Here is a 57,671-nt window from a genome sequence, read left to right on the forward strand (position 1 = left end):
CAAACAAAATTAAACAGCCAGTCTCCGGTAAAATACCGTAAACTGGCTGTACAATAAGGTGTTTTCTTATTGTCTCAAAAAAGACAGGCAGTGCCCTTTGTAACATATGAATAGTTTTTTACAGTGAGAAAGTCTATTTAGTAATTTATAGGGTTGAATTCTTCTTTTTTTACCACTCGAAAGAAAAAATTAACCTACTGCGTTGAAGAGCAACAATTTCAATCTGAGTTCGCACTTTTCGTAAAAAACTCAATCTGAGTTCGCACTTTTTGTAAAAAACTCAATCTGAGTTCGCACTTTTTGTAAAAAACTCAATCTGAGTTCGCACTTTTTGTAAAAAACTCAATCTAAGTTCGCACTTTTTCGTAAAAAACTCAATCTGAGTTCGTACTTTTCGTAAAAAAACCAATCCGAGTTCGCACTTTTCGTAAAAAACTCAATCCGAGTTCGCGTTTTTTGTAAAAATCTTAATTTAAGTTCGCACCTTTGGTAAACAGTTCATAATCAATATTCGAGTTTGAATTTTTATATAAAGTCTAATCATTAATAAAATATCATCATTATTTTATGTTGAGTAATAACAAGTCTAATTGGCTAACGTTTGTCTAGCAAATCAAATAAATCATGGATCGGCTTAAATACAGCGGAAGATGCGCGAATCAGTTCTATTTAAAAAAGATAGCATGAAGATTGAGGGGAAAGCAAAAGTTGAAAACTAAACAGTATAATTAATGAAGAAGTATTGTTTCAACATTTGCACAGAAGCTGAAGCTAAACAAAACCTAAAATTCATCAGAAGTAGCAGCAATGGTAGATAAGCATGAATCAATCATAAAGTATTACAAAAGGAATTGCTTGATTACTTACTTCCATCTAACCCATTTACTTGAGCGATATTTGGATATATGGTGAAAAAAGCGTAGAAGCATTTAATTGCCTCTACACTTTTAATAGTTACTTAATAATTTCTTTAGCTTCAGGAAACTTGGAATAATATTTCTCTGTAATAGCTTGTTTTAAATCAATCTTAGGGTATAGTTTCCTTGCGTAATCCCAAGCTTCTTCTTTAGAATCGAAAATTGCTACAAATCCAAAAGCATCTAGCTCGGAAGCGCCGTTGTTTACTTCATTTAAAATTTTGTCTAATGGTTTAGCCCATGGAGTTACATTAAAATTAGTTTCAAATACTACTACATATTTCGATATCAAATCGCAATCTACATTAAAAATAACTTTATCAATCCAAACACCCTGAATCGTTAAATAATAGGGATCTTTGGTTAATTTATATGGCCAGTATTCTATTCCTTCTAAATCTACGAAATCGTAATCAGGATCGTAATCATAATAATTATATTCAAATTTTGTTGTTATCACTTTTTTTCGTGATGTGTATTGAATTAATTCAATAATTAAATCCCAATCTGTTTTTTCTGCTAAATACAACTCGTAGCATCTAATTAGTAGAATAGTTTGGTTCAAAACATTTTTGACTCCTTCATTCTTATATAGAATTTCAGTAAAATTGCTTGGAATTCTATTGTCGAATTTATCGATAAAAAGCTCGAAAGTATCGAAGTTAAATGAAATTTGAAGTGATTCGTTACTGTTATTAAATTCTTGCAGCACAGGTGATAAATTCTTAACTGATTTCTCAAATTGCAAGAAATTTAAACAAGGTAATTCTTGATTCTTTAAGATTGCCCATTCGTTGTTTAAACGTTTTGCTTTCAAATTGCCTTCTTCACATAATTCTTCGATAATTTTTTCAGATACATGTAAATGTTTTGCCATTGTTTTTGCTGAAGCAACGTTTTCTAATAAAAAAATTAAATCTTGATCTTGCATTTTTATTTTCCTCCTATACAAGGCAAAAAAACCCCAACTCTAATAAAGTGACAGTATGAGTCACTTTATGAGTTGGGGTTTTCCCTTGTGTTTTATTAATATAAGATTATGATAAAACATTTGTTCGTGGTTGTAAATATAAAAAATGAATATTCAGTATGAATGTTGGTGTTCATACTGATGTATAATTAGTATCACACTAAATTAATTGAATTTTCCTTCTATTAATGCAAAAAACGTATCATACACTGCCTGTGAGATAAATTCACCCTCTAGTACTAGCTTTTTAAATTCATGAATAAACTCTTTTTCATTTTCTTCTAATTGGATAGATTGTTTCAATGCGGCTTGTTGGAACCATTCGATTAAACCTTCTTCAATATGAAGAGGGGATTCCATTCTATTAATTACGAGATTTTGATAATAGTTCACACCTTTTTTCAAATCTTTTTGTTCCTCACTGTCTATAAATACACTAGTAGTATAGTAGTCACCCCATCCAATCTCTAATAGATTAAATTCAGAAAAATATAAGCCGACATTTGCATTAAGTTCTTTATTATTAACAATTGGTAATACATTATTTTCAATTGTGAATGGATGAGTATACTTTCGATAAAATGTTTTTTTATCCAAAAATCCGCTCTTCTCTAGGAGAACTAGATAGCTGTGAATTAAAGTAGCAACTTCTTTACTATCCCTAACATCATATCTGAGTTGCTCCTTTATATCCTGAAATAAATATTTTGAAAAGATCAATTGTTTTTTACTGTAATTATGCTTAATAGCTTTATGAAATACGAGCAATTGCCACAAAGGATATGGCGTCTGAATGCATTTATAATCTTCCATTTGAATATTGAAGATGCCAGGGAAATTTGAATCGGTCAAACCGTATTCCTTTATTAATCGTTTAAATAGAATTTGTTCCCTATGTGACATCCGCTGCAATACTTTTTCGATACTAAAGTTATTCAAATACTTTTTATATAGATGGAATCTCTTTTGCTGCTCTTTTCTTTGTTGGATTCTTTGCATTCTTATTGCGTTTTGCTTCTTACGTTCATGCCATAGTTCAGCTGCTTCCTTGCTTCTAGCTATAAAATATTCTTGAAGCTTTTCAAATGAAAGTTTATTTCCTAAAAGGTATTTACAAGGTGATGGGATTTTAAAAATTTTCATTTCATTAATAGGGATTTGTTGCATCTTTACAGCAGCTTTTGTTTCGGTGCGATAGGAAATACCGAAAAATTTTCCTATATGTTTTACGAGATTATTTTTCACATCAATATAGTAAACACAACGCTCTTTTTCATTAACAGTTTGCTGTAAGTACTTTAATCGGAGAACAATTTCGTCTTCCTCAATACCTTCAGTATCAATTTCTTTATAATAATTAGCGCCAAATAGCCAGATGTCTGTTATACCTGCTATTGCATAGAGTTTACGGCGTTCCAGCCACTTTTCAGCTGTTTGATCCGCGCACTGTACCTCAAATGCAAATCTTTGACCATTACCAAGATCCGCGTATACATCGGCAATTTGATTTGTCTTAGTAATTCGTTCTTCTAATGCGACATAGGCATTCGGATATTGCTCCTTTAACCAATTATAAATTGCTAATTTACCTCCAAGATGTTCCTGTGTTTCAGGCTCCCCAACAAAACTACATTCAACATGAGCCTCATGATAAAAGTGATGTATGCGCTTTGGCCCTCCCCTAAAGAAGGCTTGCTTTTGGCAGTTTGGACAATAAAGTTCTTTTGCAGCGGATAAAGACTTTAAACGTACCTTATCATCATGAAAGGCAAATTGCTTCTCTCCATTTAGATCGATAGCTACGAACATTTGCTCACCTCAAATAATAAAACAAATTAGGTTCTTTTAATTTTAAAAATAGTACATGATTAAACTAAATGAGATTATCTACTTGTATCTTGTAAGTACGTGTTATAGCGAAAATACACTAATAGAAAGCCTAAGGGGGATGATTGAATTATGCTTTTATTATACATTAAGTATAAATATGGTAAAATATGATTATGAATTTATGATTATTTGAAAGTAACTTTGCCTAAATCCATTCTATATACTTGGAGTGATATTAATGAAAGCCAATGAAACAAATCTACAAGAAATAATTGAAGGTTCGAAACAATATATAATACCGATGTTTCAACGTACATATAGTTGGGATCAAAAACAATGGCTGACATTATGGGAAGATTTAATGGAGCTGGTTGAGGAAGAACAGCAATATGACAACCACTTTATTGGCTCAATTGTGTCTATTCCTGTAAATGCTAATCCTATCGGAGTGCAACAGTTTTTAGTTATTGACGGACAACAACGATTAACTACATTGCTTATTTTATTGAGTGTTATTAGAGACAAAGCTGAAGAAGAAGAATTTGGAGAATTATCTGCTGAAATTAACGAAACGATGCTTGTAAATCGATTTAAAAAAGGCGAAGAATATTTTAAGTTACTACCGACGCAAATCGATAAAGAAATTTTTAAAAGGATTATTAAAAAGGAAATAGAAGCGGCTGATGAAGAGAGTGGTCTTGTAAAATGCTACTACTATTTTAAAAATAAATTGAATGATTTAACTATTGATATAGAGCAATTAAAAAATGGAATTCTACAAAATTTATCAATTGTAAGCATTGTACTTTCACCTGATGATAATCCTTATTTAGTATTTGAAAGTTTAAATGCAAAAGGACAGCCCTTAACGGAGGCAGATTTAATAAGAAACTATTTATTCATGCGTATTGATCCGTCAGAGCAAGAAGAAATGTATATGGGTTATTGGTTACGGATGCAAACGAATCTTGGTGACTCATTAACTGAGTTTATTAGACATTTTTTAATAGGTGTAAATTTAAATGTTAAAAAGAAGGATGTCTATGTAAAGCTAAAGCAGCAAGCGGACAAAATGAATGTAATTGACTACTTAAAAGAGTTAGCTATATTTGCGACATATTATGATAAGTTACTACACCCAGAAAAAGAAGCTAATGAAAAGATTAGATACTACTTAAAAAGGATTCAGCAGTTTGAAGCTCGTACAGCATTTCCATTTTTGCTATATATTTATCGTGATTATGATTTTAAGAAGTACTCATTGGAGCAATTTATTGAAATTTTATTCATTATAGATAATTTCATAGTTAGAAGATATGTGTGCAATATTGAATCTAAACCATTAAACAAAATGTTTGGTTCCTTATATAACCAACTAAAGCCTTATAGTGAAGAAGACTCTATTCAGGAACTAAAAGCATTTTTACAAGTGAGAGGCTACCCTAAGGATACAGAAGTTCTTCATGAATTAAAGCATTCATCGTTGTATGGGGGCGGAGATAAGAGGGAAAAATGTAAGTTTATTTTGAGCGTGCTTGAAGAAAATTATGGTCATAAAGAGAAAGTCGATTTAACTAAGGCTACCATTGAACATATCATGCCACAAACTTTAACTGAATCTTGGGAAGCTGAATTAGGTAGCAATTTTGAAGGAGTTCACGAAAAATATTTGCATGTTATTGGGAACTTAACATTAAGTGGCTATAATTCAGAGCTATCGAACGAATCATTCTCTACTAAGAAAAAATATTATAGTAAGAGCAATTTTGAATTGAATAAGGATCTCGTTAAATATAATACTTGGGATGAACAAGCAATCACTGACAGAACAGAAAAATTATATGAAAAGTTCATTTTAGCATGGCCGTATTTTGGACTAGCTAGTATTAAAGACAATGATGTAACAGGTAGCTCGCCACGCTTATTATTCATAGGTGATGAAACGACTAAGGTAAAAGTTTGGAGAGAAGTTTTAGAACATACTATTCTGTTCATTTACAAAAATAATCCTGAGTACTACCAAGAATTGTTGCAGACGAGATCGTTACTAATATCAGTAGAAAAGAATAACGAGATGCGTAGTGCTAAGCAATTACCGAATGGGCATTTTATAGAAGTTAATTTTAGTGCAAAAAGTATTTACACGACATGTAAGAAGTTATTTATTGATGCAGGTTTTGATGCTGATACATGGGGTGTAGAGGTTGAGATGAAATAAATTATTAAGTTCAATTGTTTTCAAATAATTATCGTTTTTTAGCATATAAGAAAAGGTGAGTGTTTATGGGAACTTCAAAAAGAAAGCTTAATAAAGAAATCAAGAAAATGCTGCAAGATGTACCTGTTGAAAAAATCAATGACAAAACACCAGATGTTACAAAGAAAATAATTACTTTGAAAAGAATAAATACAGAATTTTTAGACGAAGAAACTTTAAACAAATGTATCAGTATCATTTCTAATCAATTTGAAGTTTTAAGTAAGGAAGGCTTTAATGGCATTACTCAGCAAGAAATAAAAACGATCCCATTACAACCGAGCAATTTATAAATCATATCTTGGATTTAATAGATAATGAGGATAATTTATTCGCAGATAAAGCTCTTTTAGAAAGAAGCTTTAAAATTACAATGACAAATTGTTTGAAGAATGAAGACTTAGTTCTAACGAGTTTTATCAAAAAATTATTATTTAATGTAGTAAAGCAAATACTCATAGGGGAATTACATGATACATTAAAAGAAGTTTATGATGAACTGGATTACGAAGACATCGGCTCAATGGTTAATAATGTCGCAAATCAAGTTATAAATAATGAAACGCAGCGTAGAATTGAGCAATATATAGCAAAAGAATTGGAGTTCAAACAGGTATTAAAATCAGTTGTTGAAGCTGCTAAAAATGTGTCATTTGGTGAGTTCTAATGAATGGTTTAGTAAATGAGAACCTACATATTCAATTAATGCCGGGTTTTGAAATCGATTATTCTAATGACAATGATAAAACTATTGTTGATTTAATTACTGTAATGGGTGCAATTTATTGTGCAGATGTATCTATAACGGCAAGGAAAACAAAGCTAGCTATCGAAATTCCAGTTTTTCAAGTTGAAGTTTGGCAAGGATTAACCGAAAAAATTAAACACTTATTAAAATGGGTTTCTAGTGAGGATTATCAAATTTCTTTTAGACTTTTTAATAAAGAATTAATAGAAAAAAAAGAAGCACAGATGAAATTGTCATTAGACAGTCCTAGTCAACGAATTGTTAGTTTATTTTCAGGTGGATTAGACTCTTTAACTGGTGCATATTATAATTTCAAAAATGAAATTGCCAGTGATTATATTGGATTTTTAAATAAACATGAAGAAGCAACTAAACAAAGGCTACTAGCCGATTTTTACAAGAAAATGTTAAATCCTACTCCTGATATAATTTTGATAGAGAAACCCGTAGATAAGAAAAAATGGCATATTCAAGCAACTCGCTCATTGCTCTATTTTTCTTTAGCGGTAGCTAAGGCATATTATAATCAGTCCAAACAAATTAATCTTTATGAAAACGGTATTTTGACATTAAATCCGAATCTTTATGGGAGATTTACAACAAAAACGACGCATCCTAAGACGTTATTTGAGTTTAATAATTTATTGGCTGAATTAAAAATAGATGTTAAAGTGGAACATCGATTTTTATATAAAACTAAAGGTGAATCGATAAATGAAATGGATATAGATTTTAAAAATGTGATTAAATATTCTTTCACTTGTGGAGCTGGAAGGTCCCATAATCTTAAATCACATGAGGGTCAGTGTGGTGTATGCATACCATGTTTGCTAAGAAAAATATCAATGGCTGCGTATAACAATGAAGAATATGATTGTTTATACCACTTCGATTATGAAGAAATGATAATTGAGCCAGATGTTTATTACTATGAATATATTTCTAATATAGAATATTTTAAGCAATATGTAGAGCTTATAAAAAATAATTCAATTTTAGCTCAATTAAAAATTAAGCAAAGATATTATGACGATGTAGATTATTTAGTTAAAACAAATGAAATGCTAAATAAGTTTGTTAATGAATTTGAAAGGTATATGGAAAAGTATGACTTACATCGATACGCACGTGCATATTGATTTTTATCCTAATCCGTATGATTTGGCCTTAGAGTATGAAAAGAATAAAATTTACACATTGTTTGTAACAAATTTGCCAGAGTTATATGAGAAGCATTTTTCTAGGTTTTCAAATTTTAAATATATTCGACTTTGTTTAGGATATCATCCGCAAGTTTCAACTGAATATGTGTTAAATAAAACGCTTTTTGAAAAATATATCGATACTACAAGGTATGTTGGTGAGGTAGGGTTAGATTTTTTTTCTGGAATAGGCGATAGAGAAAAAAGTATTCAAATAGAAGCTTTTCGTTACGTAACTAGCCCAATTTTTAATATAGGGCGTATATATACTATTCACAGTAAAGGTGCAGAGAGAGAAGTATTGGATATTTTAATAGAGAATGAAGTTAAACATGCAATCTTTCATTGGTATACGGGAAAAATTAGTGTTTTAAAGCAAGCTGCTGAGAAAGGGTATTATTTTTCTATAAATCCGAAAATGTTAATGACCAAAAACGGATTAAATATAATTGCTAATATTCCAGTTAAACAAATGCTTTTTGAAACGGATGGACCATTTGCTCGAATTAATCGAAATCCTATTCATCCCACGGATATACCAAAACTTTATTCTGCTGTTGAAAATGAAGTTGTTGAATTTGAGAAAGTGTGCTTTTCTAATTTTAGAAGACTATTGATAGAGAAAGATTTATAGGTCATTATTGGTGATCAAATTATATTTTATGTTATAAAATGATAAATTGAAATGTCATATATAAGATAGTTAGATAAACTTAGTAACATAATATACTAAGTGTCAGGCACAAATACAAGAAACGTGGGAAACCTTGATACACAATGTTTTCCACGTTTTTTATGGAAAATTTTATTAATGGCACTATGTTTAAAATAGATATGAGGTGATTTTTTAAAACTGAATATTCTTGATTTTATGCCATTAATTGATTTGATTATGTATAGATAAAAGTAAAAAAATGAGGAAGTGGAACGATGAGATTTATAAAAAAATCGGATATAAAAAACTTGCTTGAAATATCAAAGGAATTCAAAGAAATAGAATTACATACTAATCGTTCGGATTTTGAACATGATAAAGAAAATGAAAATTTGGAAATTATAAAACAAGCTTTTGATGAAAATAAAGCAATGATTACGGTAATTCATAGTCCTGCTTCAAAGTTTGGTACATCCTTAGACAAAGAAGGTTCATTAAATTATATGTCTTTATCAGAAGTATTATCTGATTTAGAGGAGCAGCACTTATTTCAGAAAATCTGTAAATTCGCCAATGAAATAGCGAAATACTATAGCGGGTTAACTAGGTCAACTACCTCCAACCTGTCAGAAACGGAAGATAGAGAAGCTAGATTAGATAAAAAAATAATAGATAATAAAATCTTGATTATCCTACATACAGGATGCGTATATGGATGTGTAGATAATCCAAAATTTAATTGCGTATTAAGAAATCAATCAAGAGAATTGATATGTGGCACTTTTACGAAAGATAAAGAAATTGATTTATTTGTAAATATTGTTGAGGGTTTTCCAGGTATAAAGATAGGTTTCGAAAATATAACACCTTATACAGATGGGGGGAAGTTAGGAAGTAATTGTGGGTATAGCTATGAAAATTTTAGTTTGGCAAAAGAATGTAATAGTAGAAGTAAGAAAAAAGAAAAAAATCTATTTGGAGTAGTAATTGATTTTTGCCATTTGATAGCAACGCATACTTTAACAGACTCTAAAAAAAATAAAGGAGATTTTCTACGAGAGTACTTTGAACAGCTCGAATGTCATGAGAAGCAATTAATACAGTTATTCCATCTTTCTAATTATAAAATGGGACCTACTGGAGAGCAGTTACATGGAGAACAGTTTGAAATACAAGAAGATATAGATGAAATACGAAGTATTTGTTTAAATAATGCACGATCTGTTCCAATTACTTTGGAGGTTAGTGGTAGTGATAGGGTTGCGAATGGGATTGAAAATTTTTATAAGATGATGTTGGATTGGAGTAAGCTACATATTTTGTTAAAAGATTGTCTAGAAGATGAATTATATATTTTCTTTGAAAATTTATTTTATATTTATTCGACTGAATACAATGCTAATAAACTTAAATTTACTAGAATTTCGAATGAATTGAAAAGATATATTGTTAAAAATTCTAGTTTAGAAAAGAAACTATTTGGAATTACTAGCGATGAACAAAGTCTTAATATAAATTTATTTCAAGTTCAAGCTTATATTCAGTATATGCGCTATTGTAACTTGGCATTGGATTTAAAAGAAAAGTATAAAGGGAATATTTCAACAATTTTCAAACATTATATATTCAATGATAAATATGAAGAGATACGATTTGATGGCATAGGGTATTATTATAATATTTTTTGGATAAAAAGAGAAGTTAATCTTTATAGATGTAACGATGGAATATCACCCCTAAAAATAGTATATTACAATTTTGAGGATATTTTAAAGGCTTGCAAAAAGCATATTCAAGGGGAGAATCTACAATTTTTATCGTATAGTAAATCATTTGGAAGAAATATGCTGAAATATTTTAATCCAAATTCTGATGGATACAATATTGAAATCGTTGAAAAGTCACCTATAAATTTTTTCACTAGTGTTTGTAATTCTAAAGAAACATCTATACAAGAATATATAGGATCTGATTTTGAATATAGTAATTTTTCTATTGATTTCTCAGATTTTTGTGGAAAACGAGGAGATTCTACTAAGGAAGGAAGTCTGTTTGAATTATTTGAAAAAATTGAGGTAGATAGCAATAAGCTGTGGAAAGAGAAAATAGGTAGCATATATGATCATGAAGTTATCTTTTACGACGAACCTTATAGGTACGAAAAAAGAAAGCAATATAAATTAAATATAGCGGAATATAAAATTTTGATGCTAGCATATCAAATTCTTTTAATAGACAATAATCATAAAGAATTTAATCTTAGTTATTTAATAAATTATTTAATATTAAACCAAAACGAAACCTTTTTAACATATATGGATTTAGAATCCTTAAATACAGTAAAAGAACGTGATTCTATAATAGAAATCTTAAGCTCTATAGATTATAACAATGAACCAGATATTAAGTATAGTAATGAGGGGTACAGTCCTTTTTCTAAAGAATTTATTCCTGAATATCAAGAGTTTGTAAGTAATAAATTAGGAACGCTGATATCAAATTATAGAGAAGAATTAAAGGGGGCGACAAAATGGTTACAATAAAACAAAATGATTTGCATATGCTTAGTGGCAGAACTATTAATTTAGGGGAATTTATAGATGCTGTAAAACACCAGTTATCTAACAGTACTGAAGAATCAAAAATTTTTATTCCTATGTATCAACGCAATTATAAATGGAATAGAAAAATGGCAGTTAAACTTATTAAAGATTTAATAAAGGCATTTAAAAGTTCAACTTCAAAATCAATAGCGCTTTTCACATTGTACATAGACGATAAGGATAACATAGAGATTGTTGATGGACAGCAAAGAATGATTACTCTTTTACTTCTCTTTAAAGCGCTAGATATGCAAGCTTCATTTTTAGATTTAGAATTTGTAAGGGATTTTCACATAGTAAATTTATTACATAAAAGATCTTTTTTTATAAAAGTATTAAATGAGAAAGGATTTGTAACTCATTCATTAGAGAATAACGTAGCTAAATCTGATAAGAGGCGTCTTGCATATAACTATTTAGCTATAAAGGAAGAAATTCAAAATGTTATTCTTGACGGTAATGAGAAGGATAGTTTTGTAACTTTTTTAAGAGAAAATGTTCAACTATTACTAAATGTAACAAGTGATACACCAATTTCAGAGTTTCTTAACTTAAATTGTAATAAAACAAGATTTTCTGTTGGTGACAGAATAAGGGCTGATCTTATGATTTTTAATGCATTAAACTTTAGTAGATTATCGGATGATGAGAAGGATATATTAGATCGAATTTTAGAGGAATCGGATTATAAACTTGCTGTATCAAGGTTATTTGAACAATTAATTGAGCTTTTGTATGTAGATGAAGTATATAATACAATCCAGTTAGGGTATAAAAATCCGGATAAAACAAAAGAAAATCGTATAAATACCATGTTTTCCCGCTATTTAACTAATGATAGCATAGGATATACTGGGTTTAAAATTCCAGCTAAAAAATATCAAATAAATTTATTGAAACAAATGATGGTATATAAAAATGTTTTGAATGAATTAATTCAAAATTTACAAGCAGATTATCAGGTTACTCAAAAAGCATATAAGACTTTATATAGGTATAAACCAAATACGAGATTCTTTGAATTAGTTAATAAATATGTTGATAAAGCTAATACAAATAACCTATTTGCAGAGATATTACATTTAGAATGTTCAATTGATAAAATAATTTTTGATTATATAAAACAAAATGTTCGAGGTAGTGAAGTATACTTTTTCAATAGTTATTTTGATGCGTTGTCTAACAATGAACCGGATATTCAAGATACTTCTTTTCTGAAGGAGCAATTTGAGAACATAAAACATAGGTCTAATCATTATTTCCCTATGGATAAGATGGTATTTGAAGATACAATTCAGGGATCAGGAAAGTATATAATAAATCGATATGTAAGCAAACAGACAAAAGAAAACGATAAACTTTTAAGTTTAAATCCAGTTAATAAATTTAATGATAAGTCTATAAAAGTGGCTGACAAAAATAAAGAATTAATAGGGAAAAATATTTTAATTAGGGAATTACTTTGTGATGCTACTAGAGAAATTGTTATTCCTGCGATTCAAAGAGACTATTGTATGGGGAACCATTTTGGCTTACCAGATAAATCAGATTTATTAAGTTACCTAATCAAGGAGTTTGAAAGCGATAGAGAAAAAGATATAATTTTAAGTGCTATTACAATCTTTGAACAAGGTAATAATAGAATTCTCATCTATGATGGGCAGCAAAGAATTTTTACGTTAGCTAGTATAGTACGAATATTAGATAAAGAGAAAATAGACAATAAAACCATACTGTGTAATTTTGAATTTGAATATAGAGAAAAGATGAATAACTTTTGCAAAGAATTTTTTAGTAAGGAATTTAAGGAGTATAGAGGTAGTTCGTATGCTGAAAATGCAATTATCAATCTTGATAAAGAATTACATAGCAATTTAAAAAAAGAAGACTATCAAGATTTTAAAAACTTTCTTCTTGATAAAGTAAGTGTTGATGTAATAACTGTTGATACATCACTTTCAGAAGCAGAGCAATTTTTTATTGATATAAATGGTGGTGTTCAACTAGTACCATATGAAATTTTTAAATGTAAAATAAATGAAAAATCCCAAGAAGTATTTGATTTAGAATTAGAAATACAACATGAGAATAACTGGATTAATTTGATTGATAATGAATGGTTAGATTTTTTCTATAAGTTTAATAATACTAAAATAAATGATGAAAACGCTATAGAAGAATTGGTAGAAATGCGATTTATAGAGTTTTGTTGTAGGATGATCTATTGGGAAAAATATATTAGGTTAGACAAAACAGATCAACATCCATTAAAATTAAAGGGTTTTAAACAGAGTGAAAATACGAAAGATTTAGAAGACTGTGACAAATTTATTAACGATCTAACATCAGATGATTTTAGAAGAATAATCGGTATCATGAATGCCTTACTTAGTAGTTTTGAAAAAGTTGAAGACGAGAAAGAAATTGTAGAATATAGAGGGGTAGTTGAGAAGCTGGAGGGCATAGGATATTGTATACCATACTTTAATATAGAAACTAATGTCTCTAAAGTTAGCTGTTTAAATAGATTTATTAAAGGATTAGTATGTGAAGCAAATAATCAAGGCAGTTATCAGGAAGAGAGAGCAACGGATCTTATAATTTGGGCTATATTAAATGATTTACAAGAACCAAGTGACGAAAGTGAAAAAATTATAAAAAAATGGAATTCTTCTATTATTCCATGTTTACCTTATGTGTATATTACCCCTACTTTTATTGGACAGTATAAACAAACAATATTACCTATTCCATCATATTATTTTGATAATAAAAATTATCTAAATATATTTCACAGAACATTGGAAAAAGAAATAAATGTTCAAAATCAATTAACAATTCTTTATGATAATATAATGAGAGATTATTTGAAATTAGAAAATAAAGAAGTTCTTCCTCTTATAAATAATGAGTCTGGAACAGGTGGTTGGAATTTATATTATAATTATAGACGTAATAAATTTACTAAGTATAATAGTCTTGTTATTAAAGGTAATTATGAAATAATACAAAAGTATTATATATCTAAAAATAAAAATGTAGATTTATTTGAAATTAATTTTGAAACGAGTACGGGGCATATATTATTTGAGCCAAATGATAGAGAAAATTTTTTGAAAGTATAAATTTATGATTCTACTATGAAATTTTATTTATATTAAACCCTTTTTTGTGATTATGAACTCAAAATTAACTAATTACCTATTTGGATTTAAAAAATTAATAAATAATGCCGAAGATATTTTAAATACATTTTAAACAGGCTATAACTGGAATGCAATTATAATATTTCTAATGAATACGTATGATGTCAATAAAGTCTTGAAGGATATATTATTGCATTATTTAATAGTCTCCGTAAGCATATTTTTTCAAACCTTATTAATTCCTTTGTAAGAGCTATTTTTGACCTTCAAAAAAGCCCTTCAAACGTTGATATAATAAGGTTTTTCTGTTTTATAGACTGAACACCCGCCGTCTCCATAAATGAAATTCATAGGATTTCAAACAGTTAGAGAAGCCTTGATATACAAGGCTTTTTCTTTTTGCCTTATTTCATGCAGTGGCATTTAATTTCATTCAATGGCATGTAATATTTCATTTTTTAGTTATAAATCTATATATTTTACAAACTTTTCAGCAACTACTTCTTTAGCTTTTTCTGTTACGTGTGTATAGATATTCATAGTAGTTTGGATGTCACTATGCCCTAAACGATCCTGAACTTCCTTAAGACTCACACCAGCTTCAAGTAATAAACTACAATGAGGGTGACGTAATCCATGTGTAGTAATTTACATAGGAAATGTAGCATCGAAACCGTGTATGTTGTCCGGTATCGGTAACATTCAATTCTGCTAAAAGGTTGTGAAGTAGGTTGGAAATCGTCCTATTCTTAGCCAAAAGAGATTCCTCTTGTAAAAAAGTATGTTGTAGTGACAACTATTTTACAAGAGGAATTCTTTTTTAGTGTATATTTTAATTGATTGAAACTAGATAATTAATTAGACTTTTGTTGGTTTTTTACGGTCGTAGCGAATAATGTCTGTTGGCACTTTTGGATGTGGGAATGTTAAACCGTTATAAACAGGAGCCTGTGAAATATCATTGACATAACATTCATCGACATTGGAGCCGTTATCTTTAAATTCTTTTAGCATTTTTAAGAAGCCAAACATGCCACATGATCCTGTTTCGCGAACTCTTCTCACCTCTTCAAAGTCAACATAAACAAAGGTGAAGGACTCATGGATGTTCAACTCTTCGATAATGCGCCCTTCAGGATCAACCGCCACCGTATTCCCCATGCCACATGGTCCTGCTTGATTTACACTAATGACATAACATTGATTTTCGATCGCTCGTGTAATGGCAATAGGTGTGTGATTGCGTAATCCACCAATCCATTCACCTTGATAAGTCGGCTTAATGATTAATTCCGCGCCTTTCATGACTAAGTTGCGTATGGATTCTGGATAATGTGCATCAGCACAAATGACAAAGCCCACTTTTCCAACGCCAGGAATTTCGAACACGGGGAACTCATTTCCAGGTGTTGCAATCTCTAAAGGAAAAGGAATAAACACTTTTCGATATTTTAGTTTAATCTCACCTTCAGGAGAAATAAGCAATGCCGTATTATATAGGTTGCCATCATTCCCACGTTCGACAAGTGTTCCTGGAACAATCCATTTTTGCACTTCTTTTGCTTTATGGCATAACGCTTGAATTGTGGGTCCACTCGGAATAGTTTCAGCCATTTCAGGCCAAATATCTCCGTCATAACCATTGATAAATAATTCTGGAAAAACAATCATATCAACTGTTGGATTCATGAATACTAGTTGATCGATATAACGGAAAGTCGTTTGTAAATTTGTCTCCTTTGTTTTTGCCCCATCACCTGGCGCCGTAAATGAAGCTGCTTGCACAACCCCAATGTTTAATGAACTCATAATAATTTCCTCCTATGTATGAATATATATTCAACTTTCAATAGTATAGTTCTTCCAACTCATTATATATGAGTATAGTCCCTATTACTAGGCAATTTGATTGTTTTAAACCCTGATGCCAAATACCGACGCACTTTCAAATTCATTCATATTTCAATTTTATTTTTATAGTTTCATGATCAACAGTTGTCTTATCGAAAAAGTGGTTCATTTTTTCGGGAACACGTAAGGCTTAGATGAAGAACTTCTGGTATAAGTTTTATTCAAATAGAGTCGGCGAATTTCTTTATGAAGAGCATCATCTTCTGCTGGAGTACTAATAATGATCTCTGTAATATCTCATGGCTCAATGCCACGATTTTCGATACAAAAGCCACGGCGATTTAAGATGTCTGCTGTGCGTATGAAATTTCCTTCATGTGCATATTACTTAATCACGCGCTGCACAAAGTCTGTCGGTTCGTATTGTTCAATTAAATTGATGTAATCCAAATAGACTTGGAGATCTTTTTTTGCTTGCCCGCGGAAAGCGTCCGTCTGTAGCGTAATGATGTGAACGAGTTTATTTTTTTATCTTTATTATGTTCGTATTTATTGATGATAATGCGAATTATGAAATTGTTCAGTTAGTGAAATATTAAATTCGTAAATCTATAAATATTTCTAAATTGTACTCTTGTTATATCCAGAAAGTAAGAATGAGATATAAATATAGTATTAATAATGTAATCGAGGTAGCAGTGAAGCTTTTTTATTGTACGCGGCGTGATTTAGTCGATGCTTATTGGGTAGATACAATAACTGAAGAATAGCTTATTTCAGGTGTACAAAGTATGTATTTAAATAACCAAGACAAGTTAATGAAAGATGGTATTTTCACGAAAATTATTCAACAACAATGCGGAAAGCGAAGATTATTATTGATAAAGAAAATTGTGGAAACTAATAAGTGAAGTAGTTTTGTCCGGAGGTATGTATGAAGCTACGGACGATGAAGCAAAAATCCGTGAAGATGTAGAACGAGTTAAAAAGATCCTTTCAGAAAACTTTGTTCGACCAGGTGAAGCGGAGAAAATTAAATCTCGTATTCGCGAGCTAGGAAAAAACGATGCACACAGATAAGAATACCGTGTGCATCGTTTTTTAGTATAATGATCATCTTTTTAGAAAATCGGGTTTCGCAAAGTTAGGGTTAGGATATTTATAGAATCCTTCACCTGTTGCTTGGCCTAATTTGCCTTTGTCAATATACTCAGTTTTTAAAAGATTGGCTAATTTTTTCATGTTGTCATCACCAGTAGCAGCAGCTTTTGCCGATACGATGTTGTGTGCAGTATTAATGCCGACGATATCTAAAATCGCAAATGGTCCGAGTGGAGCGCCTGTACCAATCATCCAAGTTTTATCGATTGTTTCGTGATCAGATACTTCTTTCATGAGTAGCATTTCAGCTGCATCTAAGAAAGGTACAAGTAATGAATTTAGAATGTAGCCTGGTTGTTCTTTATGTAGTGGAAGTGGCACCATGCCGATTGCTCTAGAAAATTCAATGACATCTTCAAATACTTGCGCATCAGTACCAGGGTGCTTCATGATTTCAGCAGTGTTGTTTTTCCAAATCGTATTTGCGAAATGTAGTGCTAAAAATTTCGCTGGACGACCAGTAGCTTCTGCAAATTGGCTTGGTAATAATGTGGATGAGTTTGTTGCAAAGATTGTTTTTGCAGGTGCAACTTTGCCAAGTGTAGTATAAAAATCTGTTTTGATTTGTACAACTTCAGGAATTGCTTCGATGACAAGATCAGCGTTTGCAACAGCGTCTGCTAAGTCACTTTTGAAAGTTATGCGTTCGTAGGCAGCATCAACATGTTCTTGTGTTGCACCTAAGTCTTGTTGATACAATGGCTTTAGTTTCGTAATACGATCCTGTGCAATTTTTAATGCATCATCATTGATGTCATAAACAGTGACAGCAAATCCTTTAAAAGCAGTTTGATAGGCGATTTGGCTTCCTAAAACACCACTACCAGCAACGGTAATATTTTTGTAACTCATGTTAGTGCCTCCTTAGAGCAAATAGTATTGGAATATTTATGGAATTCTTTGGTACAATATTATCCTACTGCTCTTCTCTAACATAAAGCAATTGAAATACTTAACTTTTTTCCAATTATTCTAGATTAGAAAGTTATTTAATAATAATGAACCGTAGTAAACATCCCACCCACACCAAGTGCGCCATTATTTGTGACATGGTGTGGCATATGGCAATGGAAAGGCCATATGCCTGGGTTATTCGCTAGGAAACTTATATCCCATGTTTCACCAGAGGCTACGAGTATTGTATTTTTGAAAATTTGTGTATGTTCAGGAATAGGGAATCCATCTGCTCCAACAACGCTGAATTGATGACCATGTAAATGCATGGGATGGTGGTTCATTTGGATATTACCAAAACGGACTCGCACCATATCCCCATATTTGACGGGTAAAGGCTTAGTAAATGGATAGCATTTTCCGTTTATTGTAAAGAAGTTGAATTCTGGTTTGACAAAATTTAAGTTATACGTCCCTTTTGTCAGGTCTCCCCAAGGTAGCTCGCCAATAGCCCATTCTTGAAGTAAACAAAGATAATCTCTATATCTAGGCATGTGTTGCAATCTAGGATCTTCCACAATGAAACCACCTAATAGCCCTGCATTATCTTGTACGGCAACATTTACATGAGAATGATACATATAAGTACCAGGAGGATTTTTAATCGTAAAGTGATAATCAAAGTAATGCCCTGGTTCGATAAATGGGGACGGTTCGATGGGTGGAACGCCATCCATATTATTTGGCACAATTAATCCATGCCAATGAACGCTCGTCTTTTCAGGTAAGCGGTTAATGACTCGAATACATACGCGGTCTCCAGGGCATACACGAATAGTGGGCCCCGGTGTAGACCCATTGTATCCCCATGCTTTAATAAAAATTCCATCTACAAGTTCCCACCTGATTTCTTCAGCAATTAAAGTGAAAAACTTTGTTCCATTGGCTTGAATAACATAAGGTAAATCCTCGATGCCAGGGGTAATAACCATATAAGTCCTCCTAGTTGAGCTTTTTTATACTTTATCTTCTGCTACACACAACTGATACTTCCGTCATTTATATTGAAGAGAAAGCAAATTTATAAAGTATATGTGCCGGGTGGGTTTGTATGCTTGTGCTGTTAGGATTTTCAATTGTATTCGGGTATATTTTGTTTTGAAAATAGAAGGAGAGTGAATCCTTTTTTACTTACGGAAAATTACCTATTCAATTAATAGAACTTTGCAAATAGGCCTTCTAAATCATATAAATAATTTGGAGGAGTTTACCTATCATGATATAGGATATTTTTAATGTTTTTACATAAATTTCATATTTAGATAGATTGTTGAGTAATTGATTTAGTACACTAAATTTATGAAAAGAAAGGGGAAATAATAGTGAAAAAAACAATTTTAGCTGGCGCATTAACTATTACTTGTTTAACAGGAGGGTTTGGTCTTCAAGTACAGGCTCAGGGGAATTTAGATGTTCCTAGTTTGCCTTACGAAAAACCGCTTGTTGCTTCAACGAACGTTAGTCAGGTACAAGCTTTATCCTATCAAGACATCTACAAAATGTTAGTACTATCTAAATTAACATTTGAGGATGGTCAAATGACAGTAGTTACAGACAAAAATAGCATTACAATGGAAGTTTCATTAGAGATGATTAAGCAATCCTATGAGGATGGGACAAACCTTTATCCAGAGGGGAAAGCTGCTTTTATTGCCAGCTATGCAGAGTTTAAAAAAGTTTTTGGGGATACAATTAAGTTGAGATTTTCTCAAGCAGGAAAATCTGTTAAGGCTGAAATTTACGCAGAAGGAAAATGGCAGGCTGGTAGCGCACAAGAATTAAGTGACCTTCTTATGGTATTTAATCGCGCAGATATAGATTTAAAAACAGGTGGGTATTTCACAGATGTAATTGGACATTGGGCAGAAGGCTATATTCAATTTCTGTATCAAGTAGGGATTATAAACGGTACGTCTGACACAACATTCAATCCGACTGGGCAAGTAACACGTGGTCAATTAGCGGCAATGATTTTCAATGCATCAGGTTTAGATGTGAATGAAGATTATGAAGGACCTGCTACGTATAATGATATGCAAGGCTTTTGGGGTGCAAAAGAAGTAGCGATTTTACAAGAGTATGGGTTAATCGATATTTTTGATGGCGACAATTTCGAGCCAAATAAACCTGTAACACGTGAAGAAATGGCTTATGTAACAGCACGCTACTTGGAAGCAATGGAGTTTGATGTGCAAACAGCTAACAAAAATAATACATTTGCAGATAAAGGGCAAATGCGTGAGGAGGCGATAGAATCAATAGGTCTGCTACAGCAACTGAAAATTTTAGATAGTAGCAGTGGTAAGTTTAATCCTAAAGGCAATCTTACACGTGCACAGTTCTCCAAAATTTTGACACTTTCAGTAATGATGCTAGCAGAAGAAGAATAAAATAAAGAGATGTTTTACTCAATCTACAAACCCCATCTTGCCTCCTTTGTGAAGCAAGACGGGGTTTGTTTGCTTCTATAATCATGCAACTGGTTATGTTAAGAGGAAAGTATAATATTAATAGAAATAATGCTATAATAGAGAACTTAGGTAGATTAGGGGAAACATAAGCCTAATTGAAAAGAAGGTATCCGAAACTTCTTCCTAGATAGATTCGGACATATTATCGGAGGTGTAAAAATATGAATAAAAAATGGACTATTGAAAAAATCCGTGAGTATGTAACGAAGAATTCAGAGAGCAAACTACTTTCTACTGAATATCATGGGTTTTCACAAAAACTATTGTTTAAATGTTCTTGCGGGCAAAATTTTGAAAAAACTTTCACTAAATTTAAAGGTAGCAATCAGAGAAATTGTTCAGATTGTGTCGCACCTAGAACGTCACGTTAAATATTAACAAGTCATTAAAAAGATTATATAGAAAGTAGTGTCAGATTCATTCACTATTCTTAATCTTTTTGGTGCACTAAATATAAATTTGGAAAGCTGTCGAATATTCATTTCGGCAGCTTTTCCGTTTCCTACTCGCCGCCACCACCATCTCCACTAGCACTATCTGCAACACCATCAATACCTTGCAGGACAATATCTGAAAAGTCTAGGGCGCACTTTGGTAATTCTCCAATTCCTTCAGTACATGTGTAAATTTGTGTAGCAATGAGCAATGTATTGTAGTATTTAGGATTTAGTTTAAGAGCTTGGCAGATTGTTTCATGCACTTCTGTTAGTGCTTGGAACTCTTGCGTTTCAAATGTCGCCAATGCTAATAGGCAAACGACACTATAATGGCGTGGTTCAAGCTTAGCGTTAGTAGACATAAAAGTAGTTGTGAATGACCTTACTCTTTGCCATGTTTTTTCATCAAAAGTACCTGTGCCCATTGTTAATAATAAGGCAGCACTTTTACTCTCATCGCCACGTATAAAGTTGAAATCTACTAGATGTTTGTAATAATGCTCATATGTGTTGGCTAACACCACTGCCGATTCAGGGCGAGTTGCCAGCATAGCGCGTAATACGAGTGACAAAGTAGAAAATTTTAAGCTAGGCTGCTTCAAGAGTGCGTTAGAAAGCTCATCCATTTTTACAGCATGTACTCTGTTTTTAATGTACATGGCAGCTAAATAGGAGTTTTCAATGTTTGATAAACTCGTAGATGTGATGAGTTTTTGCATTTCTAGAGTTTGTGCTACTTTTTCGGGTTCTTTTGCAAATTGTATGTAATAAGCATTCGTTATGACTTTACTTACTCGTATTGTACTATACCACTTTGAATTTGCTTTAATTTCCTTTTTTATTTCTTCGTAATCACTTACACAGAATCTTATGCCCCTCACAGTTAATTGTGTAGCAATTTTCATGGTGAAATTATCAGTACCCGTCCCGAAATAAAGGCGGATTTTTTCCATATTATCTAAAAATAATTGTACTCGTTCTTTCATGCAAATCACCTCTTACATGAATATACGTAAATAATTTTTAGAAGTTTCAAAAAATTACTTTTCACTATAACTTTGAGTTGATTTCCGTTCTGGCTGGGCGTTTTCCGCGGGCGTGGGCTGTCCCCCCTTATCACTCGTATCTCGCTCTTGTGGGGACCCAGCTCTTATACTTATTCCACTTGAGTTGCCGCGACTGATGTTCCATTTGCTTTATATCGATATAAAATGATTCAAGAGCACATTCTAGTGTTGAGCCATTATTTTAGTAGTATAAGTTATTTAATGGATAGAAAGATCTTTACACTACCGTCTTTCGCATAAAATTCGAAATCAGTTGTATATGCTCTGTTTAAATCACTATTCCAAATCTCCACCCAAGCACTGTAAACCGCGTTTGGAACAGTTGGATCTACCTCTATGACATGGTAGTCTCCCGCAGGAATGGTAACATTACTTTCATTCGTAAATTCCTCTACTGTACCAATATGTAAATCATAATCCTCTGTGAAATCACTTTCGTAATTACTATACACCGCGTATACATCACCTTTTACATCTAAACGAAGAAACTCTTCCCATAGACTAAGAATGATGTCTGTATTTTGGTTATTGGTTCTTACCTTTTTCCCGTATATATTTTTTTCAGTAACTGTTGTATTCATATGAATTTCCTCCTACTAGTTGATGTTGAAAGTGTAGCATTCAAAATATGACAACAGTCTGTCAGCTTTCGTAGATAAATTTAATTTCGTCCATGTATTTATTTTTCAGCCATTGAGGAGATAGTATCTTTACATGCCTGCCAAACATTAATAGAAAGGGCAGTAGATTTTTATTGGTATCATAGGTAAAGGTCACGTTTACACGTCCATCTTCAAATACTAATATCTCATCCTCCGTAAAGAAATCGTATAACTTACCGAGTTCACTTTTTGAAAACAAAAGCGTAATCGTCTCCATTTTAGCAGTCATGCTTGTAGGAATTTCAGCTTTTTCAATATAAGTATGTCTAGTCTTGTCGTGTATAATTTCCATGCTTCTGATCCGCGTCAGCTTAAATAGTCTAAGGGCTTCCCGAGATTCACAATAAGCTTCTACATACCAACTGCCATTCATGAAATTTAACTTTATAGGTCGAATGATTCGGTTAGAGATGTTCGCTGTTTGTGAAACATATGAGATACAGATTTTATTCCCTTGTTCAATAATAGACAGGATGTTTTTAATCTTTACTTTTGTTTCTTCCTCAATAGTCTCACGATGCAAAGTAGAGGATGAGATGCTGATATTGGCATGCGCTACTTCTTTATTTTCTTTTAAAAGCTCAAGTTTTCTTTGCAAAGTGGATAATTGTTGATTGTCGAATAGTTCATTTTTTAATGATAACCCTTCTAATAAAAACTTCTTTTCTTCCTCATTAAAAGTAAATTTATCGAGTTGATAGTTATCGACTAATGTGAAGCCACCATTCTTTCCGAGATAAGAAATAATCGGAATACCGATTGAAGATAATGCATCGATATCTCGATAGATTGTTCGTTTACTGACTTCAAATTTACTGGCTAATTCTTCAGCAGAGATTTTCTTTTTCTGCAATAAATAGATCAATATCGAAAACATTCTCTCTGTTTTCATGCCTGGTATGACCTCCTGTAGCGTATTCCAAACATTTTAGCATGAAAATAATCTAATTGTTCAACACCTTTTCTCGCTATATAAAAAGTATTTTTTGGCTCATCACCATAACTGGGGGATGATTTCCGTTCCAGCTGGGCGCTTTCCGGGGGGCGTCCGATGAGCCGCTTCACTCGGCAAGCCTCGCTCCAGGGTCTCATCTAGGACGCTAATCCCCCAGGAGTCGCCCAGCCTCCACTCCAATCATCAAGCATTCTAAAATCAATTGGTACTTTAATCAAATATCATCCCTTTTTTTGATAACGAAACTATATTTTTGTAATAATGTCAATGATATACTTAAGTTTAGTAGATATATTTCGAGTGTCGTAAAGAGAATTTAGGAATTTGAATATAAAAGGAATGAATGAATATGGATAATTACTTTAATCAAACAACGGCCAAAAAGTTTAGAGAAAGCCTTCATTCGGATTGTTCTCAATGCTTTGGGTTATGCTGCGTAGCACTTAATATTACAGTATCCAGTGATTTTGCGATTGATAAACCAGCGGGGAAACCATGTCCGAATTTGCAACTTTGTTTTCAATGTGAAATTCACGAACAACTTAGAGAAAAGGGATATAGAGGCTGTACTGTATTTGATTGTTTAGGTGCTGGTCAAATGGTCTCACAGTACACGTTCAAAGGACAAAGCTGGCGTGAGAATCCAGAGATTGCAGAAAAAGTGTTTCGTGTTTTTCCAATAATGGAGCAATTATATGAAATGATGGCATATGTTTCAGAAGCATTATCCTATCCATTAACACCTGCATTACAAAAAGATTTAAGTCTTCAGCTAAAGCAATTAGCAACGTTAACAAAATTAGATAGCGAGACCTTGGTAGCGCTGGATATTATAAAATATCGTATGCCAATCAATGAACTATTGTTGAAAACGAGTTTGACTATTCGACATGCATTATTAGCAACCATTCCTTCAAAAAATAAGAGGAAACTTGATTGTAGAGGCGTTGATTGGATGGGGAAGAAATTAAGGGGGAAAGATTTAAGGGCGACTGATTTAAGAGGGGCTTACTTGATTGCAGCTGATTTACAAGATGCGGACTTACGAGGTGTCGATTTTATCGGAGCAGACCTGCGAGATGCAAATGTAAGTGGCGCAAATCTTTCTACAAGTTTGTTCTTAACCCAGATGCAAATTAATTCGACTAATGGAAACAAAAAAACAAAATTGCCTGCTCATATTCAAAGACCTTCGCATTGGTCTCAATAAGTAAATATATAGCTATGAAATAAAGTCACTTGTTATCCAACTTGCCATGGCTACAAATTAGGGTTTATTTTAAGCGAATTTTTTGCATAGCATTATTTTACTATGCAAGGATTTAGCACGGCGGCTTACGCTGTGCCTGCGGAAAGCGAACGCTAGAGCGCTAAATCCTTAAAGTTATATTTTTATTAGAGAATTAATTTTAAAAACACTTTTTCAGTGGCCTCACTAACGGTAGTAGTGCGTTTTATTCATATTGTCGCATGTTCTAAGTTATACTGGTGGTTGAGCTAATTGATTGGAGCTGGTGATAGGTGTTAAAAAAACAAATAGAATTATTAATAAATGAGCAAGCAAATATTAAATTATTAGATGTGGAAAATGCGTATGCACAAAAGCATGCATTGTTAAATGATGAAGCAATGGTAGATACGACTTCTCTACAATTTAATGTGATTGAACGTTGTGATAAGGAAACGGAAGAATTGTTAGCGGAAGAAACAGCTTCGTTTCTTACAATGACTGTACACTATTTAAAAGAGCACCCAAATGAATTTATGTATGTGACGTCTAATCGACTTGATGTCATTCGAGTGGATACGTTTGCTCTTGAATTCGATGAAGCGTTTGGTGTATATAGTGCCTTATTTGGACTTCGACTGCAAAAGAAGCAAAGTGAGTTTTTACACACGTATTTAAAAGCTCATTTGCAGCACGAGAAGATGACGTATAGTGCGGCATTTTCTGGGGAAGACGGTCTTTGGGAAGTAAACCTTGCGTTAGATGCACTGGATGGATTTAATGAGCAACAAACATTTGACGAAGTACTTGTACGTCTATATTGCTTTATTTTTGTGCTTCTTGAAGAACTTGAGGCGATTGTATGATGAAAACACAAGTTTCTTCCTATATTTATACGTATACATGGCAAATTGATGAGACAGAGTTATGTAAATTAGAGATGCGCTCGTTGTTTGGTTTTGATGTGGCGTCAAACTTAGTGATCTCACCGAAAAAAATTGAGCCTAGTAGAAGCCCATTCATCCGTAGTCGTTTAGATGTATTATGCGAAGCAGATGATCTTGCAGAAATTGCCCGATTTGCACAAAGTTTAGAATTAGGTGAGGCTACTTTTAAAGTACTCTGCTTAAATACATTAGATCTAGGGGAGACCAAGAAAATTCGGCAGGATGAACGCCATCAAGTGGAGCGAGAAATTGGCTTAAGTATGCAGGCCGAGCCAGATTTAAAGAATCCTGATATGGTATTTGGTGTTGTGTTGTATAATAATCGCTGGTATTTTGGTCATTTAGTTGAGGGAGAGGCCATTTGGTTCAAGCATCAACAAAAGCCTGAAATGTATTCGACGGCCCTTAGTACACGTGTAGCACGCGCAGTCGCTAATGTTGCGATTCCTGATCCAGCAGGCGTACGAGCGATTGACCCGTGTTGTGGCATTGGCACGGTGTTAGTAGAAGCGTTGTCTATGGGGATGGATATTGTAGGAAGTGACATTAATCCGCTTGTCGTTATGGGTTCACGAACAAATATTGCTCACTTTGGCTTACAAGGTGAAGTGAAAAAAGGCGATATTGCACAAATTACGGAAAGCTATGATGTAGCTATTATTGATATGCCTTACAATCTATTTACGCATATATCAACAGATCAGCAATTTACTATCATTAAAGAGGCACGACGAATTGCTAATAGAGTCGTACTTGTAACGATCGAAACGATTGACGATATGGTAAAAGAGGCAGGCTTTACGATTATCGACCGTTGTATTGTGAGAAAAGGTACGTTTGAGAGACAAGTGCTAGTATGTGAATAAAGGATGTCCAACAAGGTCAATGCGTGACTTTGTTGGACATTTTTTGTTTTAAACCATGATGTGGAATACATAACTCAATAGATAACCCATGAGGATAAATGTCAGAAACGATCTCTTTGGTACATGTCGAATGTTATGTAGAATAAATTCAGATATGCTAGTCGTTGCGATCAGTGCGATGGATACACCCATCAACATGCTTTGCCCCTGATTCGAGAGCTCCGTGAAATGACCAATCCAGACAAATAGACTAAAGAAAATAGAGAAGCCGCTAAAACAAAGAAATAATTTCCATAATCTTTCACCCTGAGACAGGAGAGCTATAGTAAGTGCAAAACCCTCAGGAAGATGGTGAAGAATAACTGAAGTCGTGATTGTAATACCAAAAGTAGCATTTCCTAGTAAATTCCCGACAGTTAAGGCTAGTGGAATCGTATGCAGTAACATGGCAATTGCGAGCAAGTAGAGCGATGGCTTTAGAGTGATAGTGGAATGGAACGATTTATGGAGTATAAGAAATAACAGATAGCCGATGATAACACCAAGTATGATGCCGAAAGAGTCATACATTTTTAAAGAAGACGGCAGGATGTCGTTTACGAGTAATCCGACTAAAAATCCACCACATAGCAGCGATAAACCTTGAGTTGTATGCTGGAATAACCTAGAGACGAATAAAGCAACAGCCCCTCCGATACTAATACTGAAGAAAAGAAATCCACCAAGCATCATCGCATTCAACTGCACTATTCCTCCACCCCATAGTAAGTACAAAACCTTTCTAAATAATGTATGAAAAGAACGGGCTTTTATGAGAAGACAGTTAGAAGGAGTAGCAATATGATGAGCAAGAATCTAGGTTTAAATACTAATAATTGACTGAATATTGTTTCGATTCTATACTTCTTAATAGTAAGACATTAGCTAATAGACTGTTAGGAAAGTAATACGGAAGTTTGTAATATGCATGAGAAATCGAAACACTGTTAGTCATTGATCACAAGATTCATAGTCATACAGATTCATTTAAGTAGTCAAATACTATTGATGAAAGCGGGGATTTCAAGTATGAAGTGGGATGCGAGTTATGATGTAGTAGTAGTCGGTTCAGGTGCAGCGGGCTTAACAGCGGGATTAACGGCAAAGCTACAAGGAATGAAATCATTAGTCATTGAAAAAACAGATCGTTTTGGCGGAGCATCTGCTATATCGGGCGGTGCACTCTGGATCCCAAACAATCATGTCATTAAAGCAGCGGGTGTGCCGGATACACAGGAAAAAGCTCGTTTATATTTAGATTCAACCATTGGTGACCGAGTGCCAGCCGCGTTGAAGAATGCCTATATTACACGTGGTCCAGAAATGTTGAGGTTTCTCTATAATAAAACAAATCATATGCGCTTTCAGTACGCAAAAGGCTATTCAGATTATTATCCTGAAAAACCAGGTGGCTTCTCACAAGGGCGTTCAATTGAGCCGTTATTATTTGATCTAAAGAAGATGGGTACGTTAGTTAATACAATGCGTCGTTCAACGATGTCCACAAAGGGCTTTACGATGAACAGTTATGAATTCCATAAAGTGAATATGATTAAGCGTACGACAGTTGGCAAAACAACAGCATTAAAGCTAGGGCTGCGTCTCGTGAAATCCAAAGTAACAGGTAGTCAGCCAGTTGCCTTAGGCGAATCACTTGTTGCACGCCTACGAATGTCACTTGCAGAAGCAAACGGCGAGTTGTGGGTATCGACGTCTTTTAAAGATTTTATCGTTGAACATGGTCGTGTCATTGGTTTACTTGTAGAACGTGAAGGCCAAGAAATGCGTATTGAAGCCAAGCATGGGGTTGTACTTTCCTCTGGCGGCTTTTCACACAATCAAGCCTATCGTGAGAAGTATTTACCAACACCAACAAGTGCATTATGGACGTCATCGCCAGAAGGTCAAACGGGCGATATCATTGAACCTAGCGTCAGAATCGGCGCACAGTTAGACTTAATGGACCGTGTATGGGGAGCCCCTTCAGTAATTGATCCGAATGGCCATCCATTTTTCTTGGTCGCAGATAGAGGTGTACCAAATATGATGGTTGTGGATAATGATGGAAAACGTTATTTAAATGAAGCCGCGCCTTATCATGAGTTTGTAGATAATATGAATAGCCATCATCAAAAAACGCAAGCGGCGGTACCTTCATGGATTCTGATTGATGGTACTGCGAAAAGTCGTTACATTTTCACAGGGTTATTCCCGGGGCAAGCGTTCCCGAAAAGCTGGTATGATAATGGTATTGTGAAATCAGCACAGTCTATTGAGGAACTAGCGCAGCAAATGCATGTGCCAACCGAAAATTTAGTGGCGACTGTCGAGCGATTTAATGCCTTTACACGCAACGGTTGTGATGAAGATTTCCACAGAGGGGATAGCGCTTATGATAATTATTACGGGGACCCAACTTTGAAAAATCCGAACTTAGCAGAAATGAAAACAGCACCGTTCTTTGCACTTCGCCTATACCCAGGCGATATTGGGACAAAGGGTGGCTTAGTCATTGATGAGCATGCGCGTGTAGTAAAGGCAGACGGTACGCCAATTGAAGGCCTATATGCATCGGGTAATTGCTCGGCATCTATTATGGGTGAAACCTATCCTGGACCTGGGGCAACACTTGGGCCTGGTATGACCTTTAGTTATATTGCAACGACACATATGGCGAATACCAAGGAAGAAGCTGATAAAGCATTGGTAGAGGCATAATTAAACAAAATCCTCATCATCTAAAAAGATGATGAGGATTTTTATGCTACTAAAAATGTATACCTGGTTTGTCGCTTAGTTTACAGCCAGTCCCGTATTTTGCTTTTAAAGCACCTTTGAAATTTGTTTCTTCAAGCCCAGGGTACTCTTTCTTCCATAACTCAAAGACGTTGTGATTAGAAGCTGCTCCGTCTTTTGAAAGACGTACGATATGGAAGCCATATTCGTCGTTGCAACGCGCCATTGCACGATTCTCGCGAACAGAAATGATACGGCCGCTCGCTGTAATTTCATATAGTCCTTCGTAGTCAGTAATTGCGCGGCTTTCTTCTTCAACGGAAGAAGTATCAGCTTTAACTGGTTCTTCCTCGAGAGAAACTGAGTCTGCTGTAGCAGCAGTTTCTTCTTGAGCAGGAGGATCTTCGACGATCATAAAGTCTTTGTTGGACGCTTTGTCACTCAGTGTTGACATAACGTTCATGATGGAGCCGACATAATGCATTGGTGTGTCGTTATCTTCCTCATAAACGAATATATTATAGTCTGTTTTATTGATCTTTTTCATAATAATATTGCCGTTTGTAATGGTGAAACCGATAAATTTATTTTTGTTTAATGCTTGTAATGCCTGTTGTTTCGTTAAAATCATTGTGAGTCTCCTAAGAAATGTTTTCTCTATTTTACCATAAAATAGAGCTCTCTTCGATTAAATATTGAACTGATTTGTTGTGTGGTATTGGTAGGGGCCTCTTTAGTCAAGAAAGCAGATTGATGCAATATTCCCCATGTTTCTTCTTCGATGTTTCATAAAAGCGTAACAGAAGTCTCTATCTAATGATTTTTAAAAATGGTAATATTAAGTATTGTTTATTTTTGTAAATATTAATTAATTTTTGATGACATTTGTAAAATAATTAATGTGAGGTGTTATTGCTTGATTAATGTATTAGGGGGCATTGGGTTATTTTTACTTGGTATGACGATGCTTACCAACGGTTTGAAAGAATTGGCTGGAGACGCATTGAAAAAATGGCTGAACCGTTTTACAGGTGGTACGATTACCTCTGTTTTATCGGGGGCATTAATGACGATGATTGTTCAATCTTCAACAGCGACAACGTTAATTACAATTGGTTTTGTTAGTGCAGGCTTACTAACATTCATACAATCCATAGGTGTCATTATTGGCGCGAATATAGGTAGTACGAGTACAGGGTGGATCATTTCACTAATCGGTTTCAAAATTAATATGCAAACGATGTCTTTGCCATTTATCGCACTTGGAGTATTTGTCCAATTACTAGCACCACGTGATTTTAAAGCGGCGGGCGGAATATTAACTGGTTTCGGCTTACTGTTTTTGGGGATAGATGTGCTGCAAGGTGGTATGGCTTCTGTACAAGACATGATTCCATTTGATTCATTCCAAGCTGATTCAATTAGTGGAAAACTGATTTTAATCGTACTGGGGCTTGTCATGACAGTTATTATGCAGGCTTCTAGTGCGGCAATTGCAGCGACATTAACGGCTCTTTATGCAGGGGCGATTGATTTTGAACAGGCTGCTTATTTAGTAATCGGTCAAAATATTGGAACGACAGCAACCGCGCTTTTTGCAGCGATTGGTGCCTCAACAGCTGCAAAACGTACGGCAATGACGCATGTCGTGTTTAATGTAGCAACAGCGATAATTGTAACGTTCGGCGCGTCACTGATGTTTTCACTGACAAAAACTGTGACGACAGCGATTAATGGTAGCTTCGATGCAACGCTTGGTATTGCAGTGTTCCATACGCTATTTAGTGTAATTGGTGCGATTATTTTTGTTCCATTCATACGACCATTTGCACGTTTTATCGAGAAAATGATTCCTGAGAAGGGTAGTTATTTAACGCGGAATTTGGACGATAGTGTCGCGAAAGTTCCTGGAGTTGCTGTAGAGGTATCATTCAACACGTTACAGGATATTGCGAAGGAAATAACAGCAGTTATTGTGGCGCTAATTCAGACGAAAAAAATGACGACCGAAACGGAAAATAAATTGAATCAAATTGAAGAAGCAATTGAAAAAACACGTGCTTTCATGGATTCGATTCAATCGACCTCTACAAAGGATCGTTATAAACATATTTCGCTGTTACACGCGCTAGATCATTTGTATCGTTTGGCAAAAGCATTACGAGAGCAAAATCCCAATACACTGCAGTTACAACCAACTTTGACAGAGAAGTGGTTACATGTGTTGGAAGAAGTACTTATCACAATTGACGAAGATGCGAAGCTTCCTCAAATAGCAACGCTATTACAGGAGACTTCAGCAGAAATGGCTGCTGAACGACGTGATAAACGAATTGCGTATTTTGAGCGTTCTGTGGAAAATGCAACTGAGCTTGAAGTGACAGTATCGAAAGTCGAAGCATTATTATGGCTCGATCGTCTTGTCTACCATTACTGGCGTTCAACTGCTCGCTTAGCCGAATACCAAACGGCAACGAAAAAAAGCAAGCACGGGGAAGTAACAAAAAACTTTGCCTTAATGGATTAAGAAAATGCTCTGCTCTCAGAAAGTTGGGGGCGGGGCATTTCTGCTTGCGGTCTAAGGATTCGATTGGAAAAGATTGTGACTATGTGGTTCTAACTGACTGCTTTACTTATTATAATGTATTTATATATATGGTAGTTAGGGTAGGGTCGGTGTTTACCTTGAAGTTGGTTGTCATCATATTCAATACTGCATATGTTATTACATTTTTGTTGATTGTAGCAGAGGGTGCTTGCCCGCGGAAAGCGACCATACCGGAGCGGAAATCAACCTATCACTATAATAGTAATGGTGAGATTAAGTTAATCAACACTACTGATTGAATACGTTATTTTTATAGTGAAAAATAGATTATGTTTTTCTTGCTAGGTAAGCGCCTGTAGTGGAATGTGCTGTTAAGTACAGATTTTTGTGTAGGGCCAAAATTGTCTAATAGAATTTTAGAAGGGGGTATGTTTTTATGGTTCAACATACATTTAGGATGGATTTAAAGTGGGGAGATGGACGAAATGGCTCTGGTGTCTTAAAAGCAGACAAGCTAAAAAGCGAGATCTCTATTCCTAAGGAAATGGGTGGCCTCGGTATAGGGACAAACCCTGATGAAATGTTACTTGGTGCAGCGGCAACTTGTTATTTAATAACATTAGCAACATTACTTGAAAACTCTAAAGTTCAAGTGGCGAGTTTATCGATGCGGGCTGAAGGGATTGTTAATGTGTCGAATGGCGTTTTTACTTACGAGAAAATACTGCATAAGCCATATGTTCTATTGGAATCTCCGACGGAACGTGAAAAAGAGCGGGTCATGAGAATTGCAAAAAAAGCAGAGCAAACATGTATGATAAGTAAGGCGTTAAAGGGCAATGTGATGATAGAATCTTATGTACAAATTGAACAAGCACGATGATTACTTATGTAGTCATCGTTTTTTTATTTTATTTAAAATTTCTGCTGTATTTACTTTGCCTAAATAGTTCTATTAATGGCCAAATCGAATATATAAGTGATAAGCGCTAAAATTGAAAGGTTGATGCTATGGAACAACAAGCAACACAAAGTGCAACATTTTACGGACAATACGGGAAAAGGATATTCGACATAATAGTTGCACTTGTATTGCTGATTGTCATGTTACCTTTTGTATTTGTTGTCTTACTCGTTTTATTGCTCACTACTGGACGACCTGTTTTCTTTACACAAACCCGAACAGGTTTTCAAGGGCAACACTTTATGATTTGGAAACTACGAACAATGGAGATGCGTACAGTCTCACTTGATATGCCTATCATGAGTGCAGACGGCATACCGGATGATTATTTTTTTAAGACTGCATCGGATGCACGTGTTACAAAAATTGGTGCTGTTCTTCGGAAGTTAAGCATTGATGAAATACCACAACTCATTAATGTATTAAAAGGAGAGATGAGCATTGTTGGTCCAAGACCTGAAGTTCCGACGATTACGAATGCTTACAACGTGATACAGGCAGGTCGGTTAGATGTGAAACCAGGTTTAACAGGACTGGCACAAGTTAATGGCAGGTCAGATATTTCACACGGGCAAAAAATTAAATATGACTTAGAGTATGTTGGAGAACAAACTTTATGGCTAGATATCAAAATTGTTGTGAAAACCCTATATGTTGTTTTAGCAAGAACAGGCGCTTACTAATACACACAAGAGGGCCCATTGATTCTAATGGTTGCTCGTTTTGAAGTGCCGAAAAGGCAAGACTTATTGTTGGAGGCATTGGCTGAACTCACTGAAATTCCTGGGCAACTTCATCTTATCGGTGATGGTTCACTACGCCCTTCACTCGAAAAATGTGTAGTAGAACATAATCTAGTGGGGCGAGTATAATTTTGGGGCAATCGAATGGATGTGACACCGCTGTTAGAAAAAAGTCAGTTATTTTTTGTTATCAGATTGGGGAGGTTTACCATTCTCAATCATCGAAGCAATGCGTGCAGGCCTTCCCATGATTACTATAAATGTTGGAGGAGTCAATGAGTTAATAGTAGATGGCGAACATGGTTTTCTCATTGAACGTAATGAGAAAGTGTTACTGAAGAAGAGTTTGCAGCAGTTATTGAGTGACGAGACACTAAGAAAAAAATGGGCAACATTAGTGAACGACATTTTCTAAGGAATTTTACATTTCCCCCAATATATCAAAAACGCTACATGTCTAAGAGCAAGCATTTGCGAAAATAGGTGGGAAAGGTGATAAAACTGCAAATAATACGTATACAAACGGTTAGGGAACTTTTGCTTTATAAAGGATTTTGGGATGGGATTTTAGAAGCTGAGCAAAATGATAACCCATTTATTGAATTTGCTTGGTTCCATAAATGGTGGCAAATCGTAGGTGCTAATGAGCGAGTAGTCGTATACGCCGTAAAAAAAGACAATGATATTATAGGCTTTTTTCCGTTCAGTATAAAAAAGAAACTGGGTACAAATATATTTTCTTTGACAGGATCAAACATCGCTAATTACTCCGGTTTCGTTGTAAAAAAAGGTGGGGCGATGCAGGCTGTTTCTTTTGTGTTTGATGAAATATTGAAGCGGCATCGTCATGTGCTTTTTTTGTTTCATGGATTACTAGAAAGTGGAATTTCTTCACAAGTAATTGAACGGTATTTTGTTGAACGACAATCGTATACGAGTATCTTTCGTACTGTAACACCGTATCTAGCATATGGACAAACTGATTTCCTGACGTTATTTAATGCTCGAAAAAAAATGCACGGGTTAGACGGTCAGGAGAAGAAGTTGCGAAATCTAGGCTCATTAAGCGGTAAGACATCTGAGCAAACTGAGCTTTGGCAAATGTTTAAGTTGTTTGATAGGTGTTGGTCGCAAAAGATGGATACGAGTGGTTTTACAGTTGGTAAGAAAAAGGATTTTTTTGAGCAACTAGCACTTGTTGAAGGTGAGGCTTTACAAGTAGAGGTCGATTCATTGGTTTTTGAAAACCAATGGATCGCCTTTACGTATGGCATCTGTTGTAGAGGACGTTATGTTACGTATGCTTTTGGGCATGAGCCGAATTTTAATCTATTTGGAGCAGGAAGTTTGGCCAATCAAGAAACGATGAAACGAATTTTTTTACAGGGATATAAAGTTTTCGATTTGAGCATTGGTTATGCCCCGTATAAATTTGATTGGTATACAGATATTGACTTTACGAGAAAAGTACTTGTTAGTGGCGAGACGAAGCGCGCTAAGCTATTGCATATGTGTTTGGCTACAAAAGAACGCGCGAAGGAAATCCTTAAAAGTAGTCGGCGAATCGTAGAGTGGAAACGTAATGTATTGGGACAATGGCGTTATTTAGTAAAACGTGGTCATATGAAAGACTGGCTACATTATACTCGAAAACTATTTGGGAAAATATTTAACTATAAATATATAGATTTATATGAATTAGCAGGATCTTCATCAGGTATTCCTCTTCGACCAGTTGGGCAACTTTATGAAGAAATGCCCATTCAAGAAGCGATGCAACTGGAGCATGATAATTTGATTGCATTATTTTATAAAGGTTATACCATCTATAAGGATTGTTTTGCGAAAACAAGTAAACGCGCTTTTGCTATGCATTCAGAGTATTGGCGTATAGATGCTTTGCAAATTGTCGAGCGACTTCCAAAAAACACTTATTTTTTAGCACATGACGATAGTCAAAATATTGAAGTCACTACTGCCTTTTTTCAAAAGATAAAACCAACAGAAGCACTTTGGGTGACAGCAAGCTTTTGGCAATGGCGGAAGCGGAAACGATTACAGAAACTGGGGTATAAGAGGATTTCTCATATGAAACTTGTGAAATGTGGTCGTTTTGAGCGTAGTCAGGTGAAAAATTTATCAGAGAATGGGGGAGGTATTCATTCTATCAATTAGACGCAAGCGTTGGAATATGGCAATTCAGCATATTTATTTTGCAGATAAGCCTACTGTTGTCAGAAAAAAAATGAAGCTAGTACGGCACGTACATTCTCTAATACCGAGTCGGAAATTGGCAAGAAGTGAAACAGCTCATATTTGTTTAACACATGATGAAGACAGGTTACGTTCAGCAATGTCAATGAGAAATCTACAAATGATAGAGTGTGCACAGAAAGAGCCATATCAAGTGTTTTTATATGAAGACCCAACGCCCCATAACTTACGTGATTTTCAGAAATTTTATAATCAGATTGCAAAAGAAAAAAAGATAGAGCCAATTGGTCGCCGCCAAATGGGCACGTTCAACTTATTAGCAAGAGAAAACGCGCTGTTATTAACGGAAGTGCGCAGCGAATGTGGACAAACATTATGCTACGGTATGGATGTTGTTCATGGGAAAAAAGCGATGTCCTATTATGTTGCGACAACGAATCTTTTTATGAAGCCCGAACATTTGAAACAACCCATTCGATATGCGCATTGTTATTTACTTTGGCATAATTTACTTTATTTGAAACATCGAGGCTATGAATTATATGATATGGGCGAGTTAACGGATGAAGTTGCTCTTAGAGAATTTAAGCTTGGCTTTGGTGGGCAAATTGTAGATGTATACTCAGGGTATATTGCGCAATCAAAAATAAGCGCGCTGCTATTAGGTGTGCAAAAGTGGAGTAAACAAAAATCAAATTGAGAATTGGTAGATTAGTCATATGATTTTATTGTCTGAAAAATGGACAAACAGAAATGGATTTCCGTGTGGATTTACAAGCTGCAAAAGTAATTTCTGTTGACCAAATCGCAAACATTAAATCTATTGTTTTTTCCACGTAACCTAATAAATCCACATTATTTCACTGCATGTATGGATATGGGTCTTTTGTGTTATCGAGGGAATGAAGAACATATATTATACAAGGCTACAAAAATTACGGAAAAAAAACACGCTAATGAGAATTGGTAAATTGCTCGATACTTACATTAATATTTCTGGACATCATATTGTACGATTAGAAGACATGCAGAAAGAGGCATTTATTAATGTACGTTCAAGCGCTTTTTTAAGGCCTTATTGTGCTTTATTAAGCAGGTTTGAGGGTTTGAAAGTAAGGCGTATTATGTCGGGGATGCTTATGGCGGCCAAGGAGGGGGCTTATTATCATTTATGGTGGCATCCCCATAATTTTGGCAAGTATATGGACAAAAGTCTAGCAATGCTCGAGAAGCTATTGCAGTATTATAAAGAATTGAAAAAAATATAATTTTCAAAGCTACTCGATGCAAGAAGTAGCAATGCTTTGTAGGCAATAACATTTCTCCATCGGAATGTTATTGCTTTTTTGTAATTTCGAGAAAAGTTTGTTGTTAAGTAAGGAGGAATTTGACAAGGAGTGCCGAATTTGTTAATTACAACAGGTAGTGTGTAAGCATTAGAAACAAATGGGGGAATTTGGGGTGACGGAGATGACACAAAAACCAATTTGGATTCAAAATATTTCACAGTTAGTGACGCTTTCTAGTAAGAAAAAGGGGCCGCGTGTACGTGAAGAGATGAGAGAATTAGGAATCATTGAAGGTGGAAGTATTTGGATAGAGAAGGGCGTTATTAAGGATGTCGGTACAACACGCCAAATGATTTTGAAGTATTTATCAAGGGCCAAAGAGGCAGATATAGTGGATGCAACGGGTAAAATTGTGACACCTGGATTGATCGATCCGCATACACATGTAGTGTTTGGGGGGAGTCGTGAGAACGAGTTTGAAATGCGTATGGAAGGTGCAAGTTATATGGATATTATGAATGCTGGGGGAGGCATTCATGCCACGACGCGAAAAATGCGTACATTATCAGAGGAACATATTTTCAATCAGACGGCAAGGCGCTTAGACTTATTTTTACAGCATGGGGTGACAACGTTAGAAAGTAAAAGTGGCTATGGCTTAGATTTAGAAAACGAGCTCAAGCAATTACGTGTAATGCGTAGGTTACATAAAAAACATCCAGTTGATATAGTACCGACATTTATGGGGGCGCACGCAGTACCTGAAGAATTTCAAAACAATCCGGATGCATATGTTGACTTAGTAATCGAAGAAATGATTCCAGCAGTAGTACAAGAGGACTTAGCGAAATTTATAGATGTGTTCTGCGAGGTGGATGTCTTTACGCCAGAACAATCAGAACGAATTTTACTGGCTGGTAAGGCACATGGGCTGATTCCAAAAATCCATGCGGATGAAATTGAAGAAAATCAAGGAGCACATGTGGCAGCAAAAGTTGGCGCTATTTCGGCGGAGCATTTACTGAAGGTATCAGATGAGGGGATCGAAGAGCTTGCGAAATCTGGCGTAATGGCATGCTTATTGCCGGCGACAGCATTGTATTTGGGGGAGAAACCAGCACGAGCACGGGCTATTATTGATGCCGGCGTACCTGTAGCCATTTCAACGGATTGTAATCCAGGCTCTTCACCAACTATCTCAATGCCGCTTGTGATGAATTTAGCGTGTATAACAATGCAAATGACACCAGCAGAAAGTTTATGTGCTGCTACCTATAATGCGGCCTGTGCTTTACAAATTGAAGACCGTGTGGGTTCGATAGAGGTGGGGAAACAAGCTGATTTAGTATTATGGGATGTGCATAATCATCAAAAATTGCATTATATTTTTGGTGTTAACCACGTGAAGATGGTATGGAAAAATGGTGTGAAGGTGGTCGGTTAGTATGTTTATAAAACCCAAATGCTGCTGGGAGGAGCGTAGAGGCTCAGGCTTGCATCAATGGATTAAGCAGAAAGAAAACCCCCAACCAAGTGAGGTAGATGTGATTCTGTACGGTTCATTATTATCGTATAAAGATGATCCAACAAAGACTGCACAGTACCCAAATGCTTTTCGTGAGGCATGGCCCAATTTCCAATCCTATAATTTAGACGAACAAATCAACTTACGTGCATTATCTGTTGTCGATATTGGTGATGTATCCATTCATCCAACCGATAAAATGCTGTCCCGTTCTGCAGTAGAAGCTGCAACTGAAAATTTGTGTATGGCGTACTCAAAAAGCTTTACGTGTTTAATTGGCGGAAATCATGAAATGACCGCCTGCACACTGCGTGGTATTAAAAATGCGTATCCACAAGAACGCATCGGCGTTATTCAATTAGATACACATTTAGATGTGCATAACCATGTGGCAAATGAACTGGGCAATAAATCGCCAATTCATCAGTTAATTGGAGAGGGAGTCGTAGAAGGGAAGCATATTTATCATGTTGGTTTGCATGGATTCTTCAATTCGCCAGAAATGATTTATTACGCGCGTGAGCAGGGGATACATTTGATTACGCTGAAGCAAATGCGGCGTGATGGTCTGCAGCTAACGATACGCGAAGTGCTACGTCAGCTTATGTATGAGGTAGATCGTATATATGTTTCGGTGGATATGGATGTACTCGATAATCCATTTGTACCCGATGTCCCGGCTGCTGCGCCAGGTGGTTTAACTGCATATGAATTATTTGATATTTTAAAGCTTGTCGGTGAAAATGCAGGTGTACGCCATCTTGATTTTGTGTGCGCTGATTCAAATGAAGATGAACTGCATCAAACAACAGTGAAAACGGGTATTACTGCATTCTTAAACTGGCTGACGGGCATTCAACTCGAACGTCATCGCATTCAAATGAAATAGAAACAGTAGGTTATGGATGTTTCTATAGCCTGCTGTTTCTTTTATGTATGAAGAAAGTCTAATAACAGCTTAGAGCAATCATTGTTTGCTATAATACAAGAATGATTGATAGAGAGGATTTTCAACGATGACAACAAAACCAAAACTTTTAATTGTAGATGGAATGGCACTATTATTCCGTTCATTTTTTGCTTCTGCAGCAATGGGGCATTTTATTCGCTTGCCAGACGGGACACCAACAAATGGGGCACAGGGGTTTGTACGTCATGTCTTAACAGCGCAATCACTAATGCAGCCTACGCATATGGCAGTTTGTTGGGACATGGGTTCGCACACATTCCGCAATGATTTATTTGACGGCTATAAAGCAAATCGTCCCGCACCACCGGAAGAAATGCTACCTCAATTTGATATGGCGAAAAGTTTATCTGAGCAAATTGGCTGGCAAAACTTCGGTGTTCCAGGAATGGAAGCAGATGATTTAATAGGCTCGATGATTGAAAAATGGCAGCACGATGCAGATATTACTGTTATCAGTGGAGATAAGGATTTATTGCAACTATTAAACCCATCCACACAAATTGCGTTTACGAAAAAAGGCTATACCGAATACGATGTGTATACGGATGCCCGCTTTAAGGAGGAGTACGGCATTGAGCCTGTACAATTCGCGCAGGTGAAGGCGTTTATGGGTGATTCAAGTGACGGCTATCCAGGCGTTAAAGGAATCGGACCAAAGCAAGCTTTAACACTTATTCAAACATATGGCTCTATTGATAACGTACTTGCCTCTTTAGAGGAATTAAAGCCGGGACAACGTACGAAAATCCAAGAAAACATGGAGATGCTGAAGTTATCTCATGAGCTTGCGACAATTCATACAGGTGTACCAATTGAAGCAGACTTTACGACTCTAGCGTTACAAGATTACGAACAACAGACGTTTAAAGCCCTAGAAGAGCAAGGCTTCACATTAATTGCGAAGCAGGTACGTTCTTTGTATTCTCTTGTTTAGGAGCTATTTTTACGAAGCTTAACACTTTTTCATTATCTTTATAGTCGGTGATACGGATTTCACTATCTCGATTGCGACCGCCGTTATCGTGGAAAATCAAGGATAGCGTGCCATTATGAATTTCATAGCCAATCAGTGGTACCCAGTGATAGGCATAGGCAGATTTTTTGTCGCGCCACTGCAAGCTAAAATAGCGGTCGAAGCGTATCGCAACTGGGCGACCTGCATCGATTTCTTGCATTGCAACTTTCAGAGAGCATGCTCGTATGTCCCATGTTGGGAGTAGTTTACGTAGATTATGAATTAAGCGCCATCGAAAAAGGCCTATTTTTGTGCAACCAAGTGCTTCATAAAGGTCATTAACAGTTGGTGTCGCGATGCCAAGATATTGTAGAATTACATGTACAGTAGTTGGTCCACAGGCTGAGTTACGATAATTTGGCAAGATTGATGAACCGTATTGTGATTTTCCTTGTAACGGTAATTGATAACGCATAAGTTTCTCCTTTGAAAAAGAGCCGCATTTCACGTTGAGTGAGAAATGCGGCTCTTAATTAATAGATAAAAAGTAAAATCTTTCATTGCTGTCTAGGTATTCGCGCCGCACGCTCGAGGTCGCGGTCTGCTCCCTCGTGCGAAAGTGGTGGAGCATTTACTTTCGCACGAGGGCTCTCCAGCGCTTGTCGCGTGCGAACGCGAATACCTTTTCTTATTATTGTGCTGATAAGAAGTCGATAACCTGTTGAGGTGATTTAGCGTTTGCGCTATGTAAGTGTGCTAACTTTTCACCGTTTTGGAAAATCAATAAGCTTGGAATGCCCATTACATCGTATTTGTCAGCGATTTCTGGAAGTTCATCGCGGTTAAGCTCGTACCAGTCATAGTTGTTGTAATCAGCAATGATTGGATCGATGAACATGTCCATGCGTGTGCAATCAGGGCACCAACCAGCATAAAATTTCACTAGTACTTTTTGGTCGCCAGCGATCAGTTCGTTAAATTGTTCAGCAGTTGTAATTGTTTTCATTAGTAATTCACTCTCCTTGCTTATTATTCTACACATTTTTTACATTTCTCGAAAGTTTTCTGTTTGCCGTTTTGAACGAAACTACTTGTTGTCGTGTTTTCGCTCGTAAAAAACAAAAAAAGATATATATTACAAAAATATTTGTTGAAAAAAGATTGCCAAAATTAACAAAATAATCTACACTAAAAACAGAAAAGGTTCATTTGTATTTTTTTTGGTCATAAAATGAATGACTATTCATTCAAGGGAGAATAAGGGGGAATTGCTTGTGACTTACAACATTAAAAAAGCGGCCGTTCTAGGCTCAGGGGTAATGGGCTCTGGGATTGCAGCACATTTAGCAAACATCGGTATTCCAACACTACTATTAGATATCGCACCCAAAGCACTAACAACAGAAGAGGAAGCAAAGGGGCTTTCTCTGGAACATCCAGCTGTTCGCAATCGTTTTGCTCAAGGTGCTCTACAAAAGTTATTGAAGCAAAAACCAGCACCACTTACTTCTAAGAAAAATTTAACATTAATATCTGTAGGCAACTTTGAAGACGATTTAGAAAAGTTAAAAGACGTTGACTGGATCATTGAAGTTGTCGTTGAAAATCTAGCAATCAAACAAAATTTATATGAAAAGATTGATGCCGTTCGTACACCAGGCACAATTGTTAGTTCAAATACATCAGGCATTAGTATTGACGCAATGGCAGAAGGGCGTTCAGAAGATTTCCAGAAGCATTTTTTAGGGACACACTTCTTCAACCCGCCACGTTACTTAAAATTATTAGAAGTGATTCCAGCAAAAACAACTGCACCAGAAGTTGTAAGTTTCATGAAAACATTTGGGGAAGATGTTTTAGGAAAAGGTGTCGTACTAGCGAAAGATACACCTAACTTCATTGCAAACCGCATTGGCACATATGGTTTACTAATCACTTTGCAGGAAATGATGAAAGGCGGCTACTCAGTTGGGGAAGTTGACTCAGTAACGGGTCCAATCATTGGGCGTCCGAAATCAGCAACATTCCGTACATTAGATGTTGTAGGGTTAGATACGTTTATTCATGTAGCGAAAAACGTCTATGACCAAACAACAGGCGCAGAGCAGCAAGTATTCGTAGTGCCAGAATTTCTACAAAAGATGGTGGAAAAAGGCTGGTTGGGAGCGAAATCGGGGCAAGGTTTCTTTGTCAAACAAGGAAAAGACATTTTAGAAATCGATCCGAGCACATTAGAGTATAGTCCAACGAAGAAATTGAAAACGCCTTCTATTGAAATGGCGAAGCAAGCTCGTGGTCTAGCAAATAAAGTGAAAGCTTTAACGTATGCAAAAGACCGCACTGGTGAATTACTTTGGAATATCTTCGCGCCAACTTTAATTTACTCGGCACAACTTCATGGAGAAATTGCAGATGATATCGTGGCAATCGATAATGCGATGAAATGGGGCTTCGGTTGGCAACAAGGACCATTTGAAACATGGGATGCACTTGGTGTAAAAGAGTCCGTAGCAAAAATGGAAGCAGAAGGTCTTGAAGTACCTGCATTTGTCAAAGAAATGTTAGCAAAAGGCTTTGACACTTTCTATTCTGAAATTGATGGCGATTTAGCTTTCTACAATGGAGCAGAGTACGTAAAAGTGCCACTGAATGAAAAAGAAATCAACTTAAAACGTTATAAGAAAAAACATGGCGTGATTAAGTCAAATACAGGTGCTAGCTTAATAGATTTAGGTGACGGCATCGCTTTACTAGAATTCCACTCCCAATCAAATGCAATTGGCTTAGACATTATACAAATGATTAACTTTGCTGTTGACGAAGTAGAAGCAAACTACAAAGGCTTAGTCATTGGGAACCAAGGAAAGAACTTCTGCGTAGGTGCAAACTTAGGCATGATTTTAGTGGAAGCACAGGATGATAATATTTTCGAACTAGATTTCACGATTAAAGCTTTCCAAGATGCTATGCAAAAAATTAAGTATTCTCGTAAGCCAGTAGTTGCAGCGCCGTTTGGTATGACACTTGGTGGTGGAGCAGAAGTTTGCTTACCAACAGCGCATATTCAAGCAACGATGGAAACATATATGGGATTGGTAGAAGTTGGAGTCGGACTAATTCCTGGCGGTGGCGGTAACAAAGCACTTTACGAAAAATTCCTTAAAGGGTTACCTAAGGGCGTAGAAGTAGACTACCAAACGATTGCAAATAAAGTGTTTGAAACAATTGCCACAGCGAAAGTTTCAACATCAGGTGAAGAAGCGCGTGATAATAACTTCCTGAACTTTGCGGATGGCATTTCAGTAAATCCTGATCATCAAATTTATGATGCGAAACAAGCAGCTTTAGCGCTATATGAAGGAGGCTACTTACCACCTGTTCCAACGAAAATTCCAGTAACGGGTGCTTCAGGTTACGGAACGTTAGTTATCGGTGCACAAGGTATGCTGCAATCAGGCTTTATTAGCGAGCATGATTTAAAAATTGCAAAAAAATTAGCGTATGTAATTGCGGGTGGTAAAGTTCCATATGGCACATTAGTTGATGAACAATATTTATTGAACTTAGAGCGTGAAGCATTTTTAAGCTTAGTGGCAGATCCGTTGTCACAACAAAGAATGCAGCACATGCTTCTTAAGGGGAAACCACTTCGTAACTAATAGAGAAACCATTCGATACTATTTGTACATGTAAACAAAGGGGGATTTAAACGATGCGTGAAGCCGTTATTGTAGCAGGAGCACGAACGCCGATAGGTAAGTCGAAAAAAGGTTCTTTAGCAACAGTAAGACCTGATGATTTCGGGGCAGTCGTTGTCAAAGAGGCATTAAATAGAGCGGGATATACAGGGCAGGTAGATGATTTGATTTTAGGGTGTGCAATGCCAGAAGCAGAGCAGGGGATGAATGTTGCACGTAATATCGGAGCATTAGCAGGCTTACCGGATACTACGCCAGCAATTACGATTAATCGATTCTGTTCATCAGGCTTACAAGCAATCGCCTATGCGGCTGAACGAGTTATGCTAGGCCACTCAAAAGCGATCATTGCAGGAGGCGTCGAATCAATGAGTATGATTCCGATGACAGGAAATACAATCCGATTAAATCCTGAACTAGCTGAAAATGCACCACAATACTATATGGGAATGGGCCACACAGCTGAAGAAGTTGCACGTCAGTACAATGTTAGCCGTGAAGACCAAGATGCATTTGCAGTACGATCACATGAACTAGCTGAAAAAGCAATAAAAGAAGGCAAGTTCAAAGATGAAATCGTACCAATCGAAGTGGAACAGCACTATGTAGATGCGAATAATAAACCACAAGTAAAGAAATTTACATTTGAGATGGATGAGGGTGTTCGTCCAGGTACATCGGTTGAAGGTTTAGCTAAGCTTCGTCCTGCTTTCAATATTAAAGGGAGTGTTACTGCTGGTAATGCTTCTCAAACTTCTGATGGTGCAGCAGCAGTACTTGTAATGGACCGTGAGGAAGCTGAAAAACAAGGCATGAAACCGATGGCGAAGTTTTTAGGCTTCGCAGTGGGAGGCGTTCCACCTGAAATCATGGGGATTGGTCCAATTGTGGCTGTACCAAAAGCGTTAGAAATTGCAGGTTTGGCAATAGAAGATATAGATCTTTGGGAAATTAACGAAGCATTCGCCTCACAATCACTACAAGTCGTTCGCCATTTAGGCATCGACCAAGAAAAGGTGAATGTCAATGGTGGTGCAATTGCACTCGGACATCCGCTTGGTGCAACTGGTGCCATTTTAACACTTAAACTTATCCATGAACTAAAACGTCAAGGGAAAAAGTACGGTGTTGTGACAATGTGTATCGGTGGCGGTATGGGTGCTGCTGGAGTATTTGAGATTTTATGAGTTTGCTAGATAAGCAACTGGGTGCATCGTTTTCGGTTGCCTCCGAACGATGTACTCATAGCTTTCTATATATGGGGATTGTATCGAGCATTTTAAATAATAGATACTTAGGGAGGAATTTAACATGACAGAAAAAACAACGGATTTCATTAAAGGCGGCGGATTTATTATTGAAGATGTGGAGTTAGATCGAGTATTTACGCCGGAAGATTTCACAGATGAACATAAAATGATTGCAAAAACGACTGAAGAGTATGTTGCAAATGAAGTACTACCAGTGGTAGAAAATCTTGAGCATCATGAATTCGAGCATTCAGTACGTTTATTAAAGAGTGCTGGCGAGCTAGGTTTACTAGGCGCAGATGTACCTGAAGAATACGAAGGTCTTGGTTTAGATAAAGTTTCTTCTGCATTAATCGCAGAGAAAATGTCAGTAGCTGGTGGTTTCTCGATTACACATGGTGCACACGTTGGTATTGGTTCATTACCAATTGTACTTTTCGGTAATGAAGATCAAAAGAAACAATATTTACCGAAACTAGCTTCAGGTGAGTTAATTGCAGCGTATGCATTAACGGAGCCAGGTTCAGGATCTGACGCATTAGGTGCTAAAACGACTGCGAATTTAAATGCAGAAGGAACACATTACATTTTAAATGGTGAAAAGCAATGGATTACAAACGCGGGTTTTGCTGATGTATTTGTTGTATATGCAAAGATTGATGGCGACAAATTCACTGCATTTATCGTTGAACGTGCGTATAACGGCGTTTCAGTAGGTCCTGAAGAGAAGAAGATGGGGATTAAATCTTCATCAACACGTACATTAGTACTTGAAGATGCAGAAGTGCCTGTTGAAAATTTATTAGGTGAAGTGGGCCGTGGTCACGTAATTGCCTTTAACATTCTAAACATTGGTCGTTATAAATTAGGTGTGGGCACAATTGGTGGTTCTAAACGTGCATTAGAGCTTGCTATTCAATATACAAACCAACGCCAACAATTCAAAACGAAGCTTTCTGACTTCAACTTAACGAAAGAAAAATTATCGACGATGGCGTCTCTATTATATGCGTCTGAGTCATTAAACTATCGTACAGTAGGTTTATTCGAAGACCGTTTAAGCCAACTTAGTCCAGAAGAGCAAAAGCAAGGTAAAGTGATTGCAGGTGCAGTTGCTGAGTATGCCATTGAATGTTCAATCGCAAAAGTATTCGGTTCTGAAACATTGGATTATATTGCTGACGAAGCGGTGCAATTACATGGTGGTTACGGCTTTATGGCTGAATACGAAGTAGAGCGCATTTACCGCGATTCTCGTATTAACCGTATCTTTGAAGGAACAAACGAAATTAACCGCATGATCGTGCCGGGCACATTCATGAAAAAAGCATTAAAAGGTGAGCTTCCACTACTTCAAGTAGCACAAAACTTACAAACAGAGTTATTAATGCTAATGCCTGAAGAAGTAGGAACAGAAGCTTTAGCTCAAGAAAAATATCTGGTGAAAAATGCGAAGAAAATTGCAGTACTTGCAGCGGGTATGGCAGCACAACGTTATGGTGCGAAACTTGACCAAGAGCAAGAAGTACTTGTAAATATTGCGAACATCGCGAATCAATTATTCGCAATGGAGTCTGCAGTGTTACGTACTGAAAAAGCAATTGCTCGTGATGGCGTTGAAAAGGCAAACCAAAAACTCCTTTACACACAAATCTTCTGCCAAGAAGCATTTGCGGAAATCGAAAAAGAAGCAAAAGATACAATTATTGCTGCAGTAGAGGGTGATGCAGCGCGTATGACGCTTTCTGCATTACGTAAACTAACACGCAACAATCCTTATAACTTAATCGCGAAAAAACGTGAGGCTTCAGTGAAGCTAATCGACGCTGAAAAATTCGTAGTTTAATAATGTTAGCCTGGCTACTGTAATGGTAGCTGGGCTTTTTTTGCTTAGACGGATAGAATGATAAAACGGACGAATAGAATCCCTGAATTGACGGATAGCTCTTATAATAGAGTTTTATTTTATCTGTGACCGTTCAGATGGTATACTACAGAAAAATGATGAAAGAGGCGTTACCCATGACTATTCAATTCATTAACTATCCAAAATGTACAACATGTAAAAAAGCACAAAAATGGCTTAATGACAATGGTATAGCTTTTGAAGATGTTCACATCGTAGAGCAAACACCAACGAAGGAACAATTAGAAAGTTATTGGAAAGTAAGCGGGTTACCGTTGAAGAAATTTTTCAATACATCTGGTATTAAATATCGTGAGTTAGGTTTAAAGGATAAACTTGCCGAAATGACTGAAGATGAGCAGCTAGAATTACTTGCGTCAGATGGCATGCTCATTAAACGCCCAATTGTGACAAACGGTGAAAAAGTGACATTAGGATTTAAAGAATCAGAATTTGGCGAGACTTGGAAATAACAGCTTTCAATCTTGTTTTTACTGATAAATTATGGCACACTGAAAGTGATTGAATTACATATTTTTGGAGGGATTTTTCATGAGCACACCTAAAGACTTACGTTATTCTGAAGAACACGAATGGGTAAAATTAGAGGACGGAAAAGTACGTATTGGTATTTCACACTTCGCACAATCTGAACTTGGAGATATCGTTTTCGTTGAACTTCCACAAGTTGGCGACGAAATTAAAACGGACGATCCATTCGGTAGCGTAGAATCAGTTAAAACTGTTTCAGAATTATACGCACCAGTTTCAGGTAAAGTTGTAGAAGTAAATGCTGACTTAGAAGACAGCCCAGAATTCGTAAATGAATCACCATACGATAAAGCATGGATGATTGTTGTTGAACTTTCTGACGCTTCAGAACTTGATAACCTAATGACAGCAGAACAATACACTGAAATGATCGAAGAATAATTTTAAGTTTGAATAAAAAGCGTCGGTGTATTTACTCCGGCGTTTTTTCTTATATTAAGGAGAAGTTAGGTAAGTAGTGTAAATGGGGGTGGCCACTGTGTTTGAAGGGAAATGTTTGATTGTTGAGGGGCGATCTGATAAGCTTCGTATCGCGCCAATATTAAATGAAGAAGTCACGATTCTTTGTACAAATGGCACAATTGGTATTCATCAATTAGAGGAATTACTGGATCCATATGAGCAATACGAGCTGTTCACGTTTTTTGATGCGGATGCATCAGGAGAAAAATTACGTGCGTTGATGGACAGACATTACCCAGAGGCAGAACATTTACGGACAATGCCGACATATAAAGAAGTAGAGACAACGCCAAGAAGGGTGCTAGCGGCGATTTTATTACGTGCGCATTTCTCTATTCATAAAGAATACATTTTGTAAGGTTGCGTGAGAAAATGGATGATTGGTCAAGAGAACAGTGGGAAGCATCTGTACAGTCGGGTGTCAAAACCGCGTTATATTTATACACGCCGTTGTGTGGAACATGTGCAGTAGCTTCAAAAATGATGGACGTTGTTGAGCAGCTTCTCCCAGATTTACTGTTGGGTAAGGCGAATCTCAATTATATGGAGCAGTTAGCATATGATTACCACATTGAAAGTGTGCCTTGTTTACTTGTTTGTGATAGCGGTAAAGTGACAGAAAAAGTATATGCTTTTCAATCCGTACCATTTTTGTACGAATTATTAAAGAAATCAATTGACTGAACTTTGTTAGCGTGTTAAAGTAACAACTATATTAATTTTATTCAGCATTATTCCTTATTTCATTTTTTGTTGTAGATAATATGTGTTGTATTTTTTACATGACATATTTATGTTGGTTGAATAAAATTAAAGCCTCCGGCGGATGTCACAGATTTTAAAAGGAGTGAATTGTGCAGGCACAATTCAAAATCTGGACGCAATTACGCCAAGGCGAAATTGATAAAACAATAAATATCGAACTCTTATGAAGAGTGGCTGAGGGAAGTGCCCTATGACGCCCGGCAACCATCACGAATGTGAAAAGGTGCCAAATCACCCAAAGAAATTTCTATTTTCTTTGACAGATGAGAGAACGGTTCAACGTATATGATACGTGGCCCCTTCTACTTGTTTGTGAGTGGAGGGGGCTTTTTATATGCATTCAACAAATGTGTTCCTATATCAACATTGTAACGATAAGTTACGGAAACAACCACTTCGACAAGTGGCGCGATGAATGAATATCGAACCTCCGGCGGATGTCACAGATGTTTTGTGCGCGAAAGCGGAGCGTCAGAAGCAGATTTTGAGAGGAGAAAGAGGAGGTTAGCCTAAAAGCGTCGCATCCATGCGACAACAGCTAACTGACCTGCATCACGCAGGCCTAAGCACAATTCAAAATCTGGACGCGATTACGCCAATGCGTAATTGATTATGAAGAAAAGGAGTTTTCGCTATGATACAGCTTCAAAATATAACGAAGAAGTACAAAACCGCGAATGGCGAATTAACAGCAGTCAAAGATGTAAACCTTTCTATTAACAAAGGTGAAATTTTTGGCATTATCGGCTACAGTGGTGCTGGTAAAAGTACGATGATTCGTTTATTAAACGGTTTAGAAAAACCGACATCGGGTACGGTGACGGTGAATAACCAAGAATTTTCAGCAATCAAAGGGCAAAAGCTTCGTGATGCTAGACAAAAAGTAAGTATGATTTTCCAACATTTTAATCTACTTTGGTCAAGAACAGTAGCAGAAAATATCGCTTTCCCACTTGAAATCGCAGGTGTACCAAAAGCACAGCGTGACACGCGTGTGAAAGAACTTATTGCATTAGTTGGATTAGAAGGAAGAGACAAGGCGTATCCTTCACAGCTATCAGGTGGTCAAAAGCAGCGTGTGGGTATTGCCAGAGCGCTTGCAAACAATCCGGAAGTCCTTCTATGTGACGAAGCAACATCTGCACTCGATCCCGAAACAACAGATGCGATTTTAGATTTATTAGTCGACATTAATGAACGACTTGGCTTAACGATTGTACTGATCACACATGAAATGCACGTCATTCGTAAAATTTGTCATCGTGTTGCAGTAATGGAAGCTGGGGAAGTCGTTGAGAGTGGCGAAGTGCTACAAGTATTCCAAGCACCACAAGCAGATATTACGAAAAAGTTTGTATCGCAAATTACGGATACGAAAGAAACACAAGAAACAATTGCTCAATTAAAGGCTCATTACCCAACAGGACAGCTTGTGAAGCTTATGTTTGTTGGTGAAAAAACAGAGCAACCTGTCATTTCACAATTAGTGAAGAAATTTGAAGTAGAAGTAAGCATTGTACACGGGAATATTTCACAAACGAAAAATGGCCCATACGGTACGCTTATTGTACAAGTTGACGGTTCTGCACCAAATGTGTCAGAGGCCTTAAAATATTTAAATACAGTTGAAGTTCAAACGGAGGTGATTGCAAATGTTAACTAGTCTCTTTCCGAACGTTGATTGGACAAAAATGTGGGAAGCCACATATGAAACATTATATATGACGACAATTTCTACGGTCGTTACTTTTGTTCTTGGATTAGCCATTGGTATCGTATTATTCCTGACAAGCCCTCATCAATTATGGGCTAATAAGGTGGTCAATTTCTTAACAGGATCAATCGTTAACATATTCCGTTCGATTCCGTTTATCGTATTAATCATTTTGTTAATTCCATTTACAAAGTTTTTACTAGGAACAATTCGTGGGGCAAACGCAGCTTTACCTGCACTTATCATTGGTGCAGCACCGTTTTATGCACGTATGGTGTTAATCGCATTACGTGAAATCGATAAGGGTGTAATTGAAGCGGCGCGTTCAATGGGCGCAAAAACGTCCACAATTATATGGAAAGTATTAATTCCAGAATCATTACCAGCTCTTATATCAGGGATTACCGTAACAGCTGTAGCTTTAGTTGGTTACACTGCGATGGCTGGTATTATTGGTGCTGGTGGATTAGGGAACTTAGCTTTCTTAGATGGATTCCAAAGAAATCGCCAAGATGTAACACTAATGGCTACCATCTTTATCTTAGTTGTTGTATTCATCATCCAATGGATTGGCGATACAATTACAACGAAATCAGATAAACGCTAAACAAGTGATATAAGGTTATTCCGGTAAATTACCGCTAACATATTTTGGACAAGATCAAAGGGAGTGTAGACAAATGAAAAAGTTTTTATCAGGTTTATTTTTATCAGTACTTGTATTAGCCTTAGCCGCATGTGGTACAGATAAAAAAGAAGATGCAGGCTCAAATGCTTCAGGAAATGAAGAGAACGTAACAATAAAAGTAGGTGCTTCGAATACACCACATGCGGTCATCCTAGAAAAAGCTAAACCAATCTTAGCTGAACAAGGCGTAGATTTAGAAATTGAACCATATACAGACTATGTACTACCAAACCAAGACTTAGATTCTGGTGAGCTAAACGCAAACTATTTCCAACATATCCCTTACTTGGATCAACAAATTGAGGACAACGGTTATGATTTTGTAAACGCTGGTGGTGTACACATCGAGCCAATCGGCATATATTCAAAAAAATATAAATCACTTGAAGAGTTGCCAGAAGGCGCTACAATTATTTTATCAAACTCAGTTTCAGACCATGGCCGTATGTTCGCATTGCTTGAAGCAAAAGGATTAATCAAATTAAAAGATGGAATTGACAAAACAGCTGCAACTGAAGCAAATATCGTTGAAAATCCTAAAAAGTTAAAATTTGATGCAGATATCGCACCTGAAATGCTTGTACAAATGTTCGAAAACGGAGAAGGCGATGCTTTACTAATCAACTCTAACTTCGCTATCGATAATGGCTTAAACCCAATGGAAGATTCAATTACTTTAGAAGATAAAGAGTCTCCATATGTAAACATCATCGCTGTTCGTGCTGGTGACGAAACAAAACCAGAAATTAAAAAATTATTAGAAGTATTAACTTCTGAAGAAATCCAAAACTTCATTCTTGAAGAATGGAAAGGCGCAGTCGTACCGGTTAAATAATATAAAAGAAAAAAATGAGCTTCTCCTATACACACGTATAGGGGGAGTTTTTTGTTTGAAAATTAATAATAATTAAATGATTCCGACTATTTTAGAAACCCTGTATTAACTCAGTTTTTTATGATAAATTACTGTTAGTGTATTTGAAAAAGACATTTGTTTTTATGGGGAGGACATATAGATGAAACTTAAATTTGGTTTACTAGCAAGAATTATTGTAGCTATTTTGCTAGCAGTAGTGCTCGGTAACTTAATGCCAGAGCCATTTGTACGTGTATTTGCAACATTTAACGGCTTATTCGGTAACTTCTTAAACTTTGTAGTACCATTAATCATAATTGCATTTATCGCACCAGGGATTGCGCAACTTGGTAAGGGCTCTGGTAAATTATTAGGTCTAGCTACTTTCTTTGCATATTTTTCAACATTAGTAGCAGGTTTTCTCGCATTCTTTGTAGCACGTAATGTGTTGCCGAACTTCATTTCTAATGAGGGTGCGGAAAGTATGGCAAACCCAGAGGAATTTTTAGCCCAAGCATTCTTTAAAGTAGAAATGATTCCGCTAATGGACGTAATGGCGGCATTAATCTTCGCATTTATAGTAGGGATTGGGATGGCTGCTATTAACAGTGACGTAATGAAACGTGGCTTTGAGGAGTTTAATTCAATTATTTCAAAGGTAATTTCATTTGTTATTATTCCATTACTACCTTTCCACATTTTCGGTATTTTCTTGAACATGACATTCGGTGGTCAAGTAGCGAAAATCTTATCTGTGTTTGCAGTTGTATTCTTGTTAATCATCGTTATGCACTGGGTAATGCTAATTATTCAATTTACAACAGCGGGTGCGTTAAATAAGAAAAATCCATTTACGTTGATTAAAGCCATGCTACCGGCATACTTTACAGCTCTTGGGACACAATCGTCAGCAGCGGCAATACCAATTACGCTTCGTCAGGCACAACAAGCTGGTGCATCAGAAAAAGTATCGAGTTTCACAGTGCCACTTTTTGCGACAATTCATTTATCAGGGAGCACGATTACACTTGTAACATGCTCACTTGGCGTAATGATGATGAATGGTATGGACATTAGCTTTACAAGTTATGCAGGTTTTATCTTTATGTTAGGTGTCACAATGATAGCAGCTCCAGGTGTTCCTGGTGGTGCAGTAGTGGCAGCACTAGGTTTACTTCAATCAATGCTTGGCTTTGATGAAACAATGGTAGCATTGATGATTGCTTTATACTTAGCACAAGATAGCTTTGGTACAGCAACAAATGTTACTGGTGATGGTGCGTTAACAATGATCGTCGACCGTTTCGACAATAAAGAAAAATAACAAGAAATGCCCAATGGATAGCTTGTAATCCATTGGGCATTTTTGTATGTACGGCAAAGTGAATAAAATTGCTGAAAATAGCTATTATTATTGGAATTGCGAAATGCGTGAGAAAAAATCCTTCACGAAGTCTAAGAAAATTTTCTCTGATGGGGCAATCTCACGGTTAATTGGAGAAATAATACCAACTGTTCTTGGAATCGTCGGTGATTTAATTGGTACTTTTATGGTAAAACGAGCGGCTGAATCGTAAAGTGTACTTTCGGGTAATAAACTGACGCCAATACCAGCAGCGACAAGTCCTTTTAGAGCATCTAAATCTTCACCCTCTGAGATAACATTGGGCAAGAAGCCTGCAGCACGGCAAGCATCCATTGCGACTTTATGTAAAATGAATCCATCTGGAAATAATACGAACTGATCGTTGCGTAAATCAGCAAGCATGATACTTTCTTCTTTTGCTAAAGGATGATTTGCAGGTAGTAATGCAGCAATGTTTTCAGTAAATAAGACAGTCGGCTGAATCGTCTCGTCTTTTGGTGGAAGTGGACCTAAAAATGCTAAGTTCAATTCCCGGTTTTTCACAGCGTCGATTAAAAATTTATAAGAACCCTGTCGTAGTTGGAATTGCAAGTCTGGATAATCTTTTTTAAAAGCTGAAATAACTGTTGGTAGAACATAGCTTGCCAGACTAGTAGGGAAGCCAATTTTAATCGTTCCCTTTGCTGGATCTAAATATTCTTCAACTTGCTTTGCTGCAAAATCGATTGCCTTTAATGCTGTAATCGTATGTTCAAGAAAAATTTTGCCGATTGGCGTTAATTTCACATTGCGTCCAATCCGTTCAAAAAGTGGTGTACCTAATTCATCCTCTAAATTTGCTATTTGGCGGCTAATAGCAGATTGTGCAACATGTAAATGCTCTGCTGCTTCTGATATATGCTCTCGCTCTGCAACCTCAACAAAATAGCGTAATTGACGTAATTCCACTGAATCCTCACCCCTATTGATCGAAAAATAAGATAAATCATATCTCAATTATATAGTATTTATGAAAAAATATGATTATAAATACGATTACTGTAAAAATTTTATCATTTAACAAAGTACCTCAAATATTAATCTCTTTGTTTCCATTTTAATGAGAAAGGGTATAGTATGTGTATTGTTATTTGTGTATAACTGTCACAAAACGGCTACAATTGGCGTTTTGTGCGAGGTTTTCACTATGTTGCTAGATGAAATCAATTCTCAATTAAGAGGTTTTGATTGAAAATGGAGTGTGTTGATTCTCAATATCAGCATTCACTAGCAAAAGTCTGAAAATGCTTTGAAAGTCTTTGCTTTTCAAGATTTATGTAGAGATAAACGAAAGTAGTTAAAATGGTTTGCATAGAGAAGTATTTTCAGTTAAGATTAGAATGATAATAATTTAGGAATGGTTTCCCATTCAATGAACACACTATGGAGGTATTCTCATGTCAACTTTAGTAATTAATGATCTTCACGTTGAAATCGACGGTAAAGAGATTTTAAAAGGCGTAAACCTTACAATTAATACAAATGAAATCCATGCAATAATGGGTCCAAACGGTACAGGTAAATCTACACTAGCTTCTGCTATTATGGGTCATCCTAAATATGAAGTAACTTCAGGTTCAGTAGAACTTGACGGTGAAAATGTACTAGAAATGGAAGTAGACGAACGTGCACAAGCGGGTCTTTTCCTTGCAATGCAATACCCATCAGAAATCGCTGGTGTAACAAACGCCGATTTCTTACGTTCTGCTATCAATTCTCGTCGTGAAGAAGGCGATGAAATTTCACTTATGAAATTCATCCGTGAACTAGATAAAAACATGGAATTCCTTGAAATGGACGAAGATATGGCTCAACGTTACTTAAATGAAGGTTTCTCAGGCGGAGAGAAAAAACGTAATGAGATTCTTCAATTAATGATGATTAAGCCTAAGATTGCTATTCTTGATGAAATTGACTCTGGTCTTGATATCGATGCGCTTAAAGTTGTATCTAAAGGTATCAATGCAATGCGTGGCGAAGGCTTCGGTTGCTTAATGATCACTCACTATCAACGTCTACTAAACTACATTACACCTGACCATGTTCACGTAATGATGCAAGGTCGCGTTGTTAAATCTGGTGGCGAAGAGTTAGCTCACCGTTTAGAAGCAGAAGGTTACGACTGGATTAAAAAAGAATTAGGTATTGAAGACGAAACAGAAGAACAAGAAGCATAAGAAGGAGGACGAACTAGCATGACAGTGGAAATTAACTTGCCTGCAACTGCACAGGACGTGCGCTCGTTCTCGACCGCAAATGGCGAACCAACTTGGTTTACAGCACTTCGTGAGGCAGCACTAGACAAAGCAGCTGGTTTAGATATGCCAAAACCAGATAAAACAAACATTACAAAATGGGATTTCATGAACTTCCCGGAGCATACAGTAGTAAGTGAAGCATTCACTTCACTTGATGCACTACCAGAAGCAGCAAAAGGATTAATAGACCTTGAAGCACAAGAAAACTTATATATTCAACGTAATAATACTCCAGCTTTCATTAAAGTTTCTCAAGAACTTACTGACAAAGGTGTTGTGTTCACAGATATTTTAACAGCTGTTCGCGAACATAGTGAGCTAGTTGAAAAGTATTTCATGACTGAAGCAGTTAAAGTGGATGAGCATAAATTAACAGCTCTACATGCAGCATTAGTTAATGGTGGTGTGTTTGTCTATGTACCTAAAAACGTAATCGTAGAAGAACCTCTTCAAGTTGTTTTCTTAAACGACGATGCTGACGCTTCACTCTTCAACCACGTTTTATTAGTTGCAGAAGCAAACTCAGCAGTTACTTATGTTGAAACTTATGTGTCTACAGTTGAAGAAGCAAAAGGACAAGCAAACATCATTGCTGAAGTAATTGCTAAAGACAACGCACAAGTTACTTATGGCGCTGTTGATGTACTAGCAAAAGGTTATACTACTTATGTAAACCGTCGTGCACGTTTAGCACGTGACGCAAAAATTGACTGGGCACTAGGCTTAATGAATGATTCAGACACAATTTCTGAAAACATTTCACACCTAATCGGCGATGGCTCACAAGCTGATACGAAATCAGTTGTTGTTGGACGCGGTACGCAAAAGCAAAACTTCACGACAGAAGTTCGTCACTGGGGTAAAAACACTAACGGCCATATTTTAAAACATGGTGTTATGAAAGAAGCCGCACAAACAATCTTTAATGGTATTGGTAAAATCGAGCATGGTGCGACGAAGGCTGATGCACAACAAGAATCACGCGTATTAATGCTTTCTGAAAAAGCGCGTGGTGATGCTAACCCAATTTTACTAATCGACGAAGATGATGTAACAGCAGGACACGCAGCATCTGTTGGACGCGTAGATCCACTACAACTTTACTATTTAATGAGTCGTGGTATCTCGAAAACAGAAGCAGAGCGCCTTGTTATCCATGGATTCCTTGCGCCAGTTGTTACGCAATTACCAATCGAGGGCGTTAAAA

At 36.1% G+C, this 57,671-nt stretch carries 49 protein-coding genes, 2 pseudogenes and 1 riboswitch (1 of these 52 running past the window's edge); of the genes and pseudogenes, 37 read left to right on the plus strand and 14 right to left on the minus strand.

Features of this window, described 5'->3' with window-relative positions; genetic code table 11:
* Positions 1 to 954: 954 nt before the first annotated feature.
* Complete coding sequence (locus tag ACIQ2D_RS17240; protein WP_402866181.1) at positions 955 to 1,848, minus strand: hypothetical protein; 894 nt, start codon at positions 1,846 to 1,848, stop codon at positions 955 to 957.
* 204 nt (positions 1,849 to 2,052) lie between these two features.
* Positions 2,053 to 3,696: a competence protein CoiA gene (locus tag ACIQ2D_RS17245; RefSeq protein WP_402866183.1), complete on the minus strand. Its 1,644-nt coding sequence runs from the start codon at positions 3,694 to 3,696 to the stop codon at positions 2,053 to 2,055.
* 259 nt (positions 3,697 to 3,955) lie between these two features.
* Here ACIQ2D_RS17245 and ACIQ2D_RS17250 point away from each other — a divergent pair, with 259 nt between their 5' ends.
* The 7 genes from ACIQ2D_RS17250 (at position 3,956) to ACIQ2D_RS17280 (ending at position 14,307) form a co-directional block, all read left to right on the plus strand.
* On the plus strand, positions 3,956 to 5,935 hold the full coding sequence (locus tag ACIQ2D_RS17250) for a DUF262 domain-containing protein (protein ID WP_402866185.1): 1,980 nt from the start codon (positions 3,956 to 3,958) through the stop codon (positions 5,933 to 5,935).
* Positions 5,936 to 6,000: 65 nt separating this feature from the next.
* A complete protein-coding gene (locus ACIQ2D_RS17255; RefSeq protein WP_402866187.1) occupies positions 6,001 to 6,267 on the plus strand; it encodes a hypothetical protein in 267 nt (88 codons plus the stop codon).
* Between the two features lie 80 nt (positions 6,268 to 6,347).
* Positions 6,348 to 6,641 carry a hypothetical protein gene (locus ACIQ2D_RS17260; RefSeq protein WP_402866189.1) on the plus strand — a complete coding sequence of 98 codons (294 nt, stop codon included), beginning with the start codon at positions 6,348 to 6,350 and terminating at the stop codon, positions 6,639 to 6,641.
* Positions 6,641 to 7,861, plus strand: coding sequence for a hypothetical protein (locus ACIQ2D_RS17265; protein ID WP_402866191.1), 1,221 nt, complete (start codon positions 6,641 to 6,643; stop codon positions 7,859 to 7,861). Before ACIQ2D_RS17260 ends, ACIQ2D_RS17265 begins: the two co-directional genes overlap by 1 nt.
* The gene (locus ACIQ2D_RS17270) at positions 7,830 to 8,558 is read left to right on the plus strand and encodes a TatD family hydrolase (RefSeq protein ID WP_402866193.1); all 729 of its coding nucleotides are present in this window, start codon (positions 7,830 to 7,832) and stop codon (positions 8,556 to 8,558) included. The genes ACIQ2D_RS17265 and ACIQ2D_RS17270 overlap by 32 nt, the downstream gene beginning before the upstream one ends.
* A 296-nt stretch (positions 8,559 to 8,854) precedes the next feature.
* Positions 8,855 to 11,122: a hypothetical protein gene (locus tag ACIQ2D_RS17275; protein WP_402866195.1), complete on the plus strand. Its 2,268-nt coding sequence runs from the start codon at positions 8,855 to 8,857 to the stop codon at positions 11,120 to 11,122.
* Entirely contained in the window at positions 11,110 to 14,307 is a 3,198-nt protein-coding gene (locus ACIQ2D_RS17280) for a GmrSD restriction endonuclease domain-containing protein (RefSeq protein WP_402866196.1), read from the plus strand. Before ACIQ2D_RS17275 ends, ACIQ2D_RS17280 begins: the two co-directional genes overlap by 13 nt.
* A gap of 483 nt (positions 14,308 to 14,790) precedes the next feature.
* Here ACIQ2D_RS17280 and ACIQ2D_RS17285 read toward each other — a convergent pair.
* Together ACIQ2D_RS17285 and ACIQ2D_RS17290 are read right to left on the minus strand one after the other, a co-directional pair.
* Positions 14,791 to 14,976, minus strand: a pseudogene (locus tag ACIQ2D_RS17285) (tyrosine-type recombinase/integrase); the annotation flags it as partial.
* 210 nt (positions 14,977 to 15,186) lie between these two features.
* A complete protein-coding gene (locus tag ACIQ2D_RS17290; RefSeq protein ID WP_402866198.1) occupies positions 15,187 to 16,137 on the minus strand; it encodes a carbon-nitrogen hydrolase family protein in 951 nt (316 codons plus the stop codon).
* A 969-nt stretch (positions 16,138 to 17,106) separates the two neighbouring features.
* Between ACIQ2D_RS17290 and ACIQ2D_RS17295 the strand changes: the two are divergent.
* Positions 17,107 to 17,241 (plus strand): annotated as a pseudogene (locus tag ACIQ2D_RS17295) (anti-phage BREX system Lon protease BrxL); the annotation flags it as partial.
* Between the two features lie 51 nt (positions 17,242 to 17,292).
* Here ACIQ2D_RS17295 and ACIQ2D_RS17300 read toward each other — a convergent pair.
* Positions 17,293 to 18,192: a 3-hydroxyacyl-CoA dehydrogenase gene (locus ACIQ2D_RS17300; RefSeq protein ID WP_402866199.1), complete on the minus strand. Its 900-nt coding sequence runs from the start codon at positions 18,190 to 18,192 to the stop codon at positions 17,293 to 17,295.
* A 137-nt stretch (positions 18,193 to 18,329) separates the two neighbouring features.
* A complete protein-coding gene (locus ACIQ2D_RS17305) occupies positions 18,330 to 19,226 on the minus strand; it encodes a multicopper oxidase family protein (RefSeq protein ID WP_402866201.1) in 897 nt (298 codons plus the stop codon).
* A gap of 390 nt (positions 19,227 to 19,616) precedes the next feature.
* On the opposite strand from ACIQ2D_RS17305, the gene ACIQ2D_RS17310 reads away from it, so the two are divergent.
* Positions 19,617 to 20,684 carry an S-layer homology domain-containing protein gene (locus tag ACIQ2D_RS17310; RefSeq protein WP_402866203.1) on the plus strand — a complete coding sequence of 356 codons (1,068 nt, stop codon included), beginning with the start codon at positions 19,617 to 19,619 and terminating at the stop codon, positions 20,682 to 20,684.
* A gap of 242 nt (positions 20,685 to 20,926) precedes the next feature.
* Positions 20,927 to 21,136, plus strand: coding sequence for a hypothetical protein (locus ACIQ2D_RS17315; protein ID WP_402866205.1), 210 nt, complete (start codon positions 20,927 to 20,929; stop codon positions 21,134 to 21,136).
* Between the two features lie 131 nt (positions 21,137 to 21,267).
* Here ACIQ2D_RS17315 and ACIQ2D_RS17320 read toward each other — a convergent pair whose 3' ends face one another.
* The 3 genes from ACIQ2D_RS17320 to ACIQ2D_RS17330 all read right to left on the minus strand — a co-directional run bounded on the left by ACIQ2D_RS17320 (position 21,268) and on the right by ACIQ2D_RS17330 (position 23,823).
* Positions 21,268 to 22,188 (minus strand): DUF4003 family protein, encoded by a 921-nt coding sequence (locus ACIQ2D_RS17320; RefSeq protein ID WP_402866207.1) that lies wholly within the window; start codon positions 22,186 to 22,188, stop codon positions 21,268 to 21,270.
* A gap of 275 nt (positions 22,189 to 22,463) precedes the next feature.
* Positions 22,464 to 22,850: a GyrI-like domain-containing protein gene (locus ACIQ2D_RS17325; protein WP_402866209.1), complete on the minus strand. Its 387-nt coding sequence runs from the start codon at positions 22,848 to 22,850 to the stop codon at positions 22,464 to 22,466.
* Positions 22,851 to 22,911: 61 nt separating this feature from the next.
* Positions 22,912 to 23,823, minus strand: a complete 912-nt coding sequence (locus tag ACIQ2D_RS17330) for a helix-turn-helix transcriptional regulator (protein WP_402866211.1) — start codon at positions 23,821 to 23,823, stop codon at positions 22,912 to 22,914.
* 412 nt (positions 23,824 to 24,235) lie between these two features.
* On the opposite strand from ACIQ2D_RS17330, the gene ACIQ2D_RS17335 reads away from it, so the two are divergent.
* The 3 genes from ACIQ2D_RS17335 (at position 24,236) to ACIQ2D_RS17345 (ending at position 26,927) form a co-directional block, all read left to right on the plus strand.
* Positions 24,236 to 25,096 (plus strand): pentapeptide repeat-containing protein, encoded by an 861-nt coding sequence (locus tag ACIQ2D_RS17335; RefSeq protein ID WP_402866212.1) that lies wholly within the window; start codon positions 24,236 to 24,238, stop codon positions 25,094 to 25,096.
* A 311-nt stretch (positions 25,097 to 25,407) separates the two neighbouring features.
* Positions 25,408 to 25,980, plus strand: coding sequence for a branched-chain amino acid aminotransferase (locus ACIQ2D_RS17340; protein WP_402866214.1), 573 nt, complete (start codon positions 25,408 to 25,410; stop codon positions 25,978 to 25,980).
* The gene (locus ACIQ2D_RS17345; RefSeq protein WP_402866216.1) at positions 25,977 to 26,927 is read left to right on the plus strand and encodes a TRM11 family SAM-dependent methyltransferase; all 951 of its coding nucleotides are present in this window, start codon (positions 25,977 to 25,979) and stop codon (positions 26,925 to 26,927) included. Before ACIQ2D_RS17340 ends, ACIQ2D_RS17345 begins: the two co-directional genes overlap by 4 nt.
* A 48-nt stretch (positions 26,928 to 26,975) precedes the next feature.
* Here ACIQ2D_RS17345 and ACIQ2D_RS17350 read toward each other — a convergent pair whose 3' ends face one another.
* Positions 26,976 to 27,674: a ZIP family metal transporter gene (locus ACIQ2D_RS17350; protein ID WP_402866218.1), complete on the minus strand. Its 699-nt coding sequence runs from the start codon at positions 27,672 to 27,674 to the stop codon at positions 26,976 to 26,978.
* Between the two features lie 321 nt (positions 27,675 to 27,995).
* Between ACIQ2D_RS17350 and ACIQ2D_RS17355 the strand changes: the two genes are divergently transcribed.
* A complete protein-coding gene (locus ACIQ2D_RS17355) occupies positions 27,996 to 29,684 on the plus strand; it encodes an FAD-dependent oxidoreductase (protein WP_402866220.1) in 1,689 nt (562 codons plus the stop codon).
* Between the two features lie 49 nt (positions 29,685 to 29,733).
* Here the strand turns inward: ACIQ2D_RS17355 and ACIQ2D_RS17360 are convergent, their stop codons facing one another.
* Complete coding sequence (locus ACIQ2D_RS17360; RefSeq protein ID WP_402866222.1) at positions 29,734 to 30,333, minus strand: NUMOD4 domain-containing protein; 600 nt, start codon at positions 30,331 to 30,333, stop codon at positions 29,734 to 29,736.
* Positions 30,334 to 30,618: 285 nt separating this feature from the next.
* Here ACIQ2D_RS17360 and ACIQ2D_RS17365 point away from each other — a divergent pair, with 285 nt between their 5' ends.
* From ACIQ2D_RS17365 to ACIQ2D_RS17410, 10 genes are all read left to right on the plus strand, one after another.
* On the plus strand, positions 30,619 to 32,229 hold the full coding sequence (locus ACIQ2D_RS17365; RefSeq protein ID WP_402866224.1) for a Na/Pi cotransporter family protein: 1,611 nt from the start codon (positions 30,619 to 30,621) through the stop codon (positions 32,227 to 32,229).
* Positions 32,230 to 32,686: 457 nt separating this feature from the next.
* Positions 32,687 to 33,133 (plus strand): SACOL1771 family peroxiredoxin, encoded by a 447-nt coding sequence (locus ACIQ2D_RS17370; protein WP_402866225.1) that lies wholly within the window; start codon positions 32,687 to 32,689, stop codon positions 33,131 to 33,133.
* 128 nt (positions 33,134 to 33,261) lie between these two features.
* Positions 33,262 to 33,897 (plus strand): sugar transferase, encoded by a 636-nt coding sequence (locus ACIQ2D_RS17375; RefSeq protein ID WP_402866227.1) that lies wholly within the window; start codon positions 33,262 to 33,264, stop codon positions 33,895 to 33,897.
* A gap of 18 nt (positions 33,898 to 33,915) precedes the next feature.
* Positions 33,916 to 34,086: a hypothetical protein gene (locus ACIQ2D_RS17380; protein WP_402866229.1), complete on the plus strand. Its 171-nt coding sequence runs from the start codon at positions 33,916 to 33,918 to the stop codon at positions 34,084 to 34,086.
* 100 nt (positions 34,087 to 34,186) lie between these two features.
* Entirely contained in the window at positions 34,187 to 34,372 is a 186-nt protein-coding gene (locus tag ACIQ2D_RS17385) for a glycosyltransferase (protein WP_402866391.1), read from the plus strand.
* 77 nt (positions 34,373 to 34,449) lie between these two features.
* Positions 34,450 to 36,132 carry a GNAT family N-acetyltransferase gene (locus ACIQ2D_RS17390; RefSeq protein ID WP_402866231.1) on the plus strand — a complete coding sequence of 561 codons (1,683 nt, stop codon included), beginning with the start codon at positions 34,450 to 34,452 and terminating at the stop codon, positions 36,130 to 36,132.
* A 16-nt stretch (positions 36,133 to 36,148) separates the two neighbouring features.
* Complete coding sequence (locus ACIQ2D_RS17395) at positions 36,149 to 36,871, plus strand: hypothetical protein (protein WP_402866233.1); 723 nt, start codon at positions 36,149 to 36,151, stop codon at positions 36,869 to 36,871.
* A 770-nt stretch (positions 36,872 to 37,641) separates the two neighbouring features.
* Positions 37,642 to 38,904, plus strand: coding sequence for an imidazolonepropionase (gene hutI, locus ACIQ2D_RS17400; protein ID WP_402866234.1), 1,263 nt, complete (start codon positions 37,642 to 37,644; stop codon positions 38,902 to 38,904).
* A gap of 49 nt (positions 38,905 to 38,953) precedes the next feature.
* Positions 38,954 to 39,874, plus strand: coding sequence for an agmatinase family protein (locus tag ACIQ2D_RS17405; RefSeq protein ID WP_402866236.1), 921 nt, complete (start codon positions 38,954 to 38,956; stop codon positions 39,872 to 39,874).
* Positions 39,875 to 40,001: 127 nt separating this feature from the next.
* The gene (locus ACIQ2D_RS17410) at positions 40,002 to 40,889 is read left to right on the plus strand and encodes a 5'-3' exonuclease (RefSeq protein WP_402866238.1); all 888 of its coding nucleotides are present in this window, start codon (positions 40,002 to 40,004) and stop codon (positions 40,887 to 40,889) included.
* Here the strand turns inward: ACIQ2D_RS17410 and ACIQ2D_RS17415 are convergent.
* Both ACIQ2D_RS17415 and ACIQ2D_RS17420 read right to left on the minus strand, forming a co-directional pair.
* Complete coding sequence (locus tag ACIQ2D_RS17415) at positions 40,843 to 41,385, minus strand: C39 family peptidase (RefSeq protein WP_402866240.1); 543 nt, start codon at positions 41,383 to 41,385, stop codon at positions 40,843 to 40,845. The two genes, ACIQ2D_RS17410 and ACIQ2D_RS17415, sit on opposite strands and share 47 nt — an antisense overlap.
* 216 nt (positions 41,386 to 41,601) lie before the next feature.
* Entirely contained in the window at positions 41,602 to 41,916 is a 315-nt protein-coding gene (locus ACIQ2D_RS17420; protein ID WP_402866242.1) for a thioredoxin family protein, read from the minus strand.
* 268 nt (positions 41,917 to 42,184) lie between these two features.
* Here ACIQ2D_RS17420 and ACIQ2D_RS17425 point away from each other — a divergent pair, with 268 nt between their 5' ends.
* The 11 genes from ACIQ2D_RS17425 to ACIQ2D_RS17475 all read left to right on the plus strand — a co-directional run bounded on the left by ACIQ2D_RS17425 (position 42,185) and on the right by ACIQ2D_RS17475 (position 54,125).
* A complete protein-coding gene (locus tag ACIQ2D_RS17425; RefSeq protein ID WP_402866244.1) occupies positions 42,185 to 44,569 on the plus strand; it encodes a 3-hydroxyacyl-CoA dehydrogenase/enoyl-CoA hydratase family protein in 2,385 nt (794 codons plus the stop codon).
* A 53-nt stretch (positions 44,570 to 44,622) separates the two neighbouring features.
* Positions 44,623 to 45,795 (plus strand): acetyl-CoA C-acetyltransferase, encoded by a 1,173-nt coding sequence (locus tag ACIQ2D_RS17430; protein ID WP_402866245.1) that lies wholly within the window; start codon positions 44,623 to 44,625, stop codon positions 45,793 to 45,795.
* A gap of 124 nt (positions 45,796 to 45,919) precedes the next feature.
* Entirely contained in the window at positions 45,920 to 47,704 is a 1,785-nt protein-coding gene (locus ACIQ2D_RS17435; RefSeq protein ID WP_402866247.1) for an acyl-CoA dehydrogenase family protein, read from the plus strand.
* A gap of 176 nt (positions 47,705 to 47,880) precedes the next feature.
* Positions 47,881 to 48,237, plus strand: coding sequence for an arsenate reductase family protein (locus tag ACIQ2D_RS17440; protein ID WP_402866249.1), 357 nt, complete (start codon positions 47,881 to 47,883; stop codon positions 48,235 to 48,237).
* Positions 48,238 to 48,316: 79 nt separating this feature from the next.
* Positions 48,317 to 48,697: a glycine cleavage system protein GcvH gene (gene gcvH, locus ACIQ2D_RS17445; protein ID WP_402866251.1), complete on the plus strand. Its 381-nt coding sequence runs from the start codon at positions 48,317 to 48,319 to the stop codon at positions 48,695 to 48,697.
* Positions 48,698 to 48,794: 97 nt separating this feature from the next.
* Positions 48,795 to 49,136 (plus strand): toprim domain-containing protein, encoded by a 342-nt coding sequence (locus ACIQ2D_RS17450; protein WP_402866253.1) that lies wholly within the window; start codon positions 48,795 to 48,797, stop codon positions 49,134 to 49,136.
* Positions 49,137 to 49,150: 14 nt separating this feature from the next.
* On the plus strand, positions 49,151 to 49,462 hold the full coding sequence (locus ACIQ2D_RS17455; protein ID WP_402866255.1) for a thioredoxin family protein: 312 nt from the start codon (positions 49,151 to 49,153) through the stop codon (positions 49,460 to 49,462).
* 239 nt (positions 49,463 to 49,701) lie between these two features.
* Positions 49,702 to 49,813: riboswitch (SAM riboswitch) on the plus strand.
* A 364-nt stretch (positions 49,814 to 50,177) separates the two neighbouring features.
* The gene (locus ACIQ2D_RS17460; RefSeq protein WP_402866256.1) at positions 50,178 to 51,206 is read left to right on the plus strand and encodes a methionine ABC transporter ATP-binding protein; all 1,029 of its coding nucleotides are present in this window, start codon (positions 50,178 to 50,180) and stop codon (positions 51,204 to 51,206) included.
* Complete coding sequence (locus ACIQ2D_RS17465) at positions 51,196 to 51,864, plus strand: methionine ABC transporter permease (protein WP_402866258.1); 669 nt, start codon at positions 51,196 to 51,198, stop codon at positions 51,862 to 51,864. Before ACIQ2D_RS17460 ends, ACIQ2D_RS17465 begins: the two co-directional genes overlap by 11 nt.
* A 73-nt stretch (positions 51,865 to 51,937) precedes the next feature.
* A complete protein-coding gene (locus ACIQ2D_RS17470) occupies positions 51,938 to 52,780 on the plus strand; it encodes a MetQ/NlpA family ABC transporter substrate-binding protein (protein WP_402866260.1) in 843 nt (280 codons plus the stop codon).
* A gap of 181 nt (positions 52,781 to 52,961) precedes the next feature.
* Positions 52,962 to 54,125 (plus strand): dicarboxylate/amino acid:cation symporter, encoded by a 1,164-nt coding sequence (locus ACIQ2D_RS17475; protein WP_402866262.1) that lies wholly within the window; start codon positions 52,962 to 52,964, stop codon positions 54,123 to 54,125.
* 87 nt (positions 54,126 to 54,212) lie between these two features.
* Here the strand turns inward: ACIQ2D_RS17475 and gltC are convergent, their stop codons facing one another.
* Complete coding sequence (gltC, locus tag ACIQ2D_RS17480; protein WP_402866264.1) at positions 54,213 to 55,115, minus strand: glutamate biosynthesis transcriptional regulator GltC; 903 nt, start codon at positions 55,113 to 55,115, stop codon at positions 54,213 to 54,215.
* Positions 55,116 to 55,597: 482 nt separating this feature from the next.
* Here gltC and sufC point away from each other — a divergent pair, with 482 nt between their 5' ends.
* Together sufC and sufD are read left to right on the plus strand one after the other, a co-directional pair.
* On the plus strand, positions 55,598 to 56,383 hold the full coding sequence (gene sufC, locus ACIQ2D_RS17485) for a Fe-S cluster assembly ATPase SufC (protein WP_402866393.1): 786 nt from the start codon (positions 55,598 to 55,600) through the stop codon (positions 56,381 to 56,383).
* A gap of 18 nt (positions 56,384 to 56,401) precedes the next feature.
* Positions 56,402 to 57,671: the 5' portion of a Fe-S cluster assembly protein SufD gene (sufD, locus tag ACIQ2D_RS17490; protein ID WP_402866265.1), read on the plus strand. The gene runs 38 nt beyond the window's last position; only the first 1,270 of its 1,308 coding nucleotides appear in the window; its start codon is at positions 56,402 to 56,404; its stop codon lies off the right edge, out of view.

The sequence above is a fragment of the Lysinibacillus sp. NPDC097287 genome (genome assembly GCF_044761695.1).
GTDB lineage: Bacteria > Bacillota > Bacilli > Bacillales_A > Planococcaceae > Lysinibacillus.

Coding starts and splice junctions, on each gene's coding strand:
- ACIQ2D_RS17475 (WP_402866262.1), top strand. CDS start 52,962: ATGAAACTTAAATTTGGTTTACTAGCAAGAATTATTGTAGCTATTTTG.
- ACIQ2D_RS17290 (WP_402866198.1), bottom strand. CDS start 16,137: ATGAGTTCATTAAACATTGGGGTTGTGCAAGCAGCTTCATTTACGGCG.
- ACIQ2D_RS17410 (WP_402866238.1), top strand. CDS start 40,002: ATGACAACAAAACCAAAACTTTTAATTGTAGATGGAATGGCACTATTA.
- ACIQ2D_RS17260 (WP_402866189.1), top strand. CDS start 6,348: ATGACAAATTGTTTGAAGAATGAAGACTTAGTTCTAACGAGTTTTATC.
- ACIQ2D_RS17275 (WP_402866195.1), top strand. CDS start 8,855: ATGAGATTTATAAAAAAATCGGATATAAAAAACTTGCTTGAAATATCA.
- ACIQ2D_RS17395 (WP_402866233.1), top strand. CDS start 36,149: ATGGCAATTCAGCATATTTATTTTGCAGATAAGCCTACTGTTGTCAGA.
- ACIQ2D_RS17430 (WP_402866245.1), top strand. CDS start 44,623: ATGCGTGAAGCCGTTATTGTAGCAGGAGCACGAACGCCGATAGGTAAG.
- ACIQ2D_RS17280 (WP_402866196.1), top strand. CDS start 11,110: ATGGTTACAATAAAACAAAATGATTTGCATATGCTTAGTGGCAGAACT.
- ACIQ2D_RS17355 (WP_402866220.1), top strand. CDS start 27,996: ATGAAGTGGGATGCGAGTTATGATGTAGTAGTAGTCGGTTCAGGTGCA.
- ACIQ2D_RS17420 (WP_402866242.1), bottom strand. CDS start 41,916: ATGAAAACAATTACAACTGCTGAACAATTTAACGAACTGATCGCTGGC.
- gcvH (WP_402866251.1), top strand. CDS start 48,317: ATGAGCACACCTAAAGACTTACGTTATTCTGAAGAACACGAATGGGTA.
- ACIQ2D_RS17415 (WP_402866240.1), bottom strand. CDS start 41,385: ATGCGTTATCAATTACCGTTACAAGGAAAATCACAATACGGTTCATCA.
- ACIQ2D_RS17470 (WP_402866260.1), top strand. CDS start 51,938: ATGAAAAAGTTTTTATCAGGTTTATTTTTATCAGTACTTGTATTAGCC.
- ACIQ2D_RS17370 (WP_402866225.1), top strand. CDS start 32,687: ATGGTTCAACATACATTTAGGATGGATTTAAAGTGGGGAGATGGACGA.
- ACIQ2D_RS17440 (WP_402866249.1), top strand. CDS start 47,881: ATGACTATTCAATTCATTAACTATCCAAAATGTACAACATGTAAAAAA.
- ACIQ2D_RS17265 (WP_402866191.1), top strand. CDS start 6,641: ATGAATGGTTTAGTAAATGAGAACCTACATATTCAATTAATGCCGGGT.
- ACIQ2D_RS17315 (WP_402866205.1), top strand. CDS start 20,927: ATGAATAAAAAATGGACTATTGAAAAAATCCGTGAGTATGTAACGAAG.
- ACIQ2D_RS17335 (WP_402866212.1), top strand. CDS start 24,236: ATGGATAATTACTTTAATCAAACAACGGCCAAAAAGTTTAGAGAAAGC.
- ACIQ2D_RS17245 (WP_402866183.1), bottom strand. CDS start 3,696: ATGTTCGTAGCTATCGATCTAAATGGAGAGAAGCAATTTGCCTTTCAT.
- ACIQ2D_RS17325 (WP_402866209.1), bottom strand. CDS start 22,850: ATGAATACAACAGTTACTGAAAAAAATATATACGGGAAAAAGGTAAGA.
- ACIQ2D_RS17255 (WP_402866187.1), top strand. CDS start 6,001: ATGGGAACTTCAAAAAGAAAGCTTAATAAAGAAATCAAGAAAATGCTG.
- ACIQ2D_RS17465 (WP_402866258.1), top strand. CDS start 51,196: ATGTTAACTAGTCTCTTTCCGAACGTTGATTGGACAAAAATGTGGGAA.
- ACIQ2D_RS17330 (WP_402866211.1), bottom strand. CDS start 23,823: ATGAAAACAGAGAGAATGTTTTCGATATTGATCTATTTATTGCAGAAA.
- ACIQ2D_RS17375 (WP_402866227.1), top strand. CDS start 33,262: ATGGAACAACAAGCAACACAAAGTGCAACATTTTACGGACAATACGGG.
- ACIQ2D_RS17460 (WP_402866256.1), top strand. CDS start 50,178: ATGATACAGCTTCAAAATATAACGAAGAAGTACAAAACCGCGAATGGC.
- hutI (WP_402866234.1), top strand. CDS start 37,642: ATGACACAAAAACCAATTTGGATTCAAAATATTTCACAGTTAGTGACG.
- ACIQ2D_RS17360 (WP_402866222.1), bottom strand. CDS start 30,333: ATGATTTTAACGAAACAACAGGCATTACAAGCATTAAACAAAAATAAA.
- ACIQ2D_RS17385 (WP_402866391.1), top strand. CDS start 34,187: ATGCGTGCAGGCCTTCCCATGATTACTATAAATGTTGGAGGAGTCAAT.
- ACIQ2D_RS17270 (WP_402866193.1), top strand. CDS start 7,830: ATGACTTACATCGATACGCACGTGCATATTGATTTTTATCCTAATCCG.
- ACIQ2D_RS17455 (WP_402866255.1), top strand. CDS start 49,151: ATGGATGATTGGTCAAGAGAACAGTGGGAAGCATCTGTACAGTCGGGT.
- ACIQ2D_RS17305 (WP_402866201.1), bottom strand. CDS start 19,226: ATGGTTATTACCCCTGGCATCGAGGATTTACCTTATGTTATTCAAGCC.
- ACIQ2D_RS17435 (WP_402866247.1), top strand. CDS start 45,920: ATGACAGAAAAAACAACGGATTTCATTAAAGGCGGCGGATTTATTATT.
- ACIQ2D_RS17250 (WP_402866185.1), top strand. CDS start 3,956: ATGAAAGCCAATGAAACAAATCTACAAGAAATAATTGAAGGTTCGAAA.
- ACIQ2D_RS17240 (WP_402866181.1), bottom strand. CDS start 1,848: ATGCAAGATCAAGATTTAATTTTTTTATTAGAAAACGTTGCTTCAGCA.
- ACIQ2D_RS17300 (WP_402866199.1), bottom strand. CDS start 18,192: ATGAGTTACAAAAATATTACCGTTGCTGGTAGTGGTGTTTTAGGAAGC.
- ACIQ2D_RS17320 (WP_402866207.1), bottom strand. CDS start 22,188: ATGAAAGAACGAGTACAATTATTTTTAGATAATATGGAAAAAATCCGC.
- ACIQ2D_RS17345 (WP_402866216.1), top strand. CDS start 25,977: ATGATGAAAACACAAGTTTCTTCCTATATTTATACGTATACATGGCAA.